This window comes from Nonomuraea sp. NPDC004354 (assembly GCF_053602555.1).
Map to the genome: position 1 here is coordinate 1 of NZ_JBSGDV010000031.1, position 55,313 is coordinate 55,313.

Below are 55,313 nucleotides of genomic sequence, written 5' to 3' on the forward strand. Positions count from 1 at the left end.
CATCCCCGAACCCGGTATCCCCGAATCCTTCAAGGTCCTCATCAAGGAAATGCAGTCACTGTGCCTGAACGTCGAGGTGCTGTCCAGCGACGGCACCTCGATCGAGATGCGCGACACCGACGAGGACGTCTTCAGGGCGGCCGAGGAGCTCGGTATCGACCTGTCCCGGCGCGAGCCGAGCAGCGTGGAAGAAGTCTGAGCGGGTCACGGCCGCAGGCCCGGCCACGCCGGCCGCGCGTGACCGGCAGGCACCCCGGATGTGCTGGGTGGTCACGCGGGGGCGCTCACTCGGAGCGGGAGCGCTCCTCGTCGGCGGGGCCGAGGGCGGCGTGGCCGTGTCCCTCACCGGTGTCCAGCGGGATCTTCTCCCCTCCGTACGCCCGGGACATGCGCGCCCGCAGCCTGCCGAGCGGGCCGCGCAGCCCCTTCGGCGGGATGCCCTCGGTCTCGGCGGCGCTGATCTCCCGGACGGGCTCCTTGCCCCGCACGTGGGCCTCGATGTCCTCCGACGGGGGCGTGTGGATCTCGACGTACTCACCGTGCGGCATCCGCTTGATCACACCCGCCTCCACGCCGTGCCCGATGACGGCGGCGTCGGAACGCTGCAGGCCCAGGCAGATCCGGTAGGTGACGATGTAGGCGACCACCGGGCCGGCCAGCACCAGCACCCGGCCGATGTAGGTCGTCCAGTTCAGGCTGATGTGGAAGTTGGCCGAGATCTCGTCGTTGGCGCCGAGCAGCCACAGCACCCCGTAGAAGGTGATGGCCGCCATGCCGATCGAGGTGCGGTGCGGGTTGTTGCGGGGCCGGTCGGTGATGTGGTGCTCGCGCCGGTCGCCGGTGACCCACTGCTCGGCGAACGGGTACAGGGCGAGCCCGGTCATGATGATGCCCATCGGCAGCAGCGCCGGGATGATCACGCTCAAGGGCAACGTGCCGGCCTGGGCGGTCCCGAACAGGTTGATCTCCCAGGCAGGCATCAGCCGCAGCGCGCCCTCCAGGAAGCCCATGTAGAAGTCGGGCTGCGACCCGGCCGAGATGTCAGCCGGGGTGTACGGGCCGAACGCCCAGATCGGGTTGATCTGTGCGAAGGTCGCCAGTCCGGCGATCACCGCGAAGGTGAACATGAAGAACGAACCGGCCTTGAGCATGAACGCCGGGAGGAACGGCGCGCCGACCACGTTGTGGTTGGTGCGTGCCTTGCCCGGCATCTGCGTGTGCTTCTGCACCCACATGAGCACCATGTGGGCCGAGATGAGGGCCAGCAGGATGCCCGGGATCAGCAGGATGTGCAGCGAGTAGAACCGCGCGATGACCGAGTCACCCGGATACTCCCCACCGAACAGGAAGAAGGTGATGTAGGTGCCGATGAGCGGCAGCGAGATCATCACGCCCTCGGTGATCCGCAGGCCCGCGCCGGACAGCAGGTCGTCGGGCAGCGAGTAGCCGGTCAGACCCTCGAGCAGCGCGAGCGTCAGCAGCATGACGCCGATCAGCCAGTTCAGCTCGCGCGGCTTGCGGTACGCGCCCGTGAAGAACACGCGGAGCATGTGCACCATCATGCCGGCCACGAACAGGAGGGCCGCCCAGTGGTGGATCTGCCGCATGAGCAGACCACCGCGCACCTCGAAGCTGATCTTCAGCGTCGAGGCGTAGGCCTCCGACATCATCACGCCCTTGAGCGGCTCGTAAGGGCCGTCGTAGGCGACCTCGCTCATGCTCGGCACGAAGAAGAACGTCAGGAACGTGCCGCTCAGCAGCAGGATGATGAACGAGTAGAGGGCGATCTCACCGAGCAGGAACGACCAGTGGTCCGGAAAGACCTTGCGCAGGTTACGCCGCAGGAAGTTGCCCGCGCCCGTCCGGTCGTCGAGGAAGCGGGCCGGACCGCCGGCGGCCTTCGGTACCCGCGTCAGCTCACCCATCGTCCTGTGCCTTCCTGCATCGCGAGACGGCGCGGTGGTATCGCCAGGCCACCCAGAAGCCCACGCCCACGCCGATGCCGGCGGCCAGCGCGTTGATGGTCCAGTGCACGACGTCGGAGCCGTAGCCGTACCCGTTGCCGAGCACGAGGACGGCGATGACGATCGCGGCCAGGACGCAGGCCGCCGCCCCCGACGCCACGCCGACCGCGACGGTGCGCACCAGCCGGGAGACGCGCGACCGCGGCCGCGGCGGGGGGAGCGGCGTGGCCAGGCGGCTGACGATCTCCTCAGGCGCCTCACCCACACGGCCGAGGCAGCGCTGCGAGATCAGACCCGATCGGTCCTCGCCGACGCAGATCCATTGGTCGCCCGACACGTAGACGATCGAGCGCGCGGAGTCGGGAAGGCCCAGCCGGACGAACTCCTCCCCCTCGGGAAAGTGTCTGATCCGGTACGGCACGGCAGGCAGCTGGGCGTCCAGCGCGTCGAGGAGTTCGGTCAGCTGGTGCATCCGGGTCATCGCCCCCTCACCCTCTTTCTCCCATCTTCGCGCGACAACCTTCTGCGGATGCACTGCCAGCCGTCAAAGATGCACCGGCTTCGCGCCCCCCGGGGAGCATGCCCTTGCGCTCGGCGCCCTGCCCGTCACCCACGGTCACCCTGAGCCTGGGGGTCCGCACTCCACGGGGTGTCCCGAAGAGCCTCGGCGCGCTCTCAAGGGACGTCAGCCCACGTCCTGTGCCGGTTCCCGTCAGGCGTCAGCCCGAGCTCTCCGCCGGATCCCCTGAAGGCGGCCGCCCGCGCCCCCAGCCGGGATCATCGGCCCCTCGCGTGGGCTGTCCCGACAACGCGTAAGCCCGCGCCCCCAGCCCGGATCACCGGCCCCTCGCGTGGGCTGTCCCGACAACGCGTAAGCCCGCACCCCAGGTCACCTGGGGCGCGGGCTTCCGGCCGAGACGAGACGTCTACAGCCCGCACAGCTCCGCGAGGCTCTTGGCCGAGCCGTTGTTGGCCGCCTGCCCGTTCCGCGTCGGCGTCTGCGAGGGCGTCGCGGTCTTGGAGGCCTGCGGCGTCGCCGCCACGGTGCCGGACGGGGACGTCGTCGCCCCGGGAGAGGCCGTCACCTGCGCCGCCAGCGCGCGCCTGCTCGGCTTCACCGAGTCGTTCAGCGCCTTGACGGTGGCCCTGCGGATCTTCGGCCAGTCCGGCGACCCGGTGTAGAAGTGCGGCGGCACGAACTGCAGGCTGGTGATCCGCGCGTCCTTGACCTTGAGAGCCAGGTTGGCCAGCGGCTCCAGCAACTCCTGCGGGATGTTCGTCTGCGCCATCCGCTTGGCCGCGTCCGCGATCTTGGTGAAGTTCGTGAGGATCTTGTCGGGCGTCGCCTGCTGGGCGAACGCGCCGATGACGCACCGCTGCCTGCCCATGCGGCTGAAGTCGTCGTCGACGACGCGGGAGCGCCCGTACCACAGCGCCTCCTCGCCGGACAGCCGCTGGTAGCCGGCCTTGATCGTGCCCGCGGTGCCGTAGTGGCCGCCCCACGGGATGTCCTTCTCCACGCGCAGCTTGATGCCGCCGATCGCGTCGACGAGGTCGACGAAGCCGTACATGTTGATCAGCGCGTAGTAGTCGAGCCGCAGCCCGAGCGTGTGGCCGATGGCGTCCATCAGCGCGCGGGGGCCCTTGTTCTTGCCGTGCATGATCTCGGGGTGGTCGTTGGCGAACTGCCAGACCTCGTTCAGCAGGCCGCCGTTGGGCAACTCGGCCATGAAGCCGTTCGGGAAGTGCTTGGCCAGCGGCGAGGACGGCGGGAACCGTACGTGCTGGAGGTTCCTGGGCAGGCTGAACAGCACGGTGTTGCCGGTCTTGATGTTGACGCTGGCCACGGTCATGCTGTCGGTCCGCACGCCCTGGCGGTTGCCGGCGCCGTCACCGCCGATGAGCAGGAAGTTGACCCGGTCCTTGCCGTTCCACGGGTCCTCCTCCTTGATCGGCTGCACCTCCGGGTCGGAGACCGAGGGGAAGATGCCCTGGACGGCGTCCCGCGTGGCCAGGACGGCGTTGGCGGTCAGCGCGAACGGCGACATCACCACCACGCACAGCAGTCCGACCACGATCCCGGAGACGATCTGGCCCCGGCCGTTCAGACGGTCGGGGCCGAGGGCGATGTAGGAGACGAGCACGAGCGCGAACCACGCCAGCGCGCCGATCACGGCGGCCACCGACACGGTGATCATCGTGCTCTCCCTGACCGCCGCGCCGAGGTTGCCCACGAAGGACAGGCCGTAAACGATCGCGGCGATCAGCAGCGCGCCGAACGCGCCCAGCAGCACGAATCCGGTACGGCGCCGCCCGGCCCGCAGGTGTGCGGCACCGGGCACGAGGGCCGACAGCGCGGTCCAGCCGATGATCGAGCCGACGCCCATCTTCCTGGCGAACGCGGGCGCCTGGGCCTTGGGCGTTCTCGGCGCCTTGGCGTTCTTCGGGCCGCCGGGCGCCTTGAGGCTCGGTCGCGTGTTCTGCTCCCTGACCGCCGGACCGGAGCCGGTGTCGCGCTGCGCGCCGCTGTCGTCCGCGGCGCGGTCCTGCGCCGCGCGGGCGCGGGTGCCACGCTCGCGGGAGGAGCGGTCCTGGCCGGTCTGGTCCGGCGCCGCGGAATCCTGCGCGGGGCGGTCCTGACCGGCGCCGTTCCGGGCGGATGGCTCCTGGGCGGAGGGCTCGGCGGGCGCGGCGCGCCGAGGCGCACGCCGCTTTCTGCCGCGCTCGGGGAAGTCTCCTCCAGGGCGCTTCGACACACCGGCTCCTTCGCACGTCGTACCAGGCCAAACCCGAAGGTTTGCCCCCCGTTGGTCACGAGATTGCCAGGATTCTAGCCCCCATATTGGGACATCAATGACAGATGACCAATGTGGGATGAACGCTCCATGAAGCTAGGACGTCGTGGAAGCGGGGGCCAGCCACGTGTTGCACTGGTAGGCCTTGTTCTTCAACCAGCCCTGCCGGAACCAGACGTTGTTGTTGGCCGGAGTGCCGTGGTCGCGGGGATACCCGGGATGGTCGCCCACCTTCGAGTAGAACCAGAACAGGATGTCACGCTGGTGGCCGCTGACCGGATAGGTGTCGGCCACCGCCCGCATGAACATACCCCCGAAACAGGTTGCCTGGAGTTCCAGTTTTCTGCTGAGTGCCAGCCGGCCGCCCTGGCTCGACGTCTGGACATGCTTCTGCCAGTGCGAGTCGAGGATGCCGGTGATCTGCTGGATGTGGTGACCGTACTCGTGGGCCATCATGCTGATCGTCGCCCCGTGCCAGGCGACCATCTCGCCGTACCCGATGGAGTTGCCGTTGCCCCTGGCCAGCGCCGAGGTGGAGGCATAGATGGTGTTGTTGCGCGGGCAGTAGTACGGCACCATGCTGCCGGGCGACGGGTAGTCGCCGCAGGCGCCCCTGCCGCGCTTGGCGGCGATCGCGTAGTTCGGCGGGCTCCAGTCGATGCCCTTCTTGCGCAGGATCGGGGCCCACGCCGCGTCCATGCACTTGCCGGTCTTCAGGATCAGCGCCTTGAGCTGGCTGTGGCTGAACAGGCTCGCGCTGCCCGCCCTGCACGTCGTGCGCGGCAGCCCGCCCGCGAAGTACAGCGTGTTGGCCTGCAGGCTCGTGTTGAGCTTGACCGTGGCGGGCTGCTCGGATGTCGGCTGTTCGGACGTCGGCGGCTCGGACGATGGCTGCTCCGAGGAGGAGGGCCGGTCCGACGACGGCTGGTCCGACGGCTGGTCGCTGGGCCGGTCCGACGGCTGGTCAGAGGAGGACGGCTGGTCGCTGGGCCGGTCGGTCGGCTCGGCCGACTCGTCGGTGTCGTCGTCCCGCGGCTCGAACGTCGGCGGCGTGTACGTGGGGATCGCGATCGGCGAGGTCGTGTCGGTGTCCGAGGCGCCCTTGAAGACCGCCGAGCCGATCACGAGCAGCACGAAGATCGCCGCCAGCGAACCGAACACCGCGCCGACGATGGCGCCCGCGTTCGACTTCCTGCGCTGCGGCGGGCGCTGCCACGGGCCGTACGGCCCCTGCGCGGGACCGTGCGGCGGCCGGTGACCAGGCCCTGGATGCGGCGGCGGGCCCTGCCGCGGCCGGCCGTTCCCCGGCGGGTACGGCCCGCCCTGCCCTGACCCGTGCGGATAGGGGCCGCCCTGTCCGGGTCCCTGCGGGTGCCCGCCTCCCTGGGGGTACGGTGCGCCCTGGCCGTTCCCCTGGGGGTAGGGGCCGCCCTGGCCCGGCCCGTGCGGGGGCGGGTACGGCATGCCGGGGTGAGGCGCCTGCGGCCCGCCGGGCGGCGGTCCGGCGGGCCGGTGGCCGTTCGGAGGGCCGGGCGGGGGAACGTACGGCCCCGCGGGCGGCGGCGGCTGCGGCGCGCCGTACGGCGGGGCCGGGCTTTGCGCCCCCGAGCCGTTCGGGTACGGGGCCTGCGCCCCCGAGCCGTTCGGGTGCGAAGGGTGCGCTCCTGGGCCGTGCGGGTACGGGGGCTGTGCTCCTGGGGCGTTCGGATGTGGGGCCTGCATGCCGTGGCCGGGCGGGGGCGGTGCCGGGGGGCCATGGCCGGGCGGGGGCGGGGTCTGTACGCCGGGACCGGGCGGAGGCGGCGGTTGCGCGGGGCCCGAACCGGGCGGCGGAGGCGGCGGCGCGTAGGGGTGCCCCTGCGCGGGTCCCTGAGGCGGGGCCGGGGGAGGCGTGGGCGGCCGGTACCGGCGGGTCGCGGGCTCCTCGTACGCCCCAGGCCCGTTCTGCTGGGGCGGCCACGTGGGGAAGGGCGGCTGCTGGGGCTCGCCGGACCCGGGCTCTCCCTGATGCCCCGGAGGCGGCGGTGGATATTGCCCGTTGCCTGTCACCCTGTCTCCCCCTCGACCTGGCCGTCCGAACCGGACCCACATACCGGACCTTTGCCGAATTTGGGGCAGAAGCATACTGATTTATCACCCGTCACGGATGTCGCCGTGCTCGATTACAGTCCGAAATCATTCGAGGTGATCTCTGCTATGTCGCCGTCCGAGCGGCCGCAGTTGTCCTAGCTTCAATGTCATGAATCTGCAGCAGCTCCGCTACGTGGTCGCGACTGCGGAGCACCGCACCATGACCGACGCGGCCAGGTCGCTCTACATCGCGCAGCCTGCGCTTTCACGCGCGATCCGAGACCTGGAGCGCGAGCTCGGGATGACCCTCTTCGCCCGTTCGGGGCGCGGGGTGGTCGTCACCGCGCACGGCCGCAGGGTGGTCAAGCTGGCCAAGGAGGCGCTCGACGCGGTGGGGGAGATCGAGGCGCTCTCCAGCCACGGCGGTGCCTCCGACGCCGAACTGCGCATCGCATCGACGACAACCCTCGAGCCCGGCCTGGCCGGGCGGCTGCTTCCCGCCTACGCGGCCGAGCATCCGGGTGTCCGCGTGCACATCATCCGCTGCGACGGCCGTGACGCGGTCGTCAACGCCATCAGGGACCAGCGGGCCGACCTCGGCCTCACCGACCTGCCGGTCCCGACCGACCTGATCACCCATCCCCTCGAACGACAGGAGATCGTGCTCATCTCGCCGCCGGGAACCGACCTGCCGGATCCCGTCCCGATGACCCACCTCGACGGACTACGCCTGGCCCTGCCCGCACGGGGAAGCGTCAGGAGAAGGGAGTTCGACGCGATGTTCGGCAAGTACGCGGTCAACCCGATCATCGTGCTGGAGACCGACGAGAGGAACGGCTGGCTCAACGCCGTCCGTGCGGGCCAGGCCTCGCTGCTGTGGTACCGCGGCATGGCCGAGCAGGCGCTCAGGGCCGGGCTGGTGGTGCGGTCACTCGAGCCCGCCGTCCGCCGCGTGATCGCCGTCGTCCACGCCCGCCGCAGGTTGCCGCTGATCGCCCAGGACTTCCTGGCGACCGCGGAGAAGGGTTCAGCCGCCTAGGAACGTTCCACCTCCACCGATCCGTACGCCCGGGGGCCACGCGCCACCCCCGCGGCCGACGCGGGGCCGGCAGCAGCGCACGCCGCCGCGGCCCGCCTCCTCACCCGTGCACCCTGACGCCAGACCCCGGACACGCCGGACCGCCTGCCGGGACACGCCCCTCCCCGACATCGGACCACGCCGCCCAGGCACCCGGCCACCGCAGCGCAAGCCCGTTCTGAGACAACCCTGAAGCCGGGCCCGCCGCCATCCGAACCCCTGCTCGTCTCGAGCCCGGATCCGCCGTCTTCCCGAACCCCTGCGCGTCTTGAGCTCGAATCCGCGTCCCCCCTGCACCCCTGCGCGTCTCGAGCCCGGATCCGCCGGCCCCCTGAACCCCTGCGCCTCGTCGCCCTCGAACCAGCCGCCGATCCGCGCGAGCCCGGGCCGACCTCCCTGAGCCCCCGGGCGTTCCCAGATCGGTCGCGACGGGCTCTTGCGGGTTTCCGGGCCGGGTCGGCCTGAACCCGGGTGCGTTCCCGGTCGGTCACCATGAGCCCCTGCGCGTCGCCGAGTCGGCCACTGAGAATCTCTTCATGTCCCGAGGCGACACCGGACGGGCAGGTGCGGGACGGCGATGTGCCAACCCGCGGGATCTTCCGTAGGCTCGAAGGTGATGAGCATCTTGCGACTGCGCGGCAAGGAGTTCGGTCCCGGAGACCACGCGGTGATGGCCGTGGTCAACAGGACCCCCGACTCCTTCTTCGACAAGGGAAAGACCTACGGCTTCGGCGCCGCGCTCGAAGCGGTCGACGCCGCGGTCGAGGGCGGCGCCGACATCGTCGACATCGGCGGCGTCAAGGCGGGCCCCGGCGACACGGTCGACGCCGAGGAGGAGATCAGGCGCGTCGCGGGCCTGGTCGCCGCCGTACGCGACCGCCATCCCGACCTGATCATCAGCGTCGACACCTGGCGCTCGGAGGTGGGCGACGTGGTGGCCGGCGCGGGGGCCGACCTGCTCAACGACACCTGGGGCGGCGTCGACCCGCTGCTGGCGGAGGTGGCGGCCAAGCACGGCGCCGGGCTGGTGTGCGCCCACGCGGGCAGGGTCGAGCCGCGCACCAGACCGCACCGCATCGCCTACGCCGACGTGGTCGCCGACGTCATCGGTTACACGGTCGACCTGGCCGAACGGGCCGTCGCCGCGGGGGTGGCGAGGGAGTCGATCCTCATCGACCCGGCCCACGACTTCGGCAAGAACACCTACCACTCGTTGGAGGTCAGTCGGCGGCTCGACGAGATGGTGGCCACCGGGTGGCCGGTGCTGGTGGCGGTGTCGAACAAGGACTTCGTCGGGGAGACGCTGGGCGGGCTGCCGGTGGACGAACGGCACGCGGGCACGATCGCGACGCTGGCGGTCTCGGCGCTGCAGGGCGCCAGGGTGTTCAGGGTGCACGACGCCGCCTCGGCGCGGGCCGGGCTGGCGGAGGTCGCGCGGCTCGCCCCCACGAATCCCACCCCCTGACCGCCGCCGACAGTCCCGGCGGTCATCGACCGACCGGCCGGAGAGCCGAGCGGGTGCCCTCGCCGGCCGTCCGGGACGGGCCCGGCCCACAGCCGTGAGGCGGCCGGACGACGAGCGGGCAGGCGACCCAGGCCGAGCAACCGTAGACCTGGGGCGGCGATCCAGGGCCGTCAGCCGTCAGCCGTCAGCCCGGCGGGCGGCCGTGGAGCGGCCGGGGCAGATGGTGGGGCGGAGACGCGAGAAGGCGAGTCGGTGCGGAGCTGGGGTGAGAGGAAAGGCGGAGGGGGTGAAACGGGAAGGGCTCCGGCAGATCGGGAACCGGGGGTCTGTACAAGCCCTCAGCGACGCGACCCTGCGGAGAGGTCGCGGGGTGCGGTGGTGCGGCGGCGGTAGTAGTCGACGGCCACCAGAGCGAGCAGAGGGCTCCAGGCTGCCAGGGGCCAGTACGTGACGTTGAAGATCACGGCCCGGCCCGTGATCGCCTCGACTTCGCAGTTCGGTCGATCAGATGAGGGCGGGCAGCCGCACCACCGCGCGCAGGCCCGGCCCGGCGTCCTCCAGGTGGACGGCCCCGCCGTGCGCCCTCAGCGTCTCGCGGACGATCGCCAGGCCCAGGCCCGCGCCGCCCTCGTCCCTGCTGCGCCCGTGGTCGAGCCTGGTGAAGCGGTTGAACACCCGCTCCCTGTCCTCCTCGGGGATGCCCGGGCCGTCGTCGGTGACGGTGAGCACGCCGTCGCGGGTCAGCGCCACCTCGACGGTGGAGGTGGCGTGCCGGACGGCGTTGTCCATCAGGTTGGTCACCACGCGGCTCAGGTCGAGGGCGTCGCCGCGCACCACGACGGGGTCGCAGGCGGTCAGCCTCGCCTCGCCGTACCTCTCCACCACCTGACGGACGACCTCGTCCAGGTTGACGGGTACGTTCCTGGCCAGCCTGCCGCCGCGCTCGTCCAGCCTGGCCAGCGCGAGCAGGTCCTCGGCCAGGCGCGACAGGCGCAGCGTGTCCTCCAGCACGCCTTCGGCCGTCTCGGTCCAGTCCTGCCCGTCGGGGTGACCGAGCGCCACCTCCAGCTGGAGCCTGATGCTGGCCAGCGGGCTGCGCAGCTCGTGCGCGGCGTCGGAGACAAGCGCCCGCTGGCGGGACTCGGCCTCTTCCAGTCTGGCCAGCATGTCGTTGAGGGTGACGGCCAGCGAGTGGACCTCGTCGCGGGCGGCGGGCACCGGCAACCGCCTCGACCTGGCGGTGTGGGTGATGTCCGCCGCGCCTCTGCGCAGCGCGTCGATCGGCCGCAGCGTCCTGCCGATGATCAGCCAGCCGCCGCCCGCCAGGAAGGCCACCAGCAGCGGCGTGCCGAACAGCAGCACCTTGCCCGCCGTGAGCAGGCTCCGCTCGATCTCGCGCACCGGCCGCGCGGCCAGCACCGTCACGCCCCTGTCACCGCTGACGACGACGACCCGCAGCGGCCCGGGGATCCCGTACGGCTCGCCGTTCAGGAACCAGGCCGAGTCGTGGCGCAGCGCCCTGCGCCGGTCGCCGGCGTCGAGCAGGGGAACCAGCCGGTCGGCGCCGTAGGTGCCGTGGGTGACCCTGCCGTCAGCTCCGACGACCTGCACGATCGTGCCGTCCTGGGTGGTGATCGGGTCGGTCAGCGTGCCGCTGTCGGCCTGAGCCCGCACCACCTGCGCGTGCTGCCTGGTGGTCTCGTCCACGGTGTTCGTCAGCGACCGGCCGAGCACCATCATCAGCACCGAGGCCGACACCGCGAACGCGAGCGCGAGCCCCACGGCCGACAGCGCCGTCAGGCGGAAGCGCAGGCTCTTGCGCCGCCACCACTCAGCCATCGTCAGCCACCGTCGCCGGCCAGCCGGTAACCCGCGCCGCGCACGGTCTGGAGCGCGTTCCTGCCGAACGGGCCGTCGATCTTGCGACGGAGGTAGCCGACGTACACCTCGACCACGTTCGGGTCGGTGTCGAAGGTGTCCCAGACGTGCTCGAGGATCTCCGCCTTCGACACCACCTCGTCGTGGCGGCGCATCAGGTACTCCAGCAGCGCGAACTCCCGGGGCGTCAGCTCCACCGACTCCTCCCCGCGCTGCACCTTGCGCCTGGCCGGGTCCAGCGACAGGTCGCCCGCCGTCAGCACCGCGGGACGCCGCCCCGCGTCGCGCCGCAGCAGCGCGCGCAGCCTGGCCACCAGCACCACGTAGGAGAACGGCTTGGTGAGGTAGTCGTCGGCGCCCAGATCGAGCCCGTCGGCCATGTCGTACTCGCCGTCCTTGGCCGACAGCATGAGGATGGGCACCCAGTTCTCCTCCGCGCGCAACCGCTTGCACACGTTGTAGCCCGACAGCCGGGGCAGCATGATGTCGAGCACGACCACGTCGTAGTCGCCGTGCCTGGCCAGGTGCAGCCCCTCCTCGCCGTCGTGGGCGAGATCCACGGCGAACCCCTCGGCCTGCAGCCCCCGCTGGAGGGCGGCGGCCATCCGCCGTTCGTCCTCGACGACCAGAACTCTCATAGCGCACATAGTGCACCATCGGTGCTGAGAGGCCTCTCAGCTCGTCTCAGGATCACCACAGCACTCCTCACGCACTGTTGAGACGTAAGCAATACCGTGAAGGAGTGAGATGTCCAGAGGCAAGCTCGTGAGGTGGGGCGTCCCCGTCGCGGCCGTCGCCGTGATCGGTGCCGCCATCGGCGCGGGTCCGGTCATCGCCGCCGTCAGCGGGGACCCCGTCCTGCCGGAACGCTCGGCGCAGCAGCTGCTGGCCGAGGCCGCCGCGGCGGTGCAGAAGGACGGCCTGCCCCCGATGTCGGGGACGGTCGTGGAGACCGCCTCCCTCGGCCTTCCCGCCCTGCCGCAGGGCGCCGCCACCGGTTCCCCGCTCAGCCTGCTGTCGGGTTCCCACGAGGCGAAGGTCTGGTACGGCTCCCGCGACCAGTTCAGGCTGGCCGTACCGGGCCCGATGAGCGAGACCAACGTCATCGTGAACGGCGACCAGACGTGGCTGTGGGAGAGCCAGTCCAACCGGGCCACGCGCGTCAAGCTGGCCCCCGGCACCGCCGACCGGCCCGGCGCGACGCACGTGCCCGACGCCCCCGCGCTGACCCCCCAGCAGGCCGCCGAGCGCCTGCTGGCCCAGGTCGGCGAGCACAGCGTGGTCAGCGTGACCAACACCACCAAGGTGGCCGGACGCCCGGCCTACGAGCTGGTGCTGGCGCCCAAGCAGGACGGCTCGCTGATCCAGGACGTCCGCCTGGCGCTCGACGGCGAGACCTACGTCCCGCTGCGCGTCCAGGTGTACGCCAAGGGGTCGGCGGAGCCGGCCTTCGAGGTCGGGTTCACCCAGGTCACCTTCTCCGCCCCCGCGAAGGAGAACTTCACCTTCACCCCGCCCGCGGGCGCCAAGGTGGAGGAGAAGACGTTCGGCCCGGCCCTCGAGGACCGCAAGCCCGAGCACGACTTCCGCGAAGGCGCGGTCAAGACCGTCGGCGCCGGCTGGACCACGGTCGCGGTCCTGCCGACGCCCACGCCCACGGCAGGGGCCGCCCAGCCGCAGGCCGAACCCGGTGGCGAGCAGGCGCCCTCGCTCGATGCCATCCTGCGCACCGCCACGCCGGTGAGCGGCCCGTGGGGGAGCGGCAAGCTGATCAAGACCAAGCTGGTCAGCGTGCTGTTCACCGACGACGGCCGGCTGCTGGTCGGCGCGGTCACCCCGGAGGAGCTCACGAAGGCGGCAGGCGCCAGGTGAGCATGACGCTGGAAGCGGGGGCGCCCTCAGGGGCGGCCCCGCCCTCCGCTGACCACGCGATCGTCACGGAGGGCCTGACCAAGCGCTTCAAGGGCGGGCAGGTCGCGGTCGACGCCCTTGACCTGACCGTGCCGCGCGGCTCGGTCTACGGCTTCCTCGGCCCGAACGGGTCGGGCAAGACCACCACCATCCGCATGCTGCTCGGCCTGGTCACGCCCACCTCCGGCACCTACGCGACGGTCCCGCTGCCGCGGGTGGGGGCGCTGGTCGAGGGCCCGGCCTTCTACCCCTACCTGTCGGGCGAGGCCAATCTGCTGCGCTACGACGCCGCCGACCCCACCGCCTCGGGCCGCACCGCCCGCGCCAGGGTCGGCGCCGCGCTGGAGCGGGTGGGCCTGTCGGCCGCCGCCGGCAAGCGCTACCGCGCCTACTCCCTCGGCATGCGGCAGCGCCTGTCCATCGCCGCCGCCCTGCTCGGCCCGCGCGATCTGCTCATCCTCGACGAGCCGACCAACGGCCTCGACCCGCAGGGCACCCGCGAGGTCCGCACGCTGGTCAAGGAGATCGCCGCCGACGGCACCACGGTGTTCGTCTCCTCGCACCTGCTGGCCGAGATCGAGCAGATGTGCACGCACGCGGCCATCATGCGCACCGGCAGGCTCGTCGCCGACGGCACGATCGCCTCGCTGAGCGGTGGCCGCGCCCCGCGCGTCAGGGTGGAGACGCCCGATGGCGCGGACGCGGCGCGGGTGCTGCGCGGGCTCGGCCTGGCGGCCGTCACCCACGAGGGGACGCAGGTGAGCGCCGAGCTCGGCGGTCACGCCCCCGAGCGGCTCAACGTCGCGCTGGTCGAGGCCGGCGTCGCGGTCAGGGGCCTGTCGGTCGTACGGCCCAGCCTGGAAGAGGTCTTCGTCGGCCTGACGGGGGAGGGGTTCGATGTCGAAGGTTGAGCCCGAAGTGGCAGACCTGGTGGCAGACACAGTGGAAGACCCAACGGCCGGCCCGGTGGCCGGCACGCCGGTCGAGGATCCCGGCCTGCGGAGCGGGCGCGGCGCGGGAGCCAGGCGGACGCCCGGCCTGGTCCCGGTGAGCGAGTCGAGGCGCACCGCCGAGCAGGGCCCGCGCCCCGACCTGCCCGTGCCGGCCGCCTCCACCCTGGACGCCGTCACCCGGGAGGCGACGTCCGGCCCCGGAGCCGTCGCCGCGTTCGCCAGGATGCTGGGCTCCGAGCTCGGCCTGACCTTCCGCCGGCCGCGCAACCTCGCCATGCTCGCCGTCCTCGCCGCCGTCCCCGTGATCATGGGCGTCGTCCTGCGCATCCTCGGCGACGACATGGCCGACGGGCCGGGCGGCCTCATCCAGCAGGTCGCCGGCAACGGTTTCTTCCTGGCGCTCGTCTCGCTGGGCGCCCTGGTGCCGCTGCTGATGCCGGTCGCGGTCGCCGTCGTGGCGGGCGACGCGCTGGCCGGCGAGGCCGCGGGAGGCACGCTGCGGTACCTGCTGGCCGCCCCCGCCGGGCGCACCAGGCTGCTGGCGGTCAAGTTCGTCAACGCCGTGCTGTTCTGCCTGGCCGTCGCCTCGGCCGTGGCGCTCGCGGCGCTCGTCACCGGCCTGCTGCTGTTCCCGGCCGGGCCCGTCACGCTGCTGTCGGGGGTCGCCATCCCGCTCGGCGACGCCCTGCTGCGCCTGCTGATCGTCATCGGCTACGTCACGCTCGGCATGGCGGCGCTGGCCGCGGTCGCGATCGCGCTGTCGACGCTGACCGAGGCGCCGATCGGCGCCATCGCGGCGACCGTCGTGCTGGTCATCGCCACCCAGGTGATGCGGGCGATCCCGCAGCTGGAGCCCGTCCAGGCGTACCTGCTGCCGAACTGGTGGAGCGGCTTCGACGCGGTCCTGCGCGACCCGATCGCCTTCGATCACCTGACCTCGGGCCTGCTGGCCTTCGGCGCCTACATCCTGCTGTTCGGCTCGTTCGCGTGGGCCCGCTTCACCAGCAAGGACATCACCTCCTGAGCCGCGGCGGGGCCGAAGGGGAGCACCCCTCCGGCCCCCGGTGACCGGACCGCGGGCCGGCCACCGGGCCCGCGGGTCAGGAGGGGCGGCGGCGCAGCCCGAGGAAGCCGACCACCAGGCCGATGGCTCCCACCACCAGCCCCGCGCCGCCGAGCAGCCGGGCCGTGCCGTCCGCCGCGGAAGCGGAGGCCGCCACCGGCGTCACCGAGGGCGCCGCGGGCGCGGACGAGGCGGCGGGTGCCGAGGGGGCGGCCGACGCCGTGCCGTGGTGGCCGTCGCCGGCCGTGGCGGGCGTGAGCTTCAGCAGCGGCGCCGGCCGCTCCGGCTCGGTGCCGTCGGCCGTGGGCTCGTCGGCCCACTTCACGACCTCACCGCCCGAGTAGGTCTGGCTGGTGGGGAAGACCAGCCGGTCGGTGTCGGTCGGCAGCTGCCCCATCGACACCTCGAACTCCTGGAACTGGCCCGGCTTGATCTGGCCACCCGACCAGACGACCTTGGTGACCGCCTCGGTGAGGTCGCCGTACTCGGTCTTCACCGGCTTGGGCAGCTTGCCCTCGGTGACCTTGACCTCCCAGCCGGGCACCGGCTTGACCGAGACGAAGGCCAGGGGGCGGTCGACGGGGAAGGACACCTCGATCTTCGTCGTCGAGGCGTCGTCACGCTCGTTCGGGACGCGGAAGGCGACCTTGGTGAACCCGCCCTGCTCGGCGGTTCCGGGGTTGACGGTCACATGCGCGAGGGCCGGGACGGCCAGGCCGAGGGACAGGGCGGTGGCGGCGGCGAGCACGCCTGCCGTACGGGGGAAGGTGGGCATGCGGAAACTCCACGTGTCTGTGGGAGGAAGAAGGAAAGAGGGGCGAGGTCAGCGGGCGGGAAGGGGAGGACCGCGCCTGGTGACGACGTGGCGGAGGAGCGGGCCGCCGCCGATGGCACGACGGGCGGCGGGCACCGGCGCCGGCCGTACCGCGACGGCGGTGGGCGGCGGCAGCAGACGGATCAGGCGGTGCCCGAGGCGGCGTAGCAGCGACCAGAGCGCGGCCTCGCCGCGGGCCAGCCACCAGCCGGTGACGAGGGTGACGGTCAGGTGGGCCAGCAGCATGCCGAGGCTCTCGCCGAGCCCGGACTCGTGCGCCTGCCCGTAGCCGAGGACGGCGGCGCCCCGCCCGTGGGCCGTCCCGAAGAGGGCGGCGGTGCCGTCCAGGCCGAACAGCTCGTGCAGCCCCGCCTGCAGGGCGACGAGCGTGACGTTGACGGTGGTGGACGAGCGCTCCCTGCCCGACAGCGCCAGCGCCACGGCCAGCACGGCACCGCCGCCCAGGCCGAGCACCCAGCCCGACGGGCCCGTGCCGCCGGCGGCGCGGTGGCCGAGGGCGGCCAGCAGCACGCAGACGGCCGAGAAGGCGGCCGCCCGCGTCAGCCGGAGGGGGAGGTCGGCGCGCATGGGTGCCCTCATGCTCTCACGCCACGCCCCGGGGCGGACCGTCCGGCGACTCCGCCCGAACCATACGGCTCCGGCCAATACCTGGCTCAAACATCTGATTTGTCGCTATGGTCAGGCCCGAGGTGATGTCTGTGCGGCATTTCGCTGGTTTGCTACTCGGCGTGATCGTGACCGGTGTCCTGCTGGTCGGAGGCGGCTGGGCAGTCCAGCAGGCGCTGATGATCGCGCCTGGAACGGCCGCGCCCGTCGCGGGTCCGAAGCTGTGGGTCGCGCTCGGCGCCATGGCGGCCATCGGCCTGGTGGTCGGGCTGGTGACGGCGGGCAGGGTGTCACCGCTGGCCACGTTCGTGCCCTCGCTCGTGCTGCTGGCGTGGACGGTCGTCTACGCGCTCGACGTCCCCAGGGCCCTGTCGTTCGTGCCCGACGAGCCGTCCATGCACCGCGTCCTGGTGGAGGCGGGCGCCGGCAGCAGGACGCTGCTCACCACCGGCGTCTACGCCCTGCTGGGCGTGGCGTTGTTCCTGCCGGTGCTGATGCCCTCCCGCTGGAGCCGGCGCGACGACGCGGACGAGGAGTACGACGAGGCCGAGCAGGGCGCCTACTACTGACCGGCCCGGGTGTAGAGCCTGGTCACCACCTCTTCGATCGTCTCGTCGGGCGCGGTGGCCATCAGGTCGTCGAGCGAGCCGTCGAAGGCCAGCCTGCCGTGGTCGATGAGCATCACCCTGCGGCACAGGCGCTCGACGTCGCCGAGATCGTGCGTGGTCAGCAGCACGGTGGTGCCGCGCTCGGCGTTCACCCGGAGCAGGAACGAGCGGATGCTGTTCTTGCTGACCACGTCGAGCCCGATCGTCGGCTCGTCCAGCACCAGCACGTCGGGCGCGTGGAGCAGCGCGGCGGTCAGGTCGCCCCGCATGCGCTGGCCCAGGCTGAGCTGGCGCACCGGCGTGCGCAGGAAGGCGGCCAGGTCGAGGGTCTCCACCAGCTCGTCGAGCCGCTCGGCGAAAACCCTGCGATCTACTTTGTAAAGGAGTCGGATCAGCTCGAAGCTGTCCCGCAGCGGCAGGTCCCACCACAACGTCGTCCGCTGCCCGAACACCACGCCGATCCGCCTGGCCAGGACCGTGCGCCTGCGTGAGGGGTCGAGCCCCGCGACGCGCACCGTGCCGGAGGTGGGGGTGAGGATGCCGCACAGCATCTTGATGGTGGTGGACTTGCCCGCGCCGTTCGGGCCGAGACAGCCGACGAACTCTCCCGGCGCGACGCTGAACGACAGCTCGCGCACCGCGTGCACCAGCGTGCGCTTCACCTTGAACACGCGCCCGGCGCGCTCCAGTTCGATCATGGCTAACTCCCCGTCGATCGGTAGCGGCGGATGCCCTGGCGCCAGGCGAGGGCGGCCAGCAGGGCGAGAAGCAGGGCCGCGACGGGCCCGAGGAAACGCAGTGCCTCCGGCGTGCCGAAGGGGTCGTCCTTGCCCAGGACGTACAGGCCCGGCTGCCAGTTGACGAAGGCGAGCGGCAGCACGTAGGTGACGCCGCGCACCAGGTCGCGGCCGTAGACGCTGAAGGGGTACTGGGTGAGCTGGCCGCTGCCGTAGGTGAAGGCGTTGACCACCTCGGGGGCGTCGGTCAGCACGAACTGCACCGCCCCCGCCAGCGTCCACAGCGAGGCGAAGATGACGCCCGCGGTGGCGATCATCACCGGGACCATCCACGCCCGCTGCCACGGGATGTCGAGCGCGGCCAGCGCCGTGACCAGGACGATCACCGACTGCAGCACGCGGCCGAACCTGGAGGGGGTGAACCTGTCGACGGCGGCCTGCAGCCAGGCCGGGGCCGGCTTGAGAAGCATCGTGTCCAGCGTGCCTGCCTTGATGTGCTGGCTGATCTTGTCGAGGTTGCCGACGCACATGTCGGCGACGGAGAAGGCGATGTTGGCCGCGCCGTACAGGAAGAGGACCTCCGCGCGGGTGAATCCGGCCAGCGCCGTGGTGTTGGCGAAGACCACCAGGATCACCGCGAGGTCCACGGCGGCCATCATGAGGCCGAAGCCGACCATGAGCGCGAAGGAGACGGGGTAGGCCGCGGCGGCGCGGGTCCACGTCCAGGCCAGCATGACGTAGGTCCTAACCACCCTGGATCACCACCTTGTGCCTGATCGCCCGCGTGCCGAGCGCGCCGAGGGCGAGCAGCGCGACCGCCCAGAGCGCCTGGAACGGCACCGCGTCGGCGAAGCCCGCCTTGCCGAGGTAGACGTCGGCGGGCAGCTGCGCCATCGCGGCCCACGGCAGCGTCGCGGCCACGTCGCCGAGCAGGCCGGGAAAGATCGGCAGGGGCAGCATCATCCCGCTGAAGAAGGTGGTGAGGACCATCGACACGGTCACCACGCCGCGGTCGTCGGCCAGCCAGCACACCGACAGCGCGATCAGGTAGCGCCAGGCGAAGCTGACCAGGACGCCGAGGGCGAAGCTGGCGGCGAAGGCCGCCCACCGCCCGGCGCCGGACGGCACGACGACGCCGAACACCAGCGCGCCGATGATCATCGGCGGGAGGCCGCGGACGAGGAACAGGTAGGCCGCCCTGCCCAGGTCCTCGGACAGGGCCCACGCCTGCAGGGAGGCGGGACGGACGAGGTCGAGGGCGATGTCGCCGGTGCGGATGCGTTCGGGAATGGTCAGGCCGCCGCCGAACAGCTGCATCGGGCCGATGAAGGCCTGGGTGACGAAGCAGAAGGTGACGGCGTCGAGCACGTCGTAGCCGGCCAGGCCGGGCCTGGCCTGCCACAGCGCGATCAGGACGTAGGCGCGCAGGATGCCGAAGACGCTGTTGGTGAAGGCTCCGGCGGCGGCGGCCCACACGTAGGTGGCGTGTTTGCGGAAGCCGTACCGGATGAGCCGGAGATAGAGGGAAATGGCGTGTCACCTCCGCTGTGTGATGGCATGACGACAGCCCGTGTCCACGAGGGGGCACGGGTGTGCGGAGCGGTAATTATCCGCTCGTTGATCAGGCGTCGGCAAGGCGATATCGGCGGCGGCCGCCCGCCCGCCGGTTCGCGGTGCCCCGCTTCGGTCTGTGGGGTCCGTGGTAGATGGAGATGTACGGAGCGAAGGGCCGCGTCCGACCTGGCGATGATTCACCCGAAATAGATGAGTTGCTTACTTGCCGATAGAACGATCCTCTGGAGGGAATTCTTTACCTGTGCGGCACGAGATCGACCTGGACGTCATCCCCGACTATCCGTTCAGCTGGCAGTCGCGAGCGCTCAACACGGTCATGCGCGGCACCCTGAAGCCCGCCGCCGGCCTGCTCCTGCGTCACTCCCTGGCCATCACCGCCTGCTCCCGGCTCGGCGAGCTGGCCAGGCTCGTGCCCGTGCGGCCGCCCGGCCACGTGGGCATCGTCGCGCACCGCCGCGGCGAATGGGTGCGCGCGGGGCAGGGCCTCGACGAGCGCAAGGTGCTCCTCTACTTCCACGGCGGCGGCTACTTCAGCTGCTCGCCCGCCACCCACCGGCCCATCACCTGGCGGCTGTCGGTGGTGGCCCGCCGTCCGGTCTTCGCCCTCGACTACCGGCAGGGCCCGGTCCACTCGCTGGCCGAGTCGCTGCAGGACGCCCTCGACGCCTACGGCGAGCTGATCGAACGCGGCCACGAGCCCGCCGACATCCTGCTCGCCGGCGACTCGGCGGGCGGCCACCTCACGCTGGCCACCCTGCTCGCGCTGCGCGATCGCGGGCTGCGGCTGCCCGCGGCGGCCATCTGCCTGTCGCCGTGGACCGACCTGAGCGACACCCCGCGCAGGGCCAACCGCTGGACGGACCCGATGCTGCCGGCCGGGCGCGTCGAGTGGCTGGCCAGGCGGTGGACGTCGGGTCTGGACCCGCGTGACCCGCTGGTCTCGCCGGTCTTCGGCGACTACACCGGCCTGCCGCCACTGATGATCGTCACCGGCTCGACCGAGGTGCTGCGCGACGAGGGTCGCAGGGTCGCGGTGCGCGCCCGCGCGGCGGGCGTGCCGGTGACCTACGAGGAGTGGCCGCGGATGCCGCACGTCTTCGCCATCCTGGCCGACGTGCTGCCCGAAGCGCGGCTGGTCTACCGGCACATGGCCCGCTTCCTGGCCGCCGTGCACGCCTCGGGAGAGGAATCTTCTCTCGCGGCCTGACGTTCCAGTTGTAGGTTAGGGTGACCTAACTACAGCTGGAGGGTTCTCATGACCGAGCATCGTGGCGTCGTGCTGCGGACCGAGCGGCTCACGCCGCACATGGTGCGGGTGGTGGTCGGCGGCGACGGCTTGCGTGACTTCGCCACCGCTGGGTTGACCGACCACTACGTCAAGCTCGTCTTCCCGGTGGAGGGTGTGACGTATCCGACGCCGTTCACCGTCGCCACCTGCAGGGAGCTCCTGCCGCGCGAGCACTGGCCGCGGCTGCGCACCTACACCGTGCGCGCCTGGGAGCCGGCGGCGAGGGAGCTGACCCTCGACTTCGTGGTCCACGGCGACGAGGGACTGGCCGGTCCGTGGGCCGCGGCCGCCAGGCCCGGCGACGTGATCCACCTGCTGGGTCCCGGCGGCGGCTACGCGCCGAGTCCCGAGGCGGACTGGCACCTGCTCGCCGGTGACGAGAGCGCGCTCCCGGCGATCGCCGCCTCCCTGGAGGCGCTGCCCGAAGGGGCCAGGGCGCATGTCCTCGTCGAGGTCGAGTCGGCGGCGGAGGAGCAGAAGCTGGACGCTCCCGTGGTCTACCTGCACCGGGAGGGCGCGCCGTACGGGCGCAAGCTGGTCGAGGCGGTGCGCGGTCTGCACTTCCCCGAGGGCAGTGTGCACGCGTTCGTGCACGGCGAGGCGGGCTTCGTCAAGGAGTTGCGCCGCTTCCTGCGCGTGGAGCGGCAGATCCCGCTCGAGCAGCTGTCCATCTCCGGCTACTGGCGGCTCGGCGTCGACGACGAGGGCTGGCGCGCGGTCAAGAAGGAGTGGAACCGCCAGGTGGAGGTCGAGGAGAGCGCCGCCCTCGACGGATGAGCCCCGGCACTGTCCCCTCGTCCCTGAAAGCCCAGGTACCTCAGCTCTTTCTCACCTAGCGGAAAGATTCGCCTTACCTTCGATACTCCTTGTGGCAGTCCCGGGGAAATGCCTCGCCCGATCCGGTCACAGTGTGCTGTGGCCGTGGTCCAGAGCAGGAGAGGCGAGCCGGATGGCGCGTGGTACGAGCGGCATGCCGCCAGGCGTGCGACCGCTGACGGTGGGCGACCCGGTGATCATCGGCAGGTACCTGCTGCTCGGCCGCCTGGGCGCCGGCGGGATGGGGGTGGTCTACCTCGCCGAGCACCCGCGGGGCGGGCTGGTGGCGCTGAAGACCCCGCACGACGTGCACCTGCGGGACGCCACGCTCCGCGCCAGGTTCGCCGAGGAGGTGACGTTCTCGCGCAGGGTGGTGCCGTTCTGCACGGCCGCCGTGATCGAGGACGGCAGTGATCGCGACCGGCCCTACCTGGTCTGCGAGTACATCCCGGGGCCGGCGCTGTCGCAGGTGGTGGTGGGGCGCGGCCCGCTGACGCCCGACCTCGCCTACGGCGTCGCGCTCGGGGTGGCCGCCGCGCTGGTCGCCGTCCACGACGCGGGGCTGGTGCACCGCGACCTCAAACCGGGCAACGTGCTGCTGTCGCCGGACGGGCCGCGCGTCATCGACTTCGGCATCGCCCGCGACGTCGACACCGCCGCCGCCCACACCCAGGCGGGGCTGGTGATGGGCAGTCCTGGCTGGGTGGCGCCCGAGCGGCTGACCGGCGGTGCCGCCGTCCCGGCCTCCGACGTGTTCGCGTGGGGCTGCCTGATCGCCTTCGCCGCCACCGGCCACCACCCGTTCGGGGCCGGCGAGGCCGACGTGCTGACCAGGCGGATCGTGCTGGAACAGCCGCGGGTCGACGGCGTGCCCGCGCTGCTGCGGCCGGCGGTGGAGGCGGCACTGGCCAAGGATCCCGCCGCGCGGCCCAGCTCGGCCGAACTGCTGCGTGCCTTACTGGCCGCGGGCGGCGTGGGCGACCCCTGGGACCTGCGCGAGGCCGTCGGCCGGGTGCTGGGGGACATCTGGACACCGGTGCCGTATCCGCCGGGTGGGGGCAGGGTGCGCCTGGCCGACGCGCCGCCGGACCCGGCGGGGACCGAACCGCCGGGGCGGCCCGGCCCTGCCGCGCGCCGGCGGCGGGCCAGGTCGGGCGCTCAGCTGTCGCACGCGAGCTTCGCCGCGCTGGCCACCGTCTCGATCGCGGCCCTGACGGTGGCCGCGGCCAGCGGGGGAGCCGGGATCCGGCTGGACGGCACCCGCCGGCCGGAGGCCGTTCCCTTCGTCGTGCCCAACGGCACCGCGCAGTCCACGATCAGGCCGGATCCGCTGACCAGGGCACCGGCCGAGCCGATCCCCGCCGGGCCGTCGATCACCCCGACCGTGGTCGTCACCCAGACCAGGACGCTGGGGCCCACGACGCTGCGACCGCCGTCCACGACGCCGGAGGAGCGGAGCCGGCCCGACCACGAGAGCGTCTGGTCGCCCGACCCGCCGGGCAACGGGGACCCGGGCGACTGCGTCAACCCGGCGGGCAAGCGGCGTGGGCGTGACTGCCCGCAGCCCTCCTCCAGCATCACCACGATCCCGCAGGAGGGACCGGGCGAGACACCGGACCCGTCGGCGTCGGCGTCGGTCACCCCGACCGACCCGGTGTCGCCCGGCCCCACGGACTCCTCGCCGGGCGCCTGAACCGCGGGCCGGCCTCCTGAGCCGGGCGTTCGGGGGTCAGCGCTGCCCGGCGGGGGCGGGCCGGCGCCTGCCGTACCGGAGGGAGAGCGCGGTGGCCGCGCAGAGCAGCAGCGCGCCCGATCCGATGATGGACACGGCGACGCCCGCGAGCTCCGCGACCAGGCTGCCGGCCAGCACGCCCGCGATCGTGACGTTGACCATGAGCGCGTTGGCCAGCGCGACGCCGCGCCCGCGCAGGTCCTCGGGCAGGTCGCGCAGCAGGGTGTGGGCGACGGGGACCTGGAACAGGCCCGACCCGAAACCGGTCAGCAGGCACCACGCGCCGATCGCCGCGATGTGGCCGCTCCACTGGGCGGGGGCGAGCGCGACCATGGACAGGCCGAAGGCGACGATCGAGGCGGGCAGCAGCCGGTCGGGGAAACGGCGCAGCAGCGCGGGACCGGCCAGCGCGCCGAGGATCGAACCGCCGCCGAACAGCGCCTGCGCCAGCCCGAACGTGAGGGCGGGCAGCTGGAAGACGGTCAGCAACTGGGCGTTGAGGTTGGTGGTGAACAGGCCGAGGGCGAGCATGACCGGCGTCAGGAAGACCGCCAGGTACCGCAGCGAGGGCACCGCCAGGACGCCGCGCACGCCGGCGCGCAGCGCCGCCCAGTACGGCTCGCGCGCCGCGGACGGCACCTCGCGCAGCACCGCCATGCTGCCCAGCAGCAGCGCGGAGAGCAGGAAGGTGGCCGAGTCGATCATCAGGACGAGGGGGACGCTGCCGGCCGCGACCAGCAGCCCGCCCAGCGCCGGGCCGAGCAGGTTGATCGTGTGGGCGGTGCTCTGGAACAGGGCGACCGCGGAGGGGATGCTGTGCCCGCCGACGATCTTCGGGATGGCGGCGATGCGGGCGGTCTCGAAGAACGCCTTGCCCAGGCCCTCCAGGAAGATCAGCGCCAGCAGGAGCCAGGCCGAGCGCAGGGCGGGGATCATGGCCAGCACGATCAGCGCTCGGGCCAGGTCGGATCCGATGAGCAGCACCCGCTTGGGCAGCCGGTCGGCCAGCGGGCCGACGAAGGCGCCGAGGATGCCCGACGGGAGCAGCTGCGCGACGACGACGAGCGCGATCAGCACGACGGGGGCGTCGGTGAGCGTGGCGGCGACGTAGATCAGGGTGACCTTGGTGATGGCGTCGCCGAGGAAGGACACCACGACGGCGAGCCAGTAGGTGAGGTAGGTGCGGTCCCGCAGCAGCCTGAGCACCCTCGTGAGGCTAGATCAGCCGGAAGGGGGCGAAGGTGACGGATCGCGCGGAGCGTAAAGCGCCCCGGTCCCGCGGGCGCGGGACCGGGGCGGTCGCCGGGGAACCCTCCCATGCCCTAGGAGGTGTCGGCGAGTCCGGGCGGGCTCTTTAGTGGAACTGCTCCTCCTCGGTGGAGCCCCTGAGCGCGGTCGTCGAGGAGTCGGGCGCGATCGCCGTGCTGACCAGGTCGAAGTAGCCGGTGCCGACCTCGCGCTGGTGCCTGGTGGCGGTGTAGCCGCGCGCCTCGGCCGCGAACTCGGCCTCCTGCAGCTCGACGTAGGCGGTCATGCCGTCGGCGGCGTAGCCGTGGGCCAGGTTGAACATGGAGTGGTTAAGCGAGTGGAAGCCGGCCAGCGTGATGAACTGGAACTTGTACCCCATGTGCCCGAGCTCGCGCTGGAACTTGGCGATCGTGGAGTCGTCCAGGTGCTGCTTCCAGTTGAAGGACGGCGAGCAGTTGTAGGCGAGCATCTGGTCGGGGTACCTGGCCTTGATCGCCTCGGCGAACTCGCGGGCCACGTCGAGGTCCGGGGTGGAGGTCTCCATCCACAGCAGGTCGGCGTAGGGGGCGTAGGACAGGCCGCGGTCGATGCAGGCCTCGACGCCGTTGCGGACCCGGTAGAAGCCCTCGGCGGTACGGTCACCGGTGGTGAAGCGCTGGTCGCGGGGGTCCACGTCACTGGTCAGGAGCGTCGCGGCCTGGGCGTCGGTCCGCGCGATGATCAGTGAGGGGACGCCCGACACGTCGGCCGCCAGGCGGGCGGCGTTGAGCGTCTTGATGTGCTGGCCGGTCGGGATCAGCACCTTGCCGCCGAGGTGGCCGCACTTCTTCTCCGAGGCGAGCTGGTCCTCCCAGTGCACGCCCGCGGCGCCGGCCGCGATCATGCCCTTCATCAGCTCGAAGGCGTTCAGCACGCCACCGAAGCCGGCCTCGGCGTCGGCGACGATCGGGGCGAGCCAGTGGGTCTGGTCCGAGCCCTCCGACCAGCTGATCTGGTCGGCGCGCAGCAGCGCGTTGTTGATGCGGCGCACGACGGCGGGCACGGAGTTGGCCGGGTACAGCGACTGGTCGGGGTAGGTCTGCCCGCCGAGGTTCGCGTCCGCCGCCACCTGCCAGCCGGACAGGTAGATCGCCTTCAGGCCCGCCTTCACCTGCTGCACGGCCTGGTTGCCGGTCAGCGCGCCGAGCGCGTGCACGTAGTCCTCGGTGTGCAGCAGGTCCCACAGCCGCTCGGCGCCGAGTCTGGCAAGCGTGTGCTCCTCCTGCACGCTGCCGCGCAGCCGGACGACGTCCTCGGCGGAGTAGGTGCGCTCGGTGCCCTTCCAGCGGGGGTCGTTCTCCCATGCGTGCCGCAGCTGGTCAGCCGCTCCCTTGAGGCGATCGTCCATTTTTCACTCCTTTGTCGTCCCCTGGGTGCTTGTTCCGAGTGTCTGCCCCGGGCAAGCCCTCTCAGTAGGGTCCGAAGTGCAGAAAATTCGACGAATTTCACATCTAGGACATACTGGCGGGTATTCAGGGGAGAAGAATTCACGACTTTTCGCTATGGACTAGACCACTGGACCGGCTGTCACCTCGGCTTTCGGCGACCGTCCGGTGTTCCGGCGGCGATCGGAGGTCCCTCGCCCACTTCAGCCCGGCTTCCGGTGGCTGGGTGTAGAAAAACCAGGATTCTTCCCCTTATGATGCGCGCATGGCCCCCTTGCTCGGCGAAGAACCGCTTTCTTTGACGCAGGAGCTCGATCTCATCGCCTTCGGCCAGCGCCTGCGTCACCTGCGCAAACAGCGCGGGCTGACCCTGTCCGACCTGGGGGAGCGGGTCAGCAGGGCACCCAGCCAGCTGTCCCTGCTGGAGAACGGCAAGCGCGAGCCCAAGCTGTCACTGCTCAAGTCACTGGCCACCGCGCTCAACGTCCCGGTCGAGGAACTGCTGCGCCGCCAGCCGCCCAACCGCCGCGCCCAGCTGGAGATCGCGCTCGAGGAGGCCCAGCGCGACCCGCTCTACGCCGGGCTCGGCCTGCCACGGCTCAAGGTCTCCGCCCGGGTGCCCAACGACGTCCTCGAGCACATCCTCGGCCTGTACGGCGAGCTGCGCGCCAGGCAGGCCCGCGGCACCGCCACCCCCGAGGAGGCCCGGGCGGCCAACGCCGAACTGCGCCGCAGGCAGCGCGAGCAGGGCAACTACTTCCCCGAGATCGAGAAGGCCGCGGCCGCGGCGCTGGCCGCCGTCGGCTACCGCACCGGCGCGCTGTCGCAGAGCACGGTCCAGGCGCTGGTCACCCACTTCGGCTACTCCGTCAACACCGTGCAGGACCTGCCGCGCTCCGTCAGGTCCATCACCGACCTGCGCAACCGCCGCATCTACGTCAAGCACGAGCAGCTCGGCATGCACACCCCGCGCACGATCCTGCTGCAGACCCTCGGCCACCTCGCGCTCGGCCACGGCAAGCCGCGCGACTTCGCCGACTTCCTGCTGCAGCGCACCGAGGCCAACTACTTCGCCGCCGCCGTCCTCGTGCCCGAGCGCACCGCCACCCAGTTCCTCCAGGAGGCCAAGCAGGACCGCGCCCTGTCGGTGGAGGACCTGCGCGACGTCTTCGCCGTCTCCTACGAGATGGCCGCCCACCGCTTCACCAACCTGGCCACCCACCATCTCGACCTGGTCTGCCACTTCGTCCGCAACGACGCCGGCGGCACCATCTACAAGGCCTACGAGAACGACGGCATCGTCTTCCCCGCCGACGAGCAGGGCGCCATCGAGGGGCAGCGCATGTGCCTGCAGTGGTCCGGACGGCAGGTCTTCCTGTCACCTGACCGGTTCTCGGTCTTCTACCAGTACTCCGACTCGCCGACCGGCACCTACTTCTGCGTGGCGCACGTCGACCCGTCCCGCGAACGCGACTTCGCGATCACGCTGGGCGTGCCGTACCGGGAGTCGCGGTGGTTCCGCGGGCGCGAGACGACCAACAGGACGCGCTCCAACTGCCCGAACGGCGACTGCTGCCGCCGCCCTCCGGCCGAGCTGGCCCAGCGCTGGGAGGGTTACGCCTGGCCGTCGGCACGCGCCAACTCCCACGTGCTGGCCGCGCTGCCGCCCGGCTCGTTCCCCGGCGTGGACGAGGCCGACGTTTACACCTTCCTCGAACGGCACGCCACCCACGGCTGAGCCTTCCCTAGCCCCGGCCTGGCGGGTCTGGGCCCGGGCGGTCACGTCGTACGGTTCCCGGTGGCGTGACGGGTGGCGTGCAGGGTGGTCTGTCGGGTGGCGCACGACACCCGGCTCAGCGCCACGGTCAGCGCGTCGGACGGGAGGGCGGGCAGGTCGCGGGAGCGCCAGGCGAGGTAACCGTCCGGCCGGACGAGGGCCGCGCCGCCCCGGGAGAGTCCGTAGGCGCGAAGGAACTCCGCCGGCTCGTGCGGATGCGGCGAACCCGCGGTACGGCGCTCGACGACCATCGCGGGAACCCCGCGCCAGGACAGGAACACCGCCGCCGACAGGCCTACCAGCCCGCCGCCGACGACCAGCGCCGATGTCGATTCCGTTCGCATGACCCTCCTCGGTCCGCGCGGCTTCGGGAACCGTCAGGTGTCTTGAGCTGTCAGGTGTCTTGAGGGGGTGTCGCCGATCCGCCGGTGTTCCCGATGCCGGTGTCCAGGATGTCCAGCGCGCGGCCGACCGTGTCGGTCAGGGTGGCGACGATCTGCTCAGGCGACCGGCCCGCGCCCCGCAGTCGTGCCGCCTCCTCGACCATGGCGGAGACGGTGGTCAGGACGAAGGCGGCGATCGCCCGTGCCGCGACGGCTCCCAGATGCGCGGGCACCCGGTCGGACAGGATCGCCGCCAGGTCCTCCTGGTATCGGGTGCCACGCAGTCGCAACGCGTCCTGCAGTGCAGGACTGTTCTGGATGATGGTGACGACACCGGCGAGCCGATCGTCGACCGCGGTCCGTGGATCTCCGCCGTCCGGCGCCTGCGGCAGCTCCGGCAGGTGGGCGAACAGGCGCGGCAGCTCGTCCTTGAGGAACTCCGGCAGCGAGGCGCTCAGGGGGAGCTGGTCGACCATGTCGATCACGTCGGCCTCGACCGGGCGGTGCCAGGCGAACAGGAGGTCCTCCTTGGCAGGGAAGTGGTTGACAACGGTCTGTTTCGCGACGTCCGCGGCCTCGGCGACGTCGGCGATGGTCACCGCGTCGTAGCCCCGCTCGCTGAACAGGGCCAGCGCGGTGGTGGCGATCCGCTCCCTGGTCTGGCGCCGCCGCCGCTCGTGCCGGGACGGCGCGCCTTCCTGCTGCGGCTGTGGCCGGTCGGCGCCGCTCGCGTCGGTGCTCATGGAAGGACCGTACCATGAATGGGACGATACTAGTACTGGTACCAGTCTAATGACCTGCCGGGCACATCAGGCCGCGTCGTGGAAGACCAGGCCCAGCGTGTGCCGCTGGCCGCGCCGTACCGTGCTGACGCCGTGCCGGACCGGCGATGCCGACCAGCCGCGGGAGGAGCGGACAGGGCGGTCCCTCGTGGTGAAGACCAGCCCGTGACCCTGCGGCAGCAGCGTCACCGTGCCCCGCGACTGGGCCCGTGGCCGCTGCTCGACCAGCAGGAACTCGCCGCCCTCGTAGTCGGCGCCAGGCGCGTCCAGCCCGATCACGACCTGCAGGGGGAAGACGAGGTCGCCGTACAGGTCACGGTGCAGCGCGTTCCAGTCGCCGTCCCGGTAGCGCAGCAGGATCGGGGTGGACTTGGTCTGCCCCGCCGCGTGGCACATCTCCAGCCATTCCGCCAGCGTGTCCGGCCAGGGGGCGGGCCTGCCGAGCCTGGCGGCCCAGTCCCTGGCGATGGGCAGCAGGCGGGGGTAGAACGCCTGCCGCAACTCCTCCACCGGCTCAGGGAAGGGCCGGTCGAAGTAGCGGTACTGGCCCCGGCCGAACCGGTAGCGCTCCATGTCGATCGTCGAGCGGAACCGGGCGACCTCGTCGTACAGGCCGGCGATCTCGCGGCACTCGTCCGGGGTGAGGACCGGACCGGTCAGCGCGCACCCGTGCGCGTCCATCTCCTCGGCCAGGGCGGCCCAGTCGGCCCTGTCCACGCGTTCGTGCGGCTTCGGCATGATCTGCTCCTTTCTCGATGTCAGACGAACAGCGGCTGCAGCGCGCCCTCGTGGGTCAGCAGGAACCGCTTGCGCTCCAGTCCGCCGGCGTAGCCGGTCAGCGACCCGTTGGCGCCGATCACCCGGTGACACGGCCTGACGATCAGCAGCGGGTTGGCGCCGATCGCCCCGCCCACCGCGCGGATCCGGTCGCGCGGCGCCCCGACCTGCTCGGCGAGCCGGCCGTAGGTGGTGGTCCTGCCGTACGGCAGGCCGTCCAGCGCGGCCCACACCGTCTCCTGGAAGGCGCTGCCATGGTGGACGAAGTCCAGCTCGAAGCCGGTCCGCTCGCCCGCGAAGTACTCGCGCAGCTGGCACTCGACCACGGCGAACGCGCCGGGGTCGCGCCGCCCCGCCCGCGCGCCGCCCTGGCCGGCGCTCTGGTCAGCGCCCTGGTTCGCGCCCTGGTCAGCGAACGACACGGACGCCAGGGCCAGCCCGCCCCTGGCCGCCTCGGACCGCTCCCCGACCAGCAGCAGCTCGCCGATCGGGCTGTCGACCGTCGTGTGGACGTTCATGCTCCGCACCCTTCTTCGTGGTGTCCCTCTCTTGAGAGAACACCGGAGGGCCCAGGAAGGATCGGCGGTTTTCGGACCTCGCGGTGGCGACGCGGCGCGCTCGTCGGGCGGCCGCCGGTCAGGGCGGCCTCCCGTCGGACGACCCCTCGTCAGGAACGCCTGAGCCGGACTCTAAGCTGAGGTGACATCGACGGGGGAGGGGCGTGTGCTGCCTGAGGTAGAGGCGTGGCTGCGGAGCCGCACGTCCTCAGCCGCCGACTGGCCCCTCGAGGCGCTCCTGGAGCGCAAGGGCGACACGACGATCAGCGTCGTCCTGCCCGCCCGCGACGAGCGCGAGACCGTCGGCGAGATCGTCGGGATGATCAGGCGGGAGCTGCGCGCCCTGGTCGACGAGGTCGTGGTGATCGACTCCCGCTCGAGCGACGACACCGCCGTGGTGGCCGCCAGGGCGGGCGCGTCCGTGCACGCCCAGGACGAGATCCTGCCCGATCTCAAACCGCTCGACGGCAAGGGCGAGGCGCTGTGGAAGTCGCTGGCGGTCACCTCGGGCGACCTGCTGGCCTTCATCGACGCCGACCTGCGCGACTTCCGCTCCTCCATGGTGACCGGGCTGCTCGGTCCGCTGCTGTCCGACCCGTCCGTGGTCTACGTCAAGGGCAGCTACGACCGTCCCCTGCTCGGCGCGCCCACCGGCGGCGGCAGGGTGACCGAGCTGGTGGCCCGCCCGCTCATCAACATGCACTGGCCCGAGCTGGCGGGGTTCGTGCAGCCGCTGGCGGGAGAGTACGCAGGGCGGCGCTCGGCGCTCGAACGCGTCCCCTTCGTCACCGGCTACGGCGTCGAGCTCGGTCTGCTGGTCGACCTGTACGAGCTGGCCGGGCTCGACGCGCTGGCCCAGGTCGACCTCGGCTCCCGTGAGCACTCCCACCAGTCGACCGAGGCGCTCGGCGGGATGGCGGGGCAGATCATGCTGGCCGCCTGGTCCCGGCTCGAGCGGCAGGGCAAGATGATCCCCCTCCACGAGCCTTCCGTACGGCTGTCGCAGTTCCGCAGGAACGAGCGCGGTCACCACGTGCTGACCAGGAACGTCTCGGTCGCGGAACGACCTCCGATGATCACCGTGGCCGGTTGACCCGGACGGGCCGACGTGCCCTTGTCCGCGCTCGACCAAGCGCGCCGGATCAGGACTCGCAGGCGCAGATGACCGCCTGGATCCGGTCGCGCAGGCCGAACGTGGACAGCACGTTACTGACGTGGGCCGGGGCGGCCGCCGTCTCCCTCCGCACATCGATGTCATCCGGTCTCCGAAAGCGGCAGCGTCTCCCGGTCTTCGAGAGCGGCGGCGCCTCCCGGCCTCCGAGAACGGCAGCGTCACGCGGTCTTCGAAAGCGGCAGCGTCTCCCGGTCTTCGAGAGCGGCGGCGCTGACGGTGACACCGTGAGCGTTGTCCGGGAGAAGGCTCAGGGGTGTTGATGGTGCCGGCCGCTGTCGTCGAGGCCGGGGCGGGTCCGCGAGCGGAAGGTGCGGCGGTAGCTGTCCGGAGGCACGCCGACCGTGCGGTTGAAGTGCCGGCGCAACGTCGTGGCGGTGCCCATGCCGGTGGCCGCCGCGATGGTGTCGACGCTGTCGTCGGTGGTCTCCAGCAACTCCTGGGCGTGGCGGATCCGCTGGGTCAGCAGCCACTGCAGCGGAGTCGTACCCGTCACCGACCTGAAATGGCGGCCCAGGTTGCGCGAGCTCATCCGCGCCTGGCGGGCCAGGTCCTCCACGGTCAGCGGATGGTCCAGCCGTTCGATCACCCAGGGGAACAGTTCGGCCAGCGGGTGGTTGTCCGGGGCGGGCACCGGGGTGGTGACGAACTGCGCCTGGCCCCCGTCCCGGTGTGGCGGCACGACCAGGCGGCGGGCGACCACGTTGGCGATCGCCGAGCCGCGGTCGAGGCGGACGAGGTGCAGGCACAGGTCCACGGCGGCGGCCTTGCCGGCGGAGGTGAGCACGCTGCCGTTGTCCACGTAGAGGACGTCCGGGTCCACCTTCACCTGCGGGTAGCGGGCGGCCAAGGTGTGGGTGTGCGCCCAGTGCGTCGTCGCGCGCCGCCCGTCCAGGAGGCCGGCGGCGGCCAGCACGAAGGCGCCCGTGCACAGTGAGGCCACGCGCGCGCCTGCCTCGTGGGCCGCGCGCACCGAGTCGACCAGGTCGGCGGGTGGGTCCTCGTCGACGTCGGCCCAGCCCGGGACGATCACCGTGTCGGCGTCCGGCAGCCGGTCGAGGCCGTGGTCGGGCTCCAGCCGGAACCTGCCTGCCCGTACGGAGCCCGGCCCGCAGACGGCGACGCTGTACCAGGGGCCCGCCACGCCGTCCGGGGCGGCGCCGAAGATCTCGTACGCCACGGACAGTTCGAAGTGCAGCATCCCGTCGGTGACGGCCAGCGCGACAGTACCCATGTCCGGAATTGTACGTGTCATGGCGTTCCGGACACTCGCGGTGGGATGCCGGCCTTCGCCAGGATGTCCGCAACCAATCATTCGAGGACAGGGGACCACCCATGGGATCGGGGCACACGGTAGCGGTGTTCGGCGCGTACGGGCACACCGGGCGTTTCGTGGTGGCACAGCTGCTGGAGCGCGGGTTCGTTCCGGTTCTGTCCGGGCGCGACGCCGACAAGCTGAAGATGCTGGCGGCGTCCGAATCCGGGCTGGAGGCCCGGCCGGCGTCGGTCGACGACCCGGCCTCGCTCGACCGCGCACTGGCCGGTGCGGCGGCCGTGATCAACTGTGCCGGGCCCTTCGCCGATACCGCCGCCCCCGTGATCGAGGCGGCACTGCGCGCCGGGATCCCGTATGTGGACGTGGCGGCCGAAGTCGAGGCCAACGTCGACACGTTCGCGCACTTCACCGACCGCGCCCGCGACGCGGGAGCGGTGATCGTCCCCGCGATGGCCTTCTACGGCGGCCTCGGCGACCTGCTGGCCACCGCGACCATGGGCGACTGGACCACAGCCGACGAAGCGCACGTCGCGTACGGGCTGAGCAACTGGCACCCTACCGCCGGGACGCGTGCCGCAGGCGCGGTCTCCCGGCAGCGGCGGGGCGGACGACGCGTTCGATACGCGAACGGACAGCTGGAGTACCGCCATGACGACCCGCCGACCCTCGACTGGCCGTTTCCCGACCCGTTGGGCACCCGGGCGGTCATCGGGGAGTTCACGATGGCCGACGTGGTCACCATCCCCAGCCACCTGTCCATCCCTGAGGTACGCACCTACATGACGGTCGAGGCGGCCAGAGACGTGTCGGCCCCGGACACACCGACGCCGGCCATGGTCGACGAGCATGGGCGGTCGGCGCAGACCTTCCTCGTCGACGTCGTCGTGCGCTCCGGCGGCACCGAACGGCGCGCTGTGGCCAGAGGCCAGGACATCTACGCCGTCACCGCGCCGCTCGCGGTGGAAGCGGTTGACCGCATCCTCACGGGACGGACCAGGACGGTCGGTGTCGCCTCCGCGGGTGCGGTCTTCGACGCGCCGGACTTCCTCCGCGCACTGTCCCCGCACATTTCCATTGACCTGCGCCAGTAGCGCCAACAGACCGGGCCGCTCCCGGTGTGGATGTACAGGTTCCATGCCGGCTTCACCGGTCCGCTTCCATGCCGGCTTCACCGGTCCGCTTCCATGCCGGCTTCACCGGTCCGCTTCCATGCCGGCTTCACCGGTCCGCGTGCCGGCTTCACCGGTCCGCGTGCCGGCTTCACCGGTCCGCGTGCCGGCACGCTCGGGCCTCGCGCGGGATCAGGACCTCGCCCCTCCGGCTGTGGGCCCACCGCCGCTTGACCTGCGGGACTCCGGTGAACGCGAGGCGGAGCATCGGGTCGGGCCGGGGGCGCGCCGTCGGGTTCCTGTTCCCCGGTTCGACGGGAGGGGCCTCGGCCGTACGGCTCGCGACTCGCGCGCACCGCGGCGTGCGGGACGGGCGGCCTGCGGCATGCGGGGCCGATGGGTCGCGGTATGCGGGATCGGCGGCCCGCGGTATGTGGGAGCGATGGGCGCAGTATGGGGGATCGGCGGCCCGCGGCATGTGGGAGCGATGGATCGCGATATGTGGGATCGGCGGCCCGGGGTTGCGGGATCGGCGGGCCGCGGTATGTGGGACCGATGGATCGCGGTATGCGGGACCGGTGGGCGGAGCGCCGGGGCGGGCCGTACAGAATGGGCTGCATGAGCAGATGGCGTGACCTGACCGGTGGAAAGCTGGGCGAGGCCTATGACGGACGCTTCACGGCGCTGGCCGCCACTGGTGCCGACGTCCACGGAGAGGCGCGCTTCTGCGCCGCGCTGGTGCTGCCCGGCGCGAGGATCCTCGATGCGGGATGCGGCACCGGCAGGGTGGCGATCTGGCTGGCCGAGCAGGGCTACGACGTGGTGGGCGTCGACCTCGACCCCTCCATGCTCGCCGTCGCCAGGAGCAGGGCGCCGGAGCTGACCTGGATCGAGTCCGACCTGGCCGCGTTCGACCTTCCCGAGCGCTTCGACCTGGTCGTCGCGGCGGGCAACGTGATCCCGCTGCTCGCCGAGGGCAGCGAGCCTCAGACCGTGGGCCGCCTCGCCGACGCGCTGCACCCCGGCGGCCTGCTGGTGGCCGGATTCGGGCTCGACGCCGATCACCTGCCGGTACGCCCGACGTTCACGCTCGACGACTACGACACCTGGTGCGCGGCCGCTGGGCTACGGCTGCGGGACCGCTTCGCCACCTGGGACGGCGAGCCGTACCGGGGTGGGGGGTACGCGGTCAGCGTGCACGGCCGGTAACCGCGCCGGACCGGGTCGGTCGCAGCACCTGGGGCGGCGAGCCGTACCGGATGGGGGGTACGCGGTCAGCGTGCGCGGCCGGTAACCGCACGTGGCGCGCCGGACCGGGCCGGGCCGCGCATCTATCCGCGGCGGGAGCGGCGCGCCCATGCCGGCCGTGCGGTTAGGGTCGCGCCCTGCATGTGGTCAGGGGCGCGCTCGGCGTGTGCCGGTCGGCCTGCGGGCTCAGGGACGCCTGCGGTGAGCCGGGTGGAGTCGACGTCGTGTCGTCGCTCGGTGATCGGGTGATCGGTCAGGGCGCGCCGCCCTTGAGCGCGGCGGCGACGAAGGCGGCGATCTGGTCGCGCCCCGCCGCCTCGTCCTCCACGTCGTCGCCCAGGATGATCCGGCCGAGTTGCCGCATCATGGACGGCCACAGCGCCAGCCCGGTGAGCGTGAACAGCAGCCTGGACACCTCGGGCGACGGCTCCCTGTCGAGCCCGGCCGCCAGCGACGCGGTCTTCTTCCCGCAGCGCGCCACCCGCGCCTCGAACCCGGGCAGCTCGGGGCCGCGGAAGTTCAGCGCCTCCCACATGAGCAGCCGCATGAGCACCATGACGTTGACCCGTCCCGTTGCCTTCGCTCCCACCGTGACCGTTTTCGTGCTGACCGCCCTTCTCGTCAGCGGCCAGCTCTACGTGGTGATCCCCCTCATGCCGGACATGGCGGCGGGATGGCACACCGATCCGAACGCGCTCACCTGGCTCGTCACCGCTTTCGCCGCCGGCTACGGGCTCGGGTTCCTCCTGTTCGGCCCCCTTTCCGACCAGTACGGCAGGCGCCGGCTCCTGCTCCTCGGCATGCCGATCGCCGCCGCCGCGACCGCGCTGGTGGCGGCCAGCCCGAACCCCGCCGTCGCGATCGCCCTGCGCTTCGTCCAGGGCGTCGCCGTCGCGACCTTCCCACCCGCCGGCATGGCCTACCTGGGGGAGAGCGTCGAACCCCGCCGCAGGATGGTGGCCATCAGCGCGATCACCGGCGCCTTCCTCGCCTCCGCCGTGCTCCTGCAGGTCGGCGGCCAGCTCATCGTCGGGGCACTCGGCTGGCGCGGCCTGTTCCTCCTGTCCGCGGCGGGCCTGGGGGCGGCGGCGCTCGCCCTGCGCGCCGTCATGATCCCGGACGCGCCGCGCCGGTCGGCCGTCTCCCTCGCCTCCGCCTACCGCGTGGTGCCGTCGCTGCTGGCCAACCCCGCCCTGGCGCTGCGCTACACGGCCGTCCTCGTCCTGCTCGGCGGCTTCGTCGCCGTCTACACGGGGCTGCAGCTCTCGGGCATCGTCACCTCCTCCGGCGAACTCCTCGGGCTGCGCGCCAGCGGCCTGCCGTCCATCCTGCTGGTCCCGCTCCTCACGCCATGGCTGGCGCGCCTCGGCGCACCCGTCCGAGCCGCCGCCTTCCTGCTGCTGGGCGCCGCGGTGCTCGCCGTCACCGGCGCCACCGTGCCGGGCGCGGTGGGGCTGGCCGTCCTGCTCGCCCTCTACGTCGCGGCGATCACCGCGGGACTGCCCGCACTGAACGAGTCCATCGCCGCGCTCGCCGAGGGCTCTCGCGGCGCCGCCCTGGCGCTCTTCTCCTTCTTCCTGGCGGTCGGCAGCAGCCTGGGGCCGTTGGCGGCGGCCTCGTTCACCGGCTTCAACCTGCTGATGTACGGCCTGGCGGGCGCGATGGTCGTCGCGGCCCTGGCGGTGCTGGCGTCGAGGGCGATCACGGCAGGCCGCCGTCCCTGAACGGACGCACCCTCGCGGCAGGCCACCGCCGTTCGAAGCGAACGTGGCAGGCCACGCGCGAGACGCCTGGTCAGCCCCTACGGCCGGCCACCCCGTCCGACCCACGCGGGTTCACCCCCCACTGCGACCACCTCGCGCATACGCCGGACCCCACGACCGCCTCGCGCACGTACCGGACCCCACCTGAGCAGCCCTCGCCGCATGGACCGGATCCCACCTGTGTCGCCCTCGCACATGGACCGGACCCCACCTACGGCGCCCTCGCGTATGCGCCGGACACCCACCTACGGCGCCCTCGCGTATGCGTCGGGCCCCCAACCCCCGACCGCCTCCCGCATGTGCCGGGGGCACATCGGCGCCGGTGGGCGCCAGACGCTCCCATCAAGATGCTGCCCCCGACTCGGGGGGTTCCAGGCGCGACCGAATCGTCTCGCCGGCATCACCGCCCACCCAGGGGCCGCTGCCGTCAGCGCCAGCTCCGGGCTCGCCTGGCCGATCCCCGGCAGTGGCGGCCTGCCGTACCGGCGGGTACAGTCAGCGATGTTACCGCCGGTAACGCCCGCTGGGGCGGGAACCGGAAATATCGCCATTTGAGTGGGAGCAGTGGTATGGCCGGCTTCTGTCCAGAACCCAGCGACGACGTCCGTGACGTGCGCACATGGGTGCACGAGTTCGCCCGTGACGTCATCCGCCCCGCAGGCGCCGAGTGGGACGAACGCGAAGAAACCCCCTGGCCCGTCATCCAGGAAGCCGCGAAGGTCGGCCTGTACTCGCTCGACTTCTTCGCCACCCAGTGGTTCGAGGAGAGCGGCCTCGCGCTCCCCGTGGCGTTCGAGGAGATCTTCTGGGGGGACGCGGGCATCGGCCTGTCCATCGTCGGCACCGGCCTGGCCGCCGCCGCCATGGCCTCCGGCGGCACCCCCGAGCAGATGGGGGAGTGGCTGCCGCAGATGTTCGGGACGGAGAACGACGTCAAGCTCGGGGCCTTCTGCGTCTCCGAGCCCGACGCCGGCTCCGACGTGGGAGCCGTCCGCACGCGTGCCGTACAGGACCCCTCCGGCGACTGGATCCTGAACGGCGTGAAAACCTGGGCCACCAACGGCGGCATCGCCAACGTGCACATCGTCGTCGCCTCCGTCGACCCGGCGCTCGGCGCCCGGGGGCAGGCCTCCTTCGTCATCCCGCCGGGGACGCCGGGCCTGTCCATGGGGCAGAAGTTCCGCAAGCACGGCATTCGCGCCTCGCACACCGCTGAGGTCGTCCTGGAGGACGTCCGGGTGCCCGCCTCCTGCCTGCTCGGCGGGCAGGACAAGCTCGACGCCCGCCTCGCCCGCGTCCGCAGCGGCGAGCGCGCGGGGGAGCAGGCGGCCATGCGCACGTTCGAGACCACCCGCCCGTCCGTCGCCGCCATGGCCGTGGGAATCGCCCGCGCCGCCTACGAGTACGCCCGCGACTACGCCCGCGAGCGCGAGCAGTTCGGTCGCAGGATCGGCGAGAACCAGGCCATCGCGTTCCTGCTCGCGGACATGGCGACGCGCGTGGACATGGCCCGCCTGCTCACCTGGCGGGCGGCGTGGATGGCCAGGAACGGCAGGCCGTTCGACCGCGCGGAGGGCTCGATGTGCAAGCTGGTGGCGGGCGAGACGGCGGTATGGGTGACCGAACAGGCGATCCAGGTGCTGGGCGGCGCTGGTTACACCCGCGAGCACCCGGTGGAACGCTTCCACCGCGACGCCAAGATCTACACCATCTTCGAGGGTACGTCGGAGATCCAGCGCCTGATCATCGGGCGCGCCGTCACCGGCCTGCCCGTGCGGTGATGTTTTCTGCACGCCGGAGGCAGTCTTTGGCGATCACCGTGATGATCGGGTCGGCTGCTTGAGCGCGCGCCTTTGATCACTCTCGCCGCCAAGCCGCCGACGCGCTGCCCGGCGGGCCCGGCTCACCGACGACGCCGACATGGTTCGAGAAGCTCGGGGCCGTCGAGCCGAACATCGAGGAGGCCTACCGCGAAATCATGAACCTCGAAGCCCGGTTCGGCTGCCCCGAGGCCGTCCGCCGTCCATTTCAACGCCTCGAAGCCGCTCTTGCCGCCCTCGACTGTGAGCCGGAGGAGGCCTCCTACGAGCTGATGCGGCGGCTCCTGGTCACGCGGGTTCCGTGACCTCTGCCGAGGGCAGCTCGCTCGCTTCGAGCACCACCTTGACCGTGTCCTCCAGCGCGCTGTCCGCCCCGACAATGATCTCGTCGACCGTGGACAGCAGGTCGCGCTCGCGGTACCAGTCCCGCATCTCGGCTTCGCCGAACTGGTCCCGCTGCGGCCGGGTCGCGTGACGGCGCAAGGTCTCCTCGAACGAGACATCGAGGTAGACGAAGCAGCCCTCGCCGACGTGATCGCGATGGAGCGCGGTGAGCATGTCCTGGTAGCGCGAAGCGGTCAAGATGCCCTCCAGGATCACGTGGTACCCGCGATCAAGAGCGTGCCTGACCATCACGTCGAGCAAGCTGATGTTCACGCCGCCGGGGACGTCCAGCTCACGCAGAATCGCGCGCCGCACCACGTCCTGGCTGATCAGGGCCAGGCCTCGTCGTCCATACGCTTCGCGTACGGCGTTCGCCACGCTCGTCTTGCCCGACCCCGAGTTACCCCTGATCACGATCAGCCGAGTGTCCGCCGAACCAATCGTCACCGGCTCAGGGTAGCTAAGCCGTCTTCGGCAAAGCCCGGGTCCGCAAACAGGCCCGCCTGAACGTCACCACCCCCACTGCTCGGGGATCGGGGGGCCGCACTGCCCATCGTGGTCGGCGGGTGACGACGTCTCCTCGACCCGAGCTCGATCCCCCGCCACCTCCCACTTCACGCCGCCACTATTGTTCCGTTCGTGTCGGTTCACAGCGCCCATGGTTTTCGTGCGGAACGGATGGTCGGGGTCGGGGTTGTCCTCACAGATGCCCGTGGGCGGATCCTGCTGGGGCATCGGATCAAGGCCGGTGAGGATCCGTCGTGGTGCCTGCCCGGCGGGGCGGTCGAACCGGGCGAGAGCTTCGAGGCGGCAGCCGTACGCGAACTTGCTGAGGAGACCGGGATCAGAAACGCGGGCGTGCCCGTGGTCACCGCGGTGGTCCTGGATCACCCCGGCGGCGCGGTCCGGGTGACAGCCGCCGTGGCCATGTCAGCGGGTGTGGCGGAGCCGTACATCACCGAACCGGAGGTCTTCGCCCGATGGGCCTGGTTCGCCCCGGACGCGCTGCCGACACCGCTCTTCCCTGCGACCGCGCTGGTGCTCGGTGATCACGGCTATCGGGTGCTCCGGTGAGTCTGGAGGAGCTGGTCGGGCCGGCCATCGCGGTCGCCGAGGAAGGGCTCGCGGCCGGTGAGCTGCCGATCGGCGCGGTGGTCCTGCTCGGTGAGGGGGTTGTCGGCAACGCCTGCACCCAGGAACGAGTCCAGGGGAGACGGCTGGTCCACGCCGACCTGCTGGCGACGGAGGAGGCCGGCCGACGGCTCGGCTTCCGGAAGCGTTGCCCAGGATGGTGCGGGGTTTCCGGTGGGGATGACGAAGTCATCCCGCGCTGACCGAGCCCGACGGTGTCCTGCCCGCCCCATCCCGACCTGTGCCGCCGGGGCGGGGCGCGAGTGTGCCCCGCCCCTTGGCGTCGGTCAAGGCTGGAGTTGGCGGGTGATGGACGGATCGGTGATGGCGGTGTCGGCGGCCAGCAGGAACGCCTTGGACAAGATGAGCGCCAACCGACCGTCCTCCTCGAAGGGCAGGAACAGCCCGGCCTGGGGGTCGCGGCCGGCGACGATGCACAGGTAGGCGTCGTTGGGCTCCATCAGGATGTTCGCCGACCCCAAATGGATCTTGTAGGTGCGGAGGTCGCCGCGGACCACCAGGAAGCGGTCGGTCAACGTGCAGCGGTCGGCGATGGCCAGGCGCGGCAGCAGCCGGGACAACGCGTCCCGGCGCACCTCGGCGGAAGGTGCGAGCGGAGCGAACGAGCCGGTGTGCCAGTAGGTCTGCAGTTCGTCCGGCCCGCTGTCGGCCCACTGCGGATCGGATGTTATCGAACAGACCCCCACGAACAGGTCCACGTCCCTCATCGCCTCACTGAACACCAGCGCGGGGACCTCGGCCAGCGGCGCCTGGTGCCACCTGCTCTCGACCAGCCGGTGGAAGTGGACCCGTTCGGTGAGCGCGTAGCCCTCGTCGTAGAGGCTGTGTTCCAGCGTCGCCCGCCACTGCCCGCCTGCCAGCAGCCGCCGCGCGTCGCCGCCGTCGAAGCCGCCGTCCCATTGCCCCAGGAAGTTCGACGTCCAGCCCCGGCTCTTGAACAGTGCGCGGAGCCTGCGGTAGTGCACCACATGCCCGGCGAACCGGTTCGAATGGTCGTGCGTCTCCTCCTCGGCGGGCGTGAGCAGGTAGACCTCGCGGAAGGCCTGTTTGAACGGCTGGCGCAGTTCCTTGCCCTCCACGACGTCGCGCCAGGCCCGCACCTCCTCCACCGTGGCGCGCGCCGGATGCCACAGCCGCACTGGCACGTCCGGTCTGGTCAGTCCCAGCTCGCTGCGCCATACGCCGGGTGTGATCTCGAACTCCCAGATCAGCCGCTCCGTGATCGGGTGACCCTCCAACCGCCGGTACGGCGGAGCCGTCTCGGCCGCGTAGCCCGCCTCCAGTGCCCTGGCCAGGGTCGCTTGTTGCTGCTGGACCAGCTTGACCTGCTCGCGCAGCCGCTTCACCTCGTCGGGGTGCTCCCGCTTGACGGCCGCCGGGACTGATTTGAGCTTCTTGTCACCGTGCCACCATGACAGCTCGGCCTCGCCGTCGATCGAGATCACCGCCGTGTGCTCGCCGAACGCCTGCCGTACCCGCCCGTCCGGCAGCCGGAACGCCACCTCCAGCCGCTCGGCCAGCGCGGGCTCGATGCGCTTGAACATGCGGTCGAGCTGCTTGGGCACCCCGGCATGCCGGGTGATCTGGCGGGCGGCGCGCAGCGAGGAGATCGCCTCGGGAGTCGGGTGGTCCTCCACCGCGCGGCCGATCTCGAACAGCAGCCCCTGGGAGGGGAGGGTCTTGGCCGCGGTGGGAGCCACCGCGACGCCGCGCAGCAGCCGGTCCAGCAGGCTGGGCAGCCAGGACTCGTCGCTGAAGAGGGCCAGCCGTACGGCACGCCCGAGGGTCTCCTTCTCCCGGTCGTCGAACGCCTTCTCCGCCTGGTAGGGGATCTCGCCGGACTGGATGGCGGCGACGCGGGCGTCGGCCTGATCCAGGGCGGTGCGGGCGAAGGCGGGATAGCCGGGCAGGCCGTGCAGCCATTCGGCCAGGCCGGCCCGTCGTGGGGTGCCGAATTGAGGGTCCCGGACAGCCTCGGCGAACAGGGCGCGCAGCTCCACGTCGCAGCCGAGCAGCAGGTCCATCTCGAAGACCGCGATCGGGCCGAGCGTTTCGGCGAGCTGCGCTCTCACCTCGGCATCCATGTCCGCCATCCCTGCCGCCACCAGCAGGGCGAAGGGCCGATGATGTGTCTCGCGCAGGAGGTGGCCGACGAGTTCGCGGGCTGGGACGACCATGTTGCGCCAGGTGTGGTCGACGACCGCGCTGTCACCTGGCCGGCCCAGAGCGGTGGTCAGCTGGGAGGCGGCGGGCCAGTGGGTGGCGTCGGGCGCGGAACCGTTGAGCAGCTTGAGCAGGCGCTCCGCGAGGGGGGAGAGGGGCACGCTGATATTCCTGTCACGGGTGGATCTGGCGGGTGATGGACGGGTCGGTGATCGCGGTGCCGGCGACCAGCAGGAAGGCCTTGGAGATGGTGATCGACAGCATGCCGCCGTCCTCCTCGAAGGGCAGGAAGACCTGGTCGGCCGAGCCGCGGGGCACGATGCGGAGATGAGCGTCGAGAATCCCCTGGTCAGCCGCCGACCAGAGGAACGAGCTTGACGAACGACACCACCGGGTCGGTGGTCAGGTCGATCTCGGTGTCCAGGTCCTCGATCTGGCGGTCGCCGACCAGCAGCAGGAACCCGTTGCGGGCGAACGCGGCCTCGGCGGCGTCGGCCTGCCGCTCCCAGTCGAGCTTGCGGGCGGTGCGCATCCGGTAGCCGTTCAGCTCGGCCTCGGCGTCACTGGGCTTGACCAGGCCGCGGAAGTGCTGGGACGGGGTGGCGTTGTGGCGGGCCACCTCCGCGCGCACGCGCAGCCGTACCAGCTCCCGGGCCGAGATCCGCTCGGGCAAGCCGGGCAGGGAGAACTCCTCCAACGCCCGGCCTGTCGCCGTCTCATCGCGAAACACTACCGATGCCATCGAACATCCTGCTTCTGTGTATGTCAGGGGATGGCGCAATCTATAGCAGCGCCCTGCGACAAAACGTCGGCGACGGCGGGCATGTGCTCCCACCCAGCGCGGGACAACTGGTTGGCGGCTGGGCGGACCGGGCTCATATCTCGTGTGGGGTCTCCTCCCAGGAAGTGAGACGGGCCTCCGGGGCCGCGCGGCCCCCGCGCGCATGCGTCGGTAATGGACGCGGTCACGTGGCCGGCCGGCCGCGGTAGGCGCGGCGGTAGGCCGTGGGCGTGGTGGACGCATCGCGGGACAGGTGCAGCCGCAGGTTGGCGGCGGTACCGAGGCCGCAGCGCCGGGCCACCTCGTCGACCGACAGATCGCTGGTCTCCAGGAGCCGCCGGGCCTCGAGGAGGCGTTGCGCGGCGAGCCAGCGCAGCGGGGTGGTGCCCGTTTCCGCGACGAAGCGGCGGGCGAAGGTGCGGGGCGCGAACCCCGCCTGGCGAGCGAGATCGGCGACGGTCAACGGCTCGGCCAGCCGGTCCAGCGCCCACGCGCAGACCGCCGCCATCCCGGCGCCGGTGGGGGGTACCGGGCGCTCCAGGAACTGCGCCTGGCCGCCGTCGCGGTGGGGCGCGACGACCAGGCGCCGCGCGGCCCGAACCGCGGCCTGCGGGCCGTAGTCGTTCCGCACCAGGTGGAGGCAGAGGTCGATGCCGGCGGCGAAACCGGCGCTGGTCAGGACGTTCCCGTTGTCGACATACAGCAGATCGGCATCGACGTCGACGGCCGGGTGGCGGGCGGCCAGATCGGGCGCGTCCATCCAGTGCGTGGTCGCCCGGCGGCCGTCCAGCAGGCCGGCGGCGGCGAGCGCGAAGGCGCCCGTGCACACCGAGACGATCCGCGCGCCACGCCCGGCGGCGGCGCGCAACGCGTCCAGCACCGGCGGGGAAGGCTCGTCCAGCGGCGCGTAGCCCGGCACGACGACGGTGTCGGCCGTGGCGAGGGCGTCCAGGCCCAGCGGGACGTGGATGTCCCAACCAGTGGTCGAGGGCACCTGTCCGGGCGACTCGGCGCACACGGCGAAGGCGTAGTGGTCCCGGTCACTGAAGACCTCGGCCGGGATCACCAGATCGAATGTGACGACGGCGGGCACGACCAGCGCCATGACACGATGCATGGCAGCATTCTTACGGATATGGGCATTCCTGCTGCTCGTGGCGGGCGGCGCCGTGGAGCAAGCTGATGGCTCAGCGCCGGACCCGGACGACGAGGCCCGAAGGCGCGAACCAGGGAAAGGACCTCATGCTCTTCCTCGATGCCCGTTCCTACACCGCCGAGCGGCCGTGGGGAGCCTTCGACGTCACCGAGATCGACGATGCGACCGTACGGCTGCACTGGACGGATCAGCCTTATGTCTGGCACGTCAACGACGGGCCGGAAGTCTTCGTCGTTCTCGATGGCGCCGTCGACATGCATTACCGCCACGAGGGCGAGGAACACGTCGAACGGCTCACTCCCGGCCGCATCTGCTACGCCGAACCCGGCGACGAGCACCTGGCGCACCCCGCACCGGAGGCGCGCGTCCTGGTCGTCGAGCGCAGGGGCAGCATCTGACCGCCGCGCGGGTCCCGGCACGTCGCCACCCCCTGGGCCGCCCGGCGACTGCGGCGATTCCGTCCGGTACGGCATCGCCGACACGCTGCGGAGACAGGCCGCCCTGCCGCTACGGGAAGGCGAGCGTGCTCTGGACGCCGGTCAGGAGGGCGCGGCCTTCTCGCCGGCCCGCAGGGCGAGCGTGCTCGCCGGAGGCGCCGGGGCAGACGGCAGGGCCCTTGCCGCCTGGTGTGGTGCGCTTCCTGGACCTGGTGTGGGAGGGAGCTCCTAGCGGGTGGCCTCGTGGAAGTCGTAGGGCAGTTCGTCGAAGACGTAGTACGTGCAGTCGGCGCCGGGAGCGCAGCGACCCCAGTGGACGGCCTCCCCCGGGTAGTACAGGAAGTCGCCGGCGCCGACGCGGTAGGTCTTCTTGTGGCCCTTGACGTTCCACAGCATGGTGCCCGATACGCCGACCACGTGCTCGGGGCTGGTGTGCCAGTGGGGGGAGAACGGCGTGCCGGCCTTGAGCGTGAACATCGCCTCCGACGGTCCGGCCTTCGGGTCTCCCTTGAGCTGGACGTAGGTGCATCCCGCCAGGCCTTCGCAGGGGGATCCCTTGCCCTGAACGTGGTGGTGGTAGGTGACCGGGTCCTGCGCGGTGGCCGAGCTCGCCGACCCCGTCGTGATCGCGGCCAGGACCGCGGCCGACAGGGCGACGAGGACCTTCTTCATCATGGTGCACTCCTTCAATCGGACTGTGGTCCGATTGTGACTTAACCGGACTGTGGTCCGCAAGTGGAGTGTGACGCGCGCCATGTCTGTGTCGGGCCGGCGGGGAACGCGTTCCTACCTCTGCCACACGCGGACGTAGTCCACCACCATGCGCCCCGACGACTCCGGCGCGGGCGGCACCCCGGAGTAGACGAAGTTGCTCACCACCAGGTTGGCCGGTCCGGGAGGGGTGCCCTCGGCGTGACACACGTGCTGCCCGTCGACGTAGAAGTCCGTCCCCGACTCGTGGATGTCGGCCCCGTAGACGTGCATGCCGGCGCTCGGATCGAAGGCGGGCCGGTGGGTGCACCCGTGGTCTTCGCCCCAGTGCCAGGAGTGGTACAGCTGCTGGTGGTTGTCGGAGAAGTACTCGAAGACGTCCGTCTCGGTTCGATGTCCGTTGTCGGACGCCTGCCAGGTCCAGAACGACGGCCAGAATCCCGGAGACTGGGGAAGCATCGCCCTGATCTCCATGTACCCGTACCGGAAGGCGTAGCCCCCGGGCCCGGTGGAGGTGATCAGGCAACTGGACCACCTGTACCGGTGCCCCGACTGGGATCGGATCTTGGCGGGCTCGGCCGTGATCGTCAGTGCCCCGTCGCCCACCGAGCAGTTCTCGGGCCGGTCGAACTCCATCTGCTTGCTGTCGGGATTTCCGGTGCCGTACGGCTCGTCGGACCAGTCGGACTCGGCCGTCGAGCGGAACTGCCACTTCGACCCGTCAACGGCGGATCCATCGAACTCGTCCTGGAACCTGAGGTTCCACTGGCCGCCGGGCCCTACGGGATCGACGTCGCCGGGCCGCGCAAGCGAAGCCGGGACCATGTCCTCGGTAGAACTCATGGTCATGGCCGAAATCACTGCCAAGAATCGTATCAACCACATGGTTCCCGCCTTTCTCAGACAATTCATTGTTTCGCTGCCCAAGAGGGAAACCTGTTTCGACGGTGTCCGGGTGCTCTGTTTGCCGTGTGTACAAGTGCCAGCAAACCTCTTTGGTTTGCAGGTATCGCTCTTTAGTGTCCGATTGGCATCAATGCCTGGCTGGCCGCCGGGGCGGAATTTCGCCCGCTATATGGTGATATAAGGGCTAAAGGGGTGAAGGCGGACAATCCGGTGATAGCGCTGTGTGAGCCGACCACATGCGGGTATGAAAGCGGACTGTGAACCCCGGGGCGCGGCCGTCGGGCGAGCTGCGGGATCCGCGGTCCGAGGCCGAAGACGGCTCGCCGGTTCGAGGTTACGCGACGAACCAGAAGAGTCCGGCGAACAGCGCCGGCGGCAGAACACGCCATACGACAGGAGTGCCAGGCACGGCCACCATGACGGCCGAAGGGTAAGCGACTGTTCCGCCCAGGAGAACGGCCAGACCGGTGATATGCGTGCCGAAACTCGGCCCGGCCAGCCGCCACACCACCCCCATGAACATTCCCCCCAAAGCGGCGACCAGCCAGGCCCGGGGTATTTCAAGAAGGCGCAACACCGGCCAGCAAACAGCGGCCGGTAGGATGATCGCCAGCGGCGTCACATAATCCCAGGCGAGGGGCACATCCGGGTCGGCAAGAACGACGCTGGACATCGTCGTCGCGAGTGCGACGCCGGCGGAGGGGATGACGACGATCGTCGAACGCGCCATGTGGCTGATCAGCCGACCGGAAAACGCCTGCCGCTCCACGACCATCCGGACATGATGCCACTGATCAGCTCTCCCGGGATCCGCGGCATGCCGTGAGGACGGCGGCCACCACGTCGCAGGCCTTGAGCAGGTCTTCCCAGCCGTCCTCTAGAGTGCTTCCGTCCCCTGCACGCGCCGGCGGCGCGTGCCGACCCTGCCCCAGAGCCCGACCCCGGAGCGACCGTGACCGACTTGGCGTCCATGTCCCTGCAGCAGGAGATCGCCCGGGATCTCCAGGTGAGCGCGTCCTTCGACGTACAGCAGGAGATCGAACGCCGGGTGGCCTTCCTCGCCGACCAGCTGACCTCCACGGGCCTGCGGTCGTTGGTGCTGGGCATCAGCGGCGGTGTGGACTCCACGACCGCGGGCCGGCTGTGCCAGCTCGCGGTCGAGCGGGTGCGTGCCGCCGGGCGGGAGGCGACCTTCTTCGCGATGCGGCTGCCGTACGGCACGCAGGCCGACGAGAAGGACGCGCAGCTGGCGCTGGAGTTCATCCAGCCCGACCGGGTCATGACCGTCGATGTGAAGTCCGCCGGCGACGCCGCCCTGGAGGCGGTGCTGGCCGGCGGCATGGTCTTCCGTGATGCTCACCACCAGGACTTCGTGCACGGCAACATCAAGGCCCGGCAGCGCATGATCGCCCAGTACGCGGTGGCGGGCGCGCACGAAGGCCTGGTCGTCGGCACCGACCACGCCGCCGAGGCGGTCTCCGGCTTCTTCACCAAGTTCGGCGACGGCGCGGCCGACGTGGTTCCGCTCACCGGCCTCACCAAGCGGCGCGTACGGGCCATGGCGCAGGCTCTGGGCGCGCCGCCCGCGCTGGTCCGCAAGACCCCGACCGCTGACCTGGAGACGCTGAACCCGGGCAGGCCCGACGAGGAGGCGCTCGGCGTCACCTACGACGAGATCGACGACCTCCTGGAAGGCAAGCCGGTCGGTGAGGCCGCCTTCGAGGCCATCGTCCGCCGCTACCGGCTCACCGAGCACAAGCGACAGCTGCCGATCGCCCCCTGAGCCGGTCCCTCGTCAACCGGGTCTCGCGCCGGACGCGGGTCCGGTCAGGTCACTGCTTCGACACGAGGCCGATGTCGAACTGTATGCCCACCTCGTCGCTCACCTTGAGCGCGCCGAGGAAGGCCGAGTAGGGCCGAATCCCCCAGCGGGACTGCACCATGGTCGCCGAGCCGCGAACCCGGTCCTCGGCCAGTGAGCCCTGCAGGGTGACAGGCTGGGTGGTCCCGGCGATGGTCAGGTCGCCTTCGACACGGAACGACTCCGCCGTCCCGTCGACCCGTGTCGAGCGGAACGTGATCGTCGGATGGCGCGCGGTGTGCAGGATCTTCTCTCGAATGATCTTCTTGATCTCCTCGCGATCGGAGTTCGTCAGCGGCTTGACGCCGCCGGATCCTTCCTGGACGTCGAGCGACTCGACGTCGGCCTCGACGGTCACGGAGCAGCCGGCCGGGTCGGTGGTGTCGATGGTCGCATCGCCGCGCCAGCGGGTGACCGCGATGGTGAGATCGTGGCCGGCCTTCGCGCCCAGCCCGCTACGCGTCGTCTTGATCAGGAGCCGCCCGGATTCAGGTCCGAGCGTGTAGCTACCTGCGGTAATGCTCACCCTGCCAGGCTAGCTCGGGTACGGCCGGCCCGGCAGGAGCACCGCGCGGCCGCCGCCGGCGACGAGCGGGATGATCACAGGAACGGGGAGCCGCCGCCTCGGCGGGCGGCCACCCGCGGCCCCGGCACTACGCGTCTTCTCGGGGGACGGCCATCTCGCCGAGCAATGACCAGTCCTGCTGATCCAGCTTCGCGTTCACGATCCGCGGCGTCTGCGCCAGGTAGCCGGGCAGCGTCCGCTGGGCCTTCCTGAAATGCTCCGACTGGACGTGCGCGGCGCCCGCGTCGTCGTCACGGAACGCCTCGACCAGGACGTACTCGGCAGGGTCCTCGATGCTGCGCGACCAGTCGAACCACAGGCAGCCGGGCTCGCCCCGGGTCGCCCTGGTGAACTCGTCCACGATCTCGGGCCACCGGTCGGCGTGCTCCGGCCGTACGCGGAACCTCGCGGTGATGAAGATCATTTGACACTCGCCCCTTCAGCTGGAAACGCACGCGCTCAGGGACACGACACTAGCGCCCGCCCGGTCCTGCCTCGCGGATGCGGCGGGCACGTTGCGCGGTGACGTCGACCTGCTGGTCTCCTGCCGCGTCGGGAACGGCCTGGTCGACCGCGGGATCTTCACGCTCGGAGGCGGGGCGGAGCGGGCACTATACACCTAACCAAGCGCTTGCTACGCTCCGCCCATGACGCCCACCATCGTCTGGGGCACCGGCAACGTCGGCCGCGCGGCCATCCGCGCCGTCGAGGCCCACCCGGCGCTCAGCCTGTCGGCCGTACTCGTCCACAACCCCGGCAAGGTCGGCCGCGACGCGGGCGAACTCGGCGGCCTCGACCACGCGCTCGGCGTCGCCGCGACCGACGACGTCGAGGCGGTGCTGGCCACCCGCCCGCGCGCCGTGGTCTACGCGGCTTCCGGCGACATCCGCCCCGACGAGGCGCTGGCCGACATCGTCAGGGCGATCAGGGCCGGAGCCGTGGTCGTCACCCCCTCGCTCTACGCGCTCTACGACCAGCGCAACGCCCCGCCGGAACTGCGGGAGCCGGTGCTGGCCGCCATCGCGGACGGCGGAGGCTCGCTGTTCGTCTCCGGCGTCGACCCCGGCTGGGGCAACGACGTGCTGCCCCTGCTGATCAGCGGGCTCGGCACCACGATCGACGCCGTCCGCTGCCAGGAGATCTTCGACTACTCCACCTACGACCAGCCCGACGCGGTCCGGTACATCGTCGGCATGGGCCAGCCGATGGACTACGAGCCGCCGATGATCGCGCCGACGGTGCCGACCATGGTGTGGGGCGGCCAGGTACGGCTGATGGCCAGGGCCCTCGGCGTCGAACTCGACGAGATCCGCGAAACCGTGGACCGGCGCCCGCTCGAGGCCACGGTGGGCACCAGCTCGATGGGCGAGTTCCAGGCCGGCACCCAGGGCGCGGTCCGCTTCGAGGTGCAGGGCGTCGTCGAGGGCGAGCCGCGCATCGTCATCGAGCACGTCACCCGCATCCACCCGTCCTGCGCGCCGGACTGGCCGTCGCCGCCCGACGGCGAGGGGGCGCACCGGGTCGTCATCGAGGGCCGCCCCCGCATCGAGGTCACGGTCGAGGCCACCGACGAGGGCGGCAACCGGTCGGCGGGCGGCAACGCCACCGCGGTCGGCCGGCTGGTGGGCGCCATCGACTGGCTCGTGAACGCGGAACCCGGGCTGTACGACGCGCTCGACGTCCCCCTGCGCCCGGCCGTCGGCAGACTCGGAAGGAAACGGCCATGAGAATCGACATCCCCGGCGGCAAGGACGCGATCGAGTACGTGTGGGGCGAGATGGTCCCCGGCATCGGGGTCGCGGCCTCGAACTTCTCGCTGGCCGTCTACGCCCACACGACCCTCGGCCTGCGCGAGTTCGAGGCGGCGCGGCTGCGGATCGCGCAGATCAACGGCTGTGTCTTCTGTCTCGACTGGCGGACCGAGCGGGACGGGGAGAAGGTCGAGGAGGAGTTCGCCGACGCGGTGGCCCAGTGGCGTACCACCGACGCCTTCGACGATCGCACCCGGTTGGCCGCCGAGTACGCCGAGCGGTACGCGCTGGATCACCACGGCCTGGACGAGGAGTTCTGGACAAGGATGAGCGCGCATTACAGCCAGCTCGAGATCGTGGAGTTGAGCATGAGCATCGGCTCGTGGCTGGCGTTCGGCCGGCTCAACCGGGTGCTGGGCCTCGACACCGTGTGCAGGCTGCCCAGCGGCGCGTCGCCCCGCGCCGTACGTCCCTCTTGACCCGACAGCAGTGACTCCAGGCGCGACGAGATATGGACCGTTTTCTCGTTTTGCGAGAGTGAGGAGCACCGCATGAGGAGCAAACCCCCGACCACCACCGGCATCTCGCGCCGCGGCTTCATCGCCGGAACCGGATCCCTGCTGGGAGCCGCCGCCCTCGGCGGCCACGCCACCGCGGCCCGCGCGGCCGCCGTCCCCGCCCCCGCCCCGATCGCCTCGGGCGCGCACGTGCCCGCCCTGGTGATCGGCACCGGGTACGGCGGCGCCGTCGCCGCTCTCCGCCTCGCCCAGGCGGGCGTCGACGTCCACATGATCGAGATGGGCATGGCCTGGGACACCCCCGGCTCCGACGGCAAGATCTTCTGCAACACGCTTCAGCCCGACTACCGCTCCTACTGGCTGCGCACCAGGACCAAGGCGCCGCTCAACTACTTCCTGGGCTTCCCGATCGACAGGGACATCCCCCGCTACACCGGGATCCTGGACGCCGAGGACTTCAGCGGCATCACGGTCTACCAGGGACGCGGCGTCGGCGGCGGTTCCCTGGTCAACGGCGGCATGGCCGTCACTCCCCGGCGCGAGAACTTCGGCGCGGTCCTCCCGTCGGTGAACGCCGACGAGATGTACGACGTCTACTACCCGCGCGCCAACGCCGGACTCGGGGTCGGCACCGTGGATCCGGCCTGGTTCGAGGACACCCCCTACTACCAGTACGCCCGCGTCGGCCGCAAGCACGCCCAGCGGTCCGGCTTCCCGTTCGTCTTCGTGCCCGACGTGTACGACTGGGACTACATGGAACAGGAGGCCGCCGGTACGGTCACCAAGTCCGCGCTGGCCGGCGAGATCCTCTACGGCAACAACCACGGCAAGAAGTCGCTGCAGCGGACCTACCTCGCCCAGGCCAACGCCACGGGCAGGGTCGCCATCTCGGCGCTGCACAGGGTCACCTCGGTCGCCCCCGCCTCCGGCGGCGGCTACACGGTCGTCATCGAGCAGATCGACACCGGCGGCGAGACCACGGCCACCAAGACCGTGACCGCGGACCGGGTGTTCTTCGCCGCCGGCAGCGTCGGCACCAGCAAGCTGCTGGTCAAGCTGAAGGCCACCGGCGCGCTGCCCGGCCTGAACGACGAGGTCGGCAAGGGCTGGGGCGACAACGGCAACGTCATGTGCGGCCGCGCCAACCACCTGTGGGACCCGACCGGCAAGCTCCAGTCGACCATTCCCTGCAGCGGCATCGACAACTGGGCCGCCGGAGGCGCCTTCGCCGAGGTGGCGCCGCTGCCCACCGGAATCGAGACCTACGCCTCCTTCTACCTGTCGATCACCAAGAACCCGAACCGTGCCCAGTTCACCTGGAACGCCGGGACCGGCAAGGTGGACCTGAACTGGCAGACCGCCTGGAAGCAGCCGTCGATCACCATGGCCAAGACGATCTTCGACAAGATCAACGCGAAGGAGGGGACGATCTACCGGACCGATCTGTTCGGCATCTACAAGATCTGGGGCGACCACCTCACCTACCACCCGCTCGGCGGAGTGGTGCTGAACAAGGCCACTGACAACTACGGCCGCCTCGTGGGCTACCCCGGCCTGTACGTCATCGACGGCTCGCTGATCCCCGGCAACACCACCGTCAACCCGTTCGTCACCATCACGGCGCTGGCCGAACGCAACATCGACAAGATCATCGCCACCGACCTGTGACGCGTGCGCAGCCGGCCACGGGCGCGTGTGGCCGGCCCTCTCCCCGTCACAGCGCGCGCCCAGCAGCCGCCCGCCCAGTAGTCGCCCGGCCAGCAGCGCCCGGCCGGCAGCCGGTCCAGCCGGCGCTCCTCGTCCAGCGAGCCGCCCTGCCCAGCCGACGTCCGGGGGACCCTGTTCCTGGTGGCCGCAGGCAGCGGTGTGACCCCCATGCCTGCCCGGACCAAGGACCATCTCGCCGGCCCGATCGAGCGGAAGATCGGCGAGACCCTCCGGCGGCTACTGTTTCCGGGCCGTGATGATCATCTGGGTGCCGAAGAACTTCTTCTTCCACGCGATGGAGGCGAACCCGACTCGGCGAAGGATCGCGACGACCTGTTGCGGAGTCATGAACCCGAGTGTGGACTCCTGCAGGTATGCGTATGACTCGCGATCGCGGGCGATCAGCTGGCCGAGCAGGGGGATCAGCACACGAACACCCAGAGTCACCGGGTAACGGAGTGCTCCTCGCGGCGGGCAGGTCTCCAGAATGACGACCCGGCCTCCGGGTTTGAGCACCCGGTACTGCTCTTCGAGCACGCGCTCGGCATCCGCGACATTGCGGAGGAGGTAGCCATGCGTGACGGCGTCGAAGGACTCGTCACCGAAGGGCAGATCGTTCGCATCCGCGTGCTGCCACCTGATGGCCGAGGCCCCCGGTTTGCGTGCCGCTTCCGTCAGCATCCGCTCGGAGAAATCGACGGCATGGATGGTCGCGTTCGGATACTTCTCCAGCGCGGCCAGAGCGATGACGCCGGTTCCGGTGGCGACATCGAGCACGCTTCCACCTGGAGGGACCTTCGTACGCACTGCGACGTCACGACACCAGGCGGCATGTCGCCCCAGCGTCATGAGGCGATTCATCCGGTCGTAGTAGTCCGTGATCCTGTTGAACGTTCGCTGGACCTCTTGGCCCTTGGACGGCGGCAGATCAGGCGATGGCATCTGTGCGCGGCTCCTCAGTCACCCCGCCACTCTGCCGGGGCGATCGCCGGCCGTCCTCCCCCGTGCGGGGGAGGACCTACCTCGCAGGGGGGATCACCGGTCGAGCGCGGTGGACGTCCCGTCCCGTTCACTCGTGACGGCCGCACGACTTCCGCATGGGCGAGCAGTACGGCGGTGGCCGGGACGGTGGCAGCGCGGGCGCCGGCCGCCGGCCCGGGCGGCGAGATGAGGCCCAGTGGGGCGATCGTGCTGCGAGAGGGCGAGGCCGGCGGCGGTCGGCGCCGATGGTGGGCTGCGCTCAGGACACGAGGCCGAGCGAGGCGATGAGGTCGTGCATCTCGTCGCGGTGGACACTGGCCGGGTCTTGGATGGCGGTGCGGAGGTGCCCGTAGATCTCCAGGGCCATGAGCCCGTGCATGCGGCCCCACACCCTCAGCGTCATCGCGATGCCTGCCGGCGGCATGTCCGGAAAGTCCTTCCGGACATGGGCTACCAGCTCCGGGTCGAAATCCGCCCAGTCGTAGGCGCCCTCCTCGGGTTGGCGTGCCTGGACCGTCGGCCAGGCGGCGGCGACGAGGCCGACCAGTCCGCTGCAGGCACGCGCCTCGGCTTGCCTGCCGGGGCCGTCGTCGGGCGGACGGTAGCCGGGCACGGGGTCGCCGTAGATCAGCCGGAAACCTTCGGGGTTGGCCAGCGCCCACTCCCGCATGGCTTGGGCCCAGGCCAGGATCCGGCCGCCCGGATCGGTCTCCGGCACCGCGTCGCGGGCGGCCTCGGCGGCGTCGACCGCCGAGGTGTAGACGTCGCCGATGAGCGTCGTGATCAGATCATCGCGGGTGGCGAAGTAGCTGTAGATCGCGCCGGCCGTCATGCCCATCTCGCGGGCGATCGCGCGTAGCGAGATGGCGTCCGGGCCGCCGTCCGCCATGAGCTTCATGGCGATCGCCTTGATCTCGGCGCTGGTCTGGGCACGTAGCCGGTCGCGGCGGCTCATCGTCTGGTCGCTCACGCTTGACAGTCTACTGGGTTGGATTAATCTACGTCGTGCGACCAATTGAACGGCGTGTAGAAACAAGACGGCATGTAGAGAAAGCGACCCCGTCACGGCCGTCCTTGACCGTCGCCTGTGGCCTGATCGTCCTCAGGCCCACCCCGCAACCACAGCAAGCACCCACGTCGGAAGGAGCCAGCTGGTGAGCGCCATCGATGTGATCCGCGCCTACCTCGACATCTGGAACGAGCCGGACGCCGCCACCCGGATGACACTGATGAAGTCCGTCCTCACCGAGGACTCCCTCTACGCCGACCCCGACAACGCGGGCCTGCGTGGGCACGCCGAACTGTCCGAGGAGATCGGCCGCGTCCGGGAGAAGCTCGGCGACCTGAGGTTCACCCTCGACACCGTGGTCGGCGCCCACCACGACCGCGCGCTGTTCAGCTGGAAGCTCGGCACGGTCGCCACCGGCTACGACGTCGTCGAGTTCGCCGGTGGCCGCATCCGCAGCATCGTCGGGTTCTTCACATGAGGCGGCCCCGGTACGGCTGGACCGCCGCCTGGCCGCCTCGCCGC

At 71.2% G+C, this 55,313-nt stretch carries 55 protein-coding genes and 1 pseudogene; 25 read left to right on the forward strand and 31 right to left on the reverse strand.

Annotation, left to right across the window (positions count from 1 at the left end; genetic code table 11):
• Nucleotides 1-199 (forward strand): hypothetical protein (locus ACWENQ_RS43170; RefSeq protein WP_354921558.1); only part of this gene is annotated, 199 nt, incomplete at its 5' end.
• An 85-nt stretch (nt 200-284) separates the two neighbouring features.
• Here ACWENQ_RS43170 and qcrB read toward each other — a convergent pair.
• The 4 genes from qcrB to ACWENQ_RS43190 all read right to left on the reverse strand — a co-directional run bounded on the left by qcrB (nt 285) and on the right by ACWENQ_RS43190 (nt 6,223).
• The gene (gene qcrB / locus ACWENQ_RS43175; RefSeq protein ID WP_449931078.1) at nt 285-1,925 is read right to left on the reverse strand and encodes a cytochrome bc1 complex cytochrome b subunit; all 1,641 of its coding nucleotides are present in this window, start codon (nt 1,923-1,925) and stop codon (nt 285-287) included.
• Complete coding sequence (locus ACWENQ_RS43180) at nt 1,918-2,445, reverse strand: hypothetical protein (RefSeq protein ID WP_449931076.1); 528 nt, start codon at nt 2,443-2,445, stop codon at nt 1,918-1,920. The genes qcrB and ACWENQ_RS43180 overlap by 8 nt, the downstream gene beginning before the upstream one ends.
• A gap of 445 nt (nt 2,446-2,890) precedes the next feature.
• On the reverse strand, nt 2,891-4,720 hold the full coding sequence (locus ACWENQ_RS43185; protein ID WP_452419426.1) for an LCP family glycopolymer transferase: 1,830 nt from the start codon (nt 4,718-4,720) through the stop codon (nt 2,891-2,893).
• Nucleotides 4,721-4,855: 135 nt separating this feature from the next.
• Nucleotides 4,856-6,223 (reverse strand): neutral zinc metallopeptidase, encoded by a 1,368-nt coding sequence (locus tag ACWENQ_RS43190; RefSeq protein WP_452419427.1) that lies wholly within the window; start codon nt 6,221-6,223, stop codon nt 4,856-4,858.
• Between the two features lie 775 nt (nt 6,224-6,998).
• On the opposite strand from ACWENQ_RS43190, the gene ACWENQ_RS43195 reads away from it, so the two are divergent.
• Together ACWENQ_RS43195 and folP are read left to right on the forward strand one after the other, a co-directional pair.
• Nucleotides 6,999-7,868: a LysR family transcriptional regulator gene (locus ACWENQ_RS43195; protein ID WP_354921543.1), complete on the forward strand. Its 870-nt coding sequence runs from the start codon at nt 6,999-7,001 to the stop codon at nt 7,866-7,868.
• A gap of 655 nt (nt 7,869-8,523) precedes the next feature.
• Complete coding sequence (folP, locus tag ACWENQ_RS43200) at nt 8,524-9,372, forward strand: dihydropteroate synthase (RefSeq protein WP_354921540.1); 849 nt, start codon at nt 8,524-8,526, stop codon at nt 9,370-9,372.
• A 504-nt stretch (nt 9,373-9,876) separates the two neighbouring features.
• On the opposite strand, the gene ACWENQ_RS43205 is transcribed toward folP, so the two are convergent.
• Together ACWENQ_RS43205 and ACWENQ_RS43210 are read right to left on the reverse strand one after the other, a co-directional pair.
• A complete protein-coding gene (locus ACWENQ_RS43205; protein WP_449931069.1) occupies nt 9,877-11,211 on the reverse strand; it encodes a sensor histidine kinase in 1,335 nt (444 codons plus the stop codon).
• A 2-nt stretch (nt 11,212-11,213) separates the two neighbouring features.
• Entirely contained in the window at nt 11,214-11,888 is a 675-nt protein-coding gene (locus tag ACWENQ_RS43210) for a response regulator transcription factor (protein ID WP_354921535.1), read from the reverse strand.
• A 109-nt stretch (nt 11,889-11,997) separates the two neighbouring features.
• Between ACWENQ_RS43210 and ACWENQ_RS43215 the strand changes: the two genes are divergently transcribed.
• Genes ACWENQ_RS43215 through ACWENQ_RS43225 form a run of 3 tightly spaced genes read left to right on the forward strand, consistent with a single transcriptional unit; the run spans nt 11,998 to nt 15,138 of the window.
• Nucleotides 11,998-13,122, forward strand: coding sequence for a LolA family protein (locus tag ACWENQ_RS43215; RefSeq protein ID WP_449931067.1), 1,125 nt, complete (start codon nt 11,998-12,000; stop codon nt 13,120-13,122).
• Between the two features lie 2 nt (nt 13,123-13,124).
• Nucleotides 13,125-14,072 (forward strand): ATP-binding cassette domain-containing protein, encoded by a 948-nt coding sequence (locus ACWENQ_RS43220; RefSeq protein WP_452419428.1) that lies wholly within the window; start codon nt 13,125-13,127, stop codon nt 14,070-14,072.
• A 31-nt stretch (nt 14,073-14,103) separates the two neighbouring features.
• Entirely contained in the window at nt 14,104-15,138 is a 1,035-nt protein-coding gene (locus tag ACWENQ_RS43225; RefSeq protein WP_452419429.1) for an ABC transporter permease, read from the forward strand.
• 76 nt (nt 15,139-15,214) lie between these two features.
• Here the strand turns inward: ACWENQ_RS43225 and ACWENQ_RS43230 are convergent, their stop codons facing one another.
• The gene (locus ACWENQ_RS43230) at nt 15,215-15,952 is read right to left on the reverse strand and encodes a YcnI family copper-binding membrane protein (RefSeq protein ID WP_452419430.1); all 738 of its coding nucleotides are present in this window, start codon (nt 15,950-15,952) and stop codon (nt 15,215-15,217) included.
• Between the two features lie 48 nt (nt 15,953-16,000).
• Nucleotides 16,001-16,579, reverse strand: coding sequence for an MFS transporter (locus tag ACWENQ_RS43235; RefSeq protein ID WP_452419431.1), 579 nt, complete (start codon nt 16,577-16,579; stop codon nt 16,001-16,003).
• Nucleotides 16,580-16,740: 161 nt separating this feature from the next.
• On the opposite strand from ACWENQ_RS43235, the gene ACWENQ_RS43240 reads away from it, so the two are divergent.
• Nucleotides 16,741-17,187, forward strand: a complete 447-nt coding sequence (locus tag ACWENQ_RS43240) for a hypothetical protein (RefSeq protein WP_354921517.1) — start codon at nt 16,741-16,743, stop codon at nt 17,185-17,187.
• Nucleotides 17,188-17,234: 47 nt separating this feature from the next.
• Here ACWENQ_RS43240 and ACWENQ_RS43245 read toward each other — a convergent pair.
• From ACWENQ_RS43245 to ACWENQ_RS43255, 3 genes and pseudogenes are all read right to left on the reverse strand, one after another.
• A pseudogene (locus tag ACWENQ_RS43245) lies at nt 17,235-17,924 on the reverse strand (ABC transporter ATP-binding protein); the annotation flags it as partial.
• Between the two features lie 2 nt (nt 17,925-17,926).
• Nucleotides 17,927-18,715, reverse strand: coding sequence for an ABC transporter permease (locus ACWENQ_RS43250; protein ID WP_452419432.1), 789 nt, complete (start codon nt 18,713-18,715; stop codon nt 17,927-17,929).
• Nucleotides 18,708-19,439 (reverse strand): ABC transporter permease, encoded by a 732-nt coding sequence (locus tag ACWENQ_RS43255; protein ID WP_452419433.1) that lies wholly within the window; start codon nt 19,437-19,439, stop codon nt 18,708-18,710. The genes ACWENQ_RS43250 and ACWENQ_RS43255 overlap by 8 nt, the downstream gene beginning before the upstream one ends.
• A 340-nt stretch (nt 19,440-19,779) precedes the next feature.
• Here ACWENQ_RS43255 and ACWENQ_RS43260 point away from each other — a divergent pair, with 340 nt between their 5' ends.
• The 3 genes from ACWENQ_RS43260 to ACWENQ_RS43270 all read left to right on the forward strand — a co-directional run bounded on the left by ACWENQ_RS43260 (nt 19,780) and on the right by ACWENQ_RS43270 (nt 23,335).
• Complete coding sequence (locus ACWENQ_RS43260; RefSeq protein WP_449931052.1) at nt 19,780-20,745, forward strand: alpha/beta hydrolase fold domain-containing protein; 966 nt, start codon at nt 19,780-19,782, stop codon at nt 20,743-20,745.
• A gap of 48 nt (nt 20,746-20,793) precedes the next feature.
• Nucleotides 20,794-21,603: a siderophore-interacting protein gene (locus ACWENQ_RS43265; protein ID WP_452419434.1), complete on the forward strand. Its 810-nt coding sequence runs from the start codon at nt 20,794-20,796 to the stop codon at nt 21,601-21,603.
• 172 nt (nt 21,604-21,775) lie between these two features.
• Nucleotides 21,776-23,335: a protein kinase domain-containing protein gene (locus ACWENQ_RS43270; protein ID WP_452419435.1), complete on the forward strand. Its 1,560-nt coding sequence runs from the start codon at nt 21,776-21,778 to the stop codon at nt 23,333-23,335.
• 36 nt (nt 23,336-23,371) lie between these two features.
• Here the strand turns inward: ACWENQ_RS43270 and ACWENQ_RS43275 are convergent, their stop codons facing one another.
• On the reverse strand, nt 23,372-24,580 hold the full coding sequence (locus ACWENQ_RS43275) for an MFS transporter (protein WP_452419436.1): 1,209 nt from the start codon (nt 24,578-24,580) through the stop codon (nt 23,372-23,374).
• Between the two features lie 148 nt (nt 24,581-24,728).
• Nucleotides 24,729-26,009: an isocitrate lyase gene (aceA, locus tag ACWENQ_RS43280; protein WP_354921496.1), complete on the reverse strand. Its 1,281-nt coding sequence runs from the start codon at nt 26,007-26,009 to the stop codon at nt 24,729-24,731.
• Nucleotides 26,010-26,311: 302 nt separating this feature from the next.
• Between aceA and ACWENQ_RS43285 the strand changes: the two genes are divergently transcribed.
• Nucleotides 26,312-27,784, forward strand: coding sequence for a helix-turn-helix domain-containing protein (locus tag ACWENQ_RS43285; RefSeq protein WP_449931044.1), 1,473 nt, complete (start codon nt 26,312-26,314; stop codon nt 27,782-27,784).
• Between the two features lie 41 nt (nt 27,785-27,825).
• On the opposite strand, the gene ACWENQ_RS43290 is transcribed toward ACWENQ_RS43285, so the two are convergent.
• The 4 genes from ACWENQ_RS43290 to ACWENQ_RS43305 form a co-directional block, all read right to left on the reverse strand.
• Nucleotides 27,826-28,167, reverse strand: coding sequence for an FAD-dependent monooxygenase (locus ACWENQ_RS43290; RefSeq protein ID WP_452419437.1), 342 nt, complete (start codon nt 28,165-28,167; stop codon nt 27,826-27,828).
• A gap of 50 nt (nt 28,168-28,217) precedes the next feature.
• Nucleotides 28,218-28,949: a TetR/AcrR family transcriptional regulator gene (locus ACWENQ_RS43295; protein WP_452419438.1), complete on the reverse strand. Its 732-nt coding sequence runs from the start codon at nt 28,947-28,949 to the stop codon at nt 28,218-28,220.
• Between the two features lie 66 nt (nt 28,950-29,015).
• Nucleotides 29,016-29,726, reverse strand: coding sequence for a 2OG-Fe(II) oxygenase (locus ACWENQ_RS43300; protein WP_452419439.1), 711 nt, complete (start codon nt 29,724-29,726; stop codon nt 29,016-29,018).
• 20 nt (nt 29,727-29,746) lie between these two features.
• A complete protein-coding gene (locus ACWENQ_RS43305) occupies nt 29,747-30,283 on the reverse strand; it encodes a methylated-DNA--[protein]-cysteine S-methyltransferase (RefSeq protein ID WP_452419440.1) in 537 nt (178 codons plus the stop codon).
• Between the two features lie 205 nt (nt 30,284-30,488).
• On the opposite strand from ACWENQ_RS43305, the gene ACWENQ_RS43310 reads away from it, so the two are divergent.
• Nucleotides 30,489-31,415, forward strand: coding sequence for a glucosyl-3-phosphoglycerate synthase (locus ACWENQ_RS43310; protein WP_449931034.1), 927 nt, complete (start codon nt 30,489-30,491; stop codon nt 31,413-31,415).
• A 328-nt stretch (nt 31,416-31,743) separates the two neighbouring features.
• On the opposite strand, the gene ACWENQ_RS43315 is transcribed toward ACWENQ_RS43310, so the two are convergent.
• Complete coding sequence (locus ACWENQ_RS43315; protein ID WP_452419441.1) at nt 31,744-32,727, reverse strand: helix-turn-helix domain-containing protein; 984 nt, start codon at nt 32,725-32,727, stop codon at nt 31,744-31,746.
• 101 nt (nt 32,728-32,828) lie between these two features.
• Here ACWENQ_RS43315 and ACWENQ_RS43320 point away from each other — a divergent pair, with 101 nt between their 5' ends.
• Entirely contained in the window at nt 32,829-33,860 is a 1,032-nt protein-coding gene (locus ACWENQ_RS43320) for a saccharopine dehydrogenase family protein (protein WP_452419442.1), read from the forward strand.
• A 636-nt stretch (nt 33,861-34,496) separates the two neighbouring features.
• Nucleotides 34,497-35,087, forward strand: a complete 591-nt coding sequence (locus tag ACWENQ_RS43325) for a class I SAM-dependent methyltransferase (protein ID WP_452419443.1) — start codon at nt 34,497-34,499, stop codon at nt 35,085-35,087.
• Between the two features lie 292 nt (nt 35,088-35,379).
• Here the strand turns inward: ACWENQ_RS43325 and ACWENQ_RS43330 are convergent, their stop codons facing one another.
• Nucleotides 35,380-35,715 carry a hypothetical protein gene (locus tag ACWENQ_RS43330; protein ID WP_452419444.1) on the reverse strand — a complete coding sequence of 112 codons (336 nt, stop codon included), beginning with the start codon at nt 35,713-35,715 and terminating at the stop codon, nt 35,380-35,382.
• Between the two features lies 1 nt (nt 35,716).
• On the opposite strand from ACWENQ_RS43330, the gene ACWENQ_RS43335 reads away from it, so the two are divergent.
• The 3 genes from ACWENQ_RS43335 (at nt 35,717) to ACWENQ_RS43345 (ending at nt 39,014) form a co-directional block, all read left to right on the forward strand.
• Nucleotides 35,717-36,850, forward strand: a complete 1,134-nt coding sequence (locus ACWENQ_RS43335; protein WP_452419445.1) for an MFS transporter — start codon at nt 35,717-35,719, stop codon at nt 36,848-36,850.
• A gap of 608 nt (nt 36,851-37,458) precedes the next feature.
• Nucleotides 37,459-38,670, forward strand: coding sequence for an acyl-CoA dehydrogenase family protein (locus ACWENQ_RS43340; protein ID WP_452419446.1), 1,212 nt, complete (start codon nt 37,459-37,461; stop codon nt 38,668-38,670).
• A gap of 197 nt (nt 38,671-38,867) precedes the next feature.
• A complete protein-coding gene (locus tag ACWENQ_RS43345; RefSeq protein WP_452419447.1) occupies nt 38,868-39,014 on the forward strand; it encodes a hypothetical protein in 147 nt (48 codons plus the stop codon).
• Here ACWENQ_RS43345 and ACWENQ_RS43350 read toward each other — a convergent pair.
• Entirely contained in the window at nt 38,998-39,540 is a 543-nt protein-coding gene (locus tag ACWENQ_RS43350) for an AAA family ATPase (RefSeq protein ID WP_452419448.1), read from the reverse strand. The two genes, ACWENQ_RS43345 and ACWENQ_RS43350, sit on opposite strands and share 17 nt — an antisense overlap.
• A gap of 192 nt (nt 39,541-39,732) precedes the next feature.
• Here ACWENQ_RS43350 and ACWENQ_RS43355 point away from each other — a divergent pair, with 192 nt between their 5' ends.
• The gene (locus ACWENQ_RS43355) at nt 39,733-40,167 is read left to right on the forward strand and encodes a nucleotide triphosphate diphosphatase NUDT15 (RefSeq protein ID WP_452419449.1); all 435 of its coding nucleotides are present in this window, start codon (nt 39,733-39,735) and stop codon (nt 40,165-40,167) included.
• Nucleotides 40,164-40,427 (forward strand): hypothetical protein, encoded by a 264-nt coding sequence (locus ACWENQ_RS43360; RefSeq protein WP_452419450.1) that lies wholly within the window; start codon nt 40,164-40,166, stop codon nt 40,425-40,427. The genes ACWENQ_RS43355 and ACWENQ_RS43360 overlap by 4 nt, the downstream gene beginning before the upstream one ends.
• 84 nt (nt 40,428-40,511) lie before the next feature.
• Here the strand turns inward: ACWENQ_RS43360 and ACWENQ_RS43365 are convergent, their stop codons facing one another.
• The 4 genes from ACWENQ_RS43365 to ACWENQ_RS43380 all read right to left on the reverse strand — a co-directional run bounded on the left by ACWENQ_RS43365 (nt 40,512) and on the right by ACWENQ_RS43380 (nt 44,306).
• A complete protein-coding gene (locus ACWENQ_RS43365; RefSeq protein ID WP_452419451.1) occupies nt 40,512-42,569 on the reverse strand; it encodes a DUF4132 domain-containing protein in 2,058 nt (685 codons plus the stop codon).
• Between the two features lie 13 nt (nt 42,570-42,582).
• Entirely contained in the window at nt 42,583-42,750 is a 168-nt protein-coding gene (locus ACWENQ_RS43370; protein ID WP_452419466.1) for a DUF7737 domain-containing protein, read from the reverse strand.
• A gap of 7 nt (nt 42,751-42,757) precedes the next feature.
• Nucleotides 42,758-43,150: a hypothetical protein gene (locus tag ACWENQ_RS43375; protein ID WP_354921444.1), complete on the reverse strand. Its 393-nt coding sequence runs from the start codon at nt 43,148-43,150 to the stop codon at nt 42,758-42,760.
• 223 nt (nt 43,151-43,373) lie between these two features.
• Nucleotides 43,374-44,306, reverse strand: coding sequence for a DJ-1/PfpI family protein (locus ACWENQ_RS43380; protein WP_452419452.1), 933 nt, complete (start codon nt 44,304-44,306; stop codon nt 43,374-43,376).
• A 125-nt stretch (nt 44,307-44,431) separates the two neighbouring features.
• Between ACWENQ_RS43380 and ACWENQ_RS43385 the strand changes: the two genes are divergently transcribed.
• Nucleotides 44,432-44,743: a cupin domain-containing protein gene (locus ACWENQ_RS43385; RefSeq protein ID WP_354921438.1), complete on the forward strand. Its 312-nt coding sequence runs from the start codon at nt 44,432-44,434 to the stop codon at nt 44,741-44,743.
• A gap of 267 nt (nt 44,744-45,010) precedes the next feature.
• Here the strand turns inward: ACWENQ_RS43385 and ACWENQ_RS43390 are convergent, their stop codons facing one another.
• The 3 genes from ACWENQ_RS43390 to ACWENQ_RS43400 form a co-directional block, all read right to left on the reverse strand.
• On the reverse strand, nt 45,011-45,457 hold the full coding sequence (locus ACWENQ_RS43390) for a cupin domain-containing protein (protein WP_449931003.1): 447 nt from the start codon (nt 45,455-45,457) through the stop codon (nt 45,011-45,013).
• A 111-nt stretch (nt 45,458-45,568) separates the two neighbouring features.
• Nucleotides 45,569-46,342 carry a glycoside hydrolase family 16 protein gene (locus ACWENQ_RS43395; RefSeq protein WP_452419453.1) on the reverse strand — a complete coding sequence of 258 codons (774 nt, stop codon included), beginning with the start codon at nt 46,340-46,342 and terminating at the stop codon, nt 45,569-45,571.
• 391 nt (nt 46,343-46,733) lie between these two features.
• On the reverse strand, nt 46,734-47,174 hold the full coding sequence (locus ACWENQ_RS43400) for a hypothetical protein (RefSeq protein ID WP_449930999.1): 441 nt from the start codon (nt 47,172-47,174) through the stop codon (nt 46,734-46,736).
• Nucleotides 47,175-47,369: 195 nt separating this feature from the next.
• Between ACWENQ_RS43400 and nadE the strand changes: the two genes are divergently transcribed.
• A complete protein-coding gene (gene nadE, locus ACWENQ_RS43405) occupies nt 47,370-48,182 on the forward strand; it encodes an ammonia-dependent NAD(+) synthetase (protein WP_452419467.1) in 813 nt (270 codons plus the stop codon).
• A 49-nt stretch (nt 48,183-48,231) separates the two neighbouring features.
• Here the strand turns inward: nadE and ACWENQ_RS43410 are convergent, their stop codons facing one another.
• Together ACWENQ_RS43410 and ACWENQ_RS43415 are read right to left on the reverse strand one after the other, a co-directional pair.
• On the reverse strand, nt 48,232-48,786 hold the full coding sequence (locus ACWENQ_RS43410; protein ID WP_449930997.1) for a YceI family protein: 555 nt from the start codon (nt 48,784-48,786) through the stop codon (nt 48,232-48,234).
• A 127-nt stretch (nt 48,787-48,913) separates the two neighbouring features.
• Entirely contained in the window at nt 48,914-49,249 is a 336-nt protein-coding gene (locus ACWENQ_RS43415; protein WP_449930995.1) for a putative quinol monooxygenase, read from the reverse strand.
• A 223-nt stretch (nt 49,250-49,472) separates the two neighbouring features.
• Between ACWENQ_RS43415 and ACWENQ_RS43420 the strand changes: the two genes are divergently transcribed.
• From ACWENQ_RS43420 to ACWENQ_RS43430, 3 genes are all read left to right on the forward strand, one after another.
• On the forward strand, nt 49,473-50,552 hold the full coding sequence (locus ACWENQ_RS43420) for an NAD(P)H-dependent amine dehydrogenase family protein (RefSeq protein WP_452419454.1): 1,080 nt from the start codon (nt 49,473-49,475) through the stop codon (nt 50,550-50,552).
• Nucleotides 50,549-51,055 (forward strand): carboxymuconolactone decarboxylase family protein, encoded by a 507-nt coding sequence (locus tag ACWENQ_RS43425; protein ID WP_452419455.1) that lies wholly within the window; start codon nt 50,549-50,551, stop codon nt 51,053-51,055. Before ACWENQ_RS43420 ends, ACWENQ_RS43425 begins: the two co-directional genes overlap by 4 nt.
• A gap of 72 nt (nt 51,056-51,127) precedes the next feature.
• The gene (locus tag ACWENQ_RS43430) at nt 51,128-52,762 is read left to right on the forward strand and encodes a GMC oxidoreductase (protein ID WP_452419456.1); all 1,635 of its coding nucleotides are present in this window, start codon (nt 51,128-51,130) and stop codon (nt 52,760-52,762) included.
• A gap of 276 nt (nt 52,763-53,038) precedes the next feature.
• On the opposite strand, the gene ACWENQ_RS43435 is transcribed toward ACWENQ_RS43430, so the two are convergent.
• Nucleotides 53,039-53,743, reverse strand: a complete 705-nt coding sequence (locus ACWENQ_RS43435) for a ubiquinone/menaquinone biosynthesis methyltransferase (protein WP_452419457.1) — start codon at nt 53,741-53,743, stop codon at nt 53,039-53,041.
• A gap of 298 nt (nt 53,744-54,041) precedes the next feature.
• Nucleotides 54,042-54,752 carry a TetR/AcrR family transcriptional regulator gene (locus ACWENQ_RS43440; protein WP_452419458.1) on the reverse strand — a complete coding sequence of 237 codons (711 nt, stop codon included), beginning with the start codon at nt 54,750-54,752 and terminating at the stop codon, nt 54,042-54,044.
• A gap of 184 nt (nt 54,753-54,936) precedes the next feature.
• On the opposite strand from ACWENQ_RS43440, the gene ACWENQ_RS43445 reads away from it, so the two are divergent.
• Nucleotides 54,937-55,269, forward strand: coding sequence for a nuclear transport factor 2 family protein (locus ACWENQ_RS43445; RefSeq protein ID WP_449930983.1), 333 nt, complete (start codon nt 54,937-54,939; stop codon nt 55,267-55,269).
• The last annotated feature ends 44 nt before the right edge of the window (nt 55,270-55,313 follow it).

Excerpts from the sequence above, each read along its gene's own strand:
- ACWENQ_RS43220 (WP_452419428.1), top strand. The coding sequence starts at position 13,125 with ATGACGCTGGAAGCGGGGGCGCCCTCAGGGGCGGCCCCGCCCTCCGCT.
- ACWENQ_RS43400 (WP_449930999.1), bottom strand. The coding sequence starts at position 47,174 with ATGGTCGTGGAGCGGCAGGCGTTTTCCGGTCGGCTGATCAGCCACATG.
- ACWENQ_RS43315 (WP_452419441.1), bottom strand. The coding sequence starts at position 32,727 with ATGGGTACTGTCGCGCTGGCCGTCACCGACGGGATGCTGCACTTCGAA.
- ACWENQ_RS43420 (WP_452419454.1), top strand. The coding sequence starts at position 49,473 with ATGACGCCCACCATCGTCTGGGGCACCGGCAACGTCGGCCGCGCGGCC.
- ACWENQ_RS43190 (WP_452419427.1), bottom strand. The coding sequence starts at position 6,223 with ATGCCGTACCCGCCCCCGCACGGGCCGGGCCAGGGCGGCCCCTACCCC.
- ACWENQ_RS43195 (WP_354921543.1), top strand. The coding sequence starts at position 6,999 with ATGAATCTGCAGCAGCTCCGCTACGTGGTCGCGACTGCGGAGCACCGC.
- ACWENQ_RS43325 (WP_452419443.1), top strand. The coding sequence starts at position 34,497 with ATGAGCAGATGGCGTGACCTGACCGGTGGAAAGCTGGGCGAGGCCTAT.
- ACWENQ_RS43295 (WP_452419438.1), bottom strand. The coding sequence starts at position 28,949 with ATGAGCACCGACGCGAGCGGCGCCGACCGGCCACAGCCGCAGCAGGAA.
- nadE (WP_452419467.1), top strand. The coding sequence starts at position 47,370 with ATGTCCCTGCAGCAGGAGATCGCCCGGGATCTCCAGGTGAGCGCGTCC.
- aceA (WP_354921496.1), bottom strand. The coding sequence starts at position 26,009 with ATGGACGATCGCCTCAAGGGAGCGGCTGACCAGCTGCGGCACGCATGG.
- ACWENQ_RS43345 (WP_452419447.1), top strand. The coding sequence starts at position 38,868 with ATGAACCTCGAAGCCCGGTTCGGCTGCCCCGAGGCCGTCCGCCGTCCA.
- ACWENQ_RS43210 (WP_354921535.1), bottom strand. The coding sequence starts at position 11,888 with ATGAGAGTTCTGGTCGTCGAGGACGAACGGCGGATGGCCGCCGCCCTC.
- ACWENQ_RS43390 (WP_449931003.1), bottom strand. The coding sequence starts at position 45,457 with ATGATGAAGAAGGTCCTCGTCGCCCTGTCGGCCGCGGTCCTGGCCGCG.
- ACWENQ_RS43305 (WP_452419440.1), bottom strand. The coding sequence starts at position 30,283 with ATGAACGTCCACACGACGGTCGACAGCCCGATCGGCGAGCTGCTGCTG.
- ACWENQ_RS43180 (WP_449931076.1), bottom strand. The coding sequence starts at position 2,445 with ATGACCCGGATGCACCAGCTGACCGAACTCCTCGACGCGCTGGACGCC.
- ACWENQ_RS43320 (WP_452419442.1), top strand. The coding sequence starts at position 32,829 with ATGGGATCGGGGCACACGGTAGCGGTGTTCGGCGCGTACGGGCACACC.
- ACWENQ_RS43205 (WP_449931069.1), bottom strand. The coding sequence starts at position 11,211 with ATGGCTGAGTGGTGGCGGCGCAAGAGCCTGCGCTTCCGCCTGACGGCG.
- ACWENQ_RS43300 (WP_452419439.1), bottom strand. The coding sequence starts at position 29,726 with ATGCCGAAGCCGCACGAACGCGTGGACAGGGCCGACTGGGCCGCCCTG.
- ACWENQ_RS43270 (WP_452419435.1), top strand. The coding sequence starts at position 21,776 with ATGGCGCGTGGTACGAGCGGCATGCCGCCAGGCGTGCGACCGCTGACG.
- ACWENQ_RS43395 (WP_452419453.1), bottom strand. The coding sequence starts at position 46,342 with ATGACCATGAGTTCTACCGAGGACATGGTCCCGGCTTCGCTTGCGCGG.
- ACWENQ_RS43290 (WP_452419437.1), bottom strand. The coding sequence starts at position 28,167 with ATGCGAACGGAATCGACATCGGCGCTGGTCGTCGGCGGCGGGCTGGTA.
- ACWENQ_RS43265 (WP_452419434.1), top strand. The coding sequence starts at position 20,794 with ATGACCGAGCATCGTGGCGTCGTGCTGCGGACCGAGCGGCTCACGCCG.
- ACWENQ_RS43230 (WP_452419430.1), bottom strand. The coding sequence starts at position 15,952 with ATGCCCACCTTCCCCCGTACGGCAGGCGTGCTCGCCGCCGCCACCGCC.
- ACWENQ_RS43415 (WP_449930995.1), bottom strand. The coding sequence starts at position 49,249 with ATGATCTTCATCACCGCGAGGTTCCGCGTACGGCCGGAGCACGCCGAC.
- ACWENQ_RS43380 (WP_452419452.1), bottom strand. The coding sequence starts at position 44,306 with ATGCATCGTGTCATGGCGCTGGTCGTGCCCGCCGTCGTCACATTCGAT.
- ACWENQ_RS43435 (WP_452419457.1), bottom strand. The coding sequence starts at position 53,743 with ATGCCATCGCCTGATCTGCCGCCGTCCAAGGGCCAAGAGGTCCAGCGA.
- qcrB (WP_449931078.1), bottom strand. The coding sequence starts at position 1,925 with ATGGGTGAGCTGACGCGGGTACCGAAGGCCGCCGGCGGTCCGGCCCGC.
- ACWENQ_RS43340 (WP_452419446.1), top strand. The coding sequence starts at position 37,459 with ATGGCCGGCTTCTGTCCAGAACCCAGCGACGACGTCCGTGACGTGCGC.
- folP (WP_354921540.1), top strand. The coding sequence starts at position 8,524 with ATGAGCATCTTGCGACTGCGCGGCAAGGAGTTCGGTCCCGGAGACCAC.
- ACWENQ_RS43285 (WP_449931044.1), top strand. The coding sequence starts at position 26,312 with ATGGCCCCCTTGCTCGGCGAAGAACCGCTTTCTTTGACGCAGGAGCTC.
- ACWENQ_RS43375 (WP_354921444.1), bottom strand. The coding sequence starts at position 43,150 with ATGGCATCGGTAGTGTTTCGCGATGAGACGGCGACAGGCCGGGCGTTG.
- ACWENQ_RS43235 (WP_452419431.1), bottom strand. The coding sequence starts at position 16,579 with ATGCGCGCCGACCTCCCCCTCCGGCTGACGCGGGCGGCCGCCTTCTCG.
- ACWENQ_RS43425 (WP_452419455.1), top strand. The coding sequence starts at position 50,549 with ATGAGAATCGACATCCCCGGCGGCAAGGACGCGATCGAGTACGTGTGG.
- ACWENQ_RS43430 (WP_452419456.1), top strand. The coding sequence starts at position 51,128 with ATGAGGAGCAAACCCCCGACCACCACCGGCATCTCGCGCCGCGGCTTC.
- ACWENQ_RS43385 (WP_354921438.1), top strand. The coding sequence starts at position 44,432 with ATGCTCTTCCTCGATGCCCGTTCCTACACCGCCGAGCGGCCGTGGGGA.
- ACWENQ_RS43215 (WP_449931067.1), top strand. The coding sequence starts at position 11,998 with ATGTCCAGAGGCAAGCTCGTGAGGTGGGGCGTCCCCGTCGCGGCCGTC.